This is a genomic window from Rhizobium sp. R339, assembly GCF_002211395.1.
Taxonomy (GTDB): Bacteria; Pseudomonadota; Alphaproteobacteria; order Rhizobiales; family Rhizobiaceae; genus Rhizobium.
The window spans coordinates 111032-166427 of sequence record NZ_LOKV01000007.1 but is presented as its reverse complement, the minus strand read 5'-3'; the positions used below and the strand labels follow the sequence as shown (position 1 = coordinate 166427).

Annotated in this window: 56 protein-coding genes and 4 pseudogenes (2 of these 60 cut by a window edge); 26 read left to right on the top strand and 34 right to left on the bottom strand. The window is 58.9% G+C overall.

The genetic code is table 11. The annotated features are described in order from the left end of the window. The 3 genes in view from ATY76_RS11500 to ATY76_RS11490 are tightly spaced (at most 19 nt apart) and all read left to right on the top strand, a layout consistent with a single transcriptional unit that may run on beyond the window. A protein-coding gene (locus tag ATY76_RS11500) for a DSD1 family PLP-dependent enzyme (protein WP_088674884.1) crosses the window boundary here: on the top strand, positions 1-136 show its 3' portion. It extends 1043 nt beyond the left edge of the window; the window shows 136 of its 1179 coding nt (coding positions 1044-1179); its start codon lies off the left edge, out of view; it ends in the stop codon at positions 134-136. After that, positions 136-561 carry a RidA family protein gene (locus ATY76_RS11495; RefSeq protein WP_088674883.1) on the top strand — a complete coding sequence of 142 codons (426 nt, stop codon included), beginning with the start codon at positions 136-138 and terminating at the stop codon, positions 559-561. Before ATY76_RS11500 ends, ATY76_RS11495 begins: the two co-directional genes overlap by 1 nt. Before the next feature lie 19 nt (positions 562-580). Beyond that, a complete protein-coding gene (locus tag ATY76_RS11490) occupies positions 581-1903 on the top strand; it encodes an FAD-binding oxidoreductase (protein ID WP_088674882.1) in 1323 nt (440 codons plus the stop codon). An 87-nt stretch (positions 1904-1990) separates the two neighbouring features. Here the strand turns inward: ATY76_RS11490 and ATY76_RS11485 are convergent, their stop codons facing one another. The 4 genes from ATY76_RS11485 to ATY76_RS11470 form a co-directional block, all read right to left on the bottom strand. Continuing rightward, the gene (locus ATY76_RS11485) at positions 1991-2473 is read right to left on the bottom strand and encodes an Lrp/AsnC family transcriptional regulator (RefSeq protein ID WP_088674903.1); all 483 of its coding nucleotides are present in this window, start codon (positions 2471-2473) and stop codon (positions 1991-1993) included. Positions 2474-2536: 63 nt separating this feature from the next. Then, positions 2537-3871 carry an aspartate aminotransferase family protein gene (locus ATY76_RS11480; protein ID WP_088674881.1) on the bottom strand — a complete coding sequence of 445 codons (1335 nt, stop codon included), beginning with the start codon at positions 3869-3871 and terminating at the stop codon, positions 2537-2539. 99 nt (positions 3872-3970) lie between these two features. Beyond that, complete coding sequence (locus ATY76_RS11475) at positions 3971-5068, bottom strand: phosphotransferase (RefSeq protein WP_141105008.1); 1098 nt, start codon at positions 5066-5068, stop codon at positions 3971-3973. 293 nt (positions 5069-5361) lie between these two features. Next, a complete protein-coding gene (locus ATY76_RS11470) occupies positions 5362-6030 on the bottom strand; it encodes a haloacid dehalogenase type II (protein ID WP_088674902.1) in 669 nt (222 codons plus the stop codon). A 419-nt stretch (positions 6031-6449) separates the two neighbouring features. On the opposite strand from ATY76_RS11470, the gene ATY76_RS11465 reads away from it, so the two are divergent. From ATY76_RS11465 to ATY76_RS11455, 3 genes are all read left to right on the top strand, one after another. Further along, on the top strand, positions 6450-7445 hold the full coding sequence (locus ATY76_RS11465; RefSeq protein ID WP_088674880.1) for an ornithine cyclodeaminase family protein: 996 nt from the start codon (positions 6450-6452) through the stop codon (positions 7443-7445). 2 nt (positions 7446-7447) lie between these two features. Beyond that, positions 7448-8419, top strand: a complete 972-nt coding sequence (locus tag ATY76_RS11460) for a threonine/serine dehydratase (protein WP_088674879.1) — start codon at positions 7448-7450, stop codon at positions 8417-8419. A 153-nt stretch (positions 8420-8572) separates the two neighbouring features. Beyond that, positions 8573-10000, top strand: coding sequence for an aldehyde dehydrogenase family protein (locus ATY76_RS11455; protein WP_088674878.1), 1428 nt, complete (start codon positions 8573-8575; stop codon positions 9998-10000). A gap of 612 nt (positions 10001-10612) precedes the next feature. Here the strand turns inward: ATY76_RS11455 and ATY76_RS11450 are convergent. Continuing rightward, complete coding sequence (locus ATY76_RS11450) at positions 10613-11302, bottom strand: haloacid dehalogenase type II (protein ID WP_088674877.1); 690 nt, start codon at positions 11300-11302, stop codon at positions 10613-10615. Between the two features lie 496 nt (positions 11303-11798). On the opposite strand from ATY76_RS11450, the gene ATY76_RS11445 reads away from it, so the two are divergent. From ATY76_RS11445 to ATY76_RS11435, 3 genes are all read left to right on the top strand, one after another. Then, positions 11799-12878, top strand: a complete 1080-nt coding sequence (locus ATY76_RS11445; RefSeq protein ID WP_190233634.1) for a phosphotransferase — start codon at positions 11799-11801, stop codon at positions 12876-12878. Between the two features lie 8 nt (positions 12879-12886). Next, positions 12887-14257, top strand: coding sequence for an aspartate aminotransferase family protein (locus ATY76_RS11440; RefSeq protein ID WP_088674876.1), 1371 nt, complete (start codon positions 12887-12889; stop codon positions 14255-14257). A 102-nt stretch (positions 14258-14359) separates the two neighbouring features. Continuing rightward, positions 14360-15043: a GntR family transcriptional regulator gene (locus ATY76_RS11435; protein WP_088674875.1), complete on the top strand. Its 684-nt coding sequence runs from the start codon at positions 14360-14362 to the stop codon at positions 15041-15043. 38 nt (positions 15044-15081) lie between these two features. Here ATY76_RS11435 and ATY76_RS11430 read toward each other — a convergent pair whose 3' ends face one another. The 6 genes and pseudogenes from ATY76_RS11430 to ltaE form a co-directional block, all read right to left on the bottom strand. After that, positions 15082-15930, bottom strand: coding sequence for a GNAT family N-acetyltransferase (locus ATY76_RS11430; RefSeq protein WP_088674874.1), 849 nt, complete (start codon positions 15928-15930; stop codon positions 15082-15084). Between the two features lie 180 nt (positions 15931-16110). Next, positions 16111-16464: a cupin domain-containing protein gene (locus ATY76_RS11425; protein ID WP_088674873.1), complete on the bottom strand. Its 354-nt coding sequence runs from the start codon at positions 16462-16464 to the stop codon at positions 16111-16113. Positions 16465-16549: 85 nt separating this feature from the next. Beyond that, positions 16550-18058 carry an NAD-dependent succinate-semialdehyde dehydrogenase gene (locus ATY76_RS11420; protein WP_088674872.1) on the bottom strand — a complete coding sequence of 503 codons (1509 nt, stop codon included), beginning with the start codon at positions 18056-18058 and terminating at the stop codon, positions 16550-16552. Positions 18059-18170: 112 nt separating this feature from the next. Next, positions 18171-18286: pseudogene (locus tag ATY76_RS34110) on the bottom strand (ABC transporter ATP-binding protein); the annotation flags it as partial. Between the two features lie 7 nt (positions 18287-18293). After that, entirely contained in the window at positions 18294-19283 is a 990-nt protein-coding gene (locus ATY76_RS11415) for a threonine dehydratase (RefSeq protein WP_088674871.1), read from the bottom strand. A 308-nt stretch (positions 19284-19591) separates the two neighbouring features. Beyond that, the gene (gene ltaE, locus ATY76_RS11410) at positions 19592-20629 is read right to left on the bottom strand and encodes a low-specificity L-threonine aldolase (protein ID WP_088674870.1); all 1038 of its coding nucleotides are present in this window, start codon (positions 20627-20629) and stop codon (positions 19592-19594) included. 420 nt (positions 20630-21049) lie between these two features. Here ltaE and ATY76_RS11405 point away from each other — a divergent pair, with 420 nt between their 5' ends. After that, entirely contained in the window at positions 21050-21934 is an 885-nt protein-coding gene (locus tag ATY76_RS11405; RefSeq protein WP_190233633.1) for a LysR substrate-binding domain-containing protein, read from the top strand. Between the two features lie 26 nt (positions 21935-21960). Here ATY76_RS11405 and ATY76_RS11400 read toward each other — a convergent pair whose 3' ends face one another. The 9 genes from ATY76_RS11400 to ATY76_RS11360 form a co-directional block, all read right to left on the bottom strand. Then, positions 21961-22956 carry a cyclodeaminase gene (locus ATY76_RS11400; RefSeq protein ID WP_088674868.1) on the bottom strand — a complete coding sequence of 332 codons (996 nt, stop codon included), beginning with the start codon at positions 22954-22956 and terminating at the stop codon, positions 21961-21963. Next, positions 22956-23939, bottom strand: coding sequence for a hydroxyectoine utilization dehydratase EutB (gene eutB, locus ATY76_RS11395; RefSeq protein ID WP_088674867.1), 984 nt, complete (start codon positions 23937-23939; stop codon positions 22956-22958). The genes ATY76_RS11400 and eutB overlap by 1 nt, the downstream gene beginning before the upstream one ends. 141 nt (positions 23940-24080) lie before the next feature. Then, positions 24081-25400 (bottom strand): FAD-binding oxidoreductase, encoded by a 1320-nt coding sequence (locus tag ATY76_RS11390; protein WP_190233632.1) that lies wholly within the window; start codon positions 25398-25400, stop codon positions 24081-24083. Between the two features lie 42 nt (positions 25401-25442). Further along, complete coding sequence (locus ATY76_RS11385; protein ID WP_088674866.1) at positions 25443-25796, bottom strand: cupin domain-containing protein; 354 nt, start codon at positions 25794-25796, stop codon at positions 25443-25445. Positions 25797-25819: 23 nt separating this feature from the next. After that, positions 25820-26500, bottom strand: coding sequence for an ABC transporter permease subunit (locus ATY76_RS11380; protein WP_088674865.1), 681 nt, complete (start codon positions 26498-26500; stop codon positions 25820-25822). Position 26501: 1 nt separating this feature from the next. Beyond that, positions 26502-27215, bottom strand: coding sequence for an ABC transporter permease subunit (locus ATY76_RS11375; RefSeq protein ID WP_088674864.1), 714 nt, complete (start codon positions 27213-27215; stop codon positions 26502-26504). A 60-nt stretch (positions 27216-27275) separates the two neighbouring features. Beyond that, positions 27276-28094, bottom strand: a complete 819-nt coding sequence (locus tag ATY76_RS11370; RefSeq protein WP_088674863.1) for a transporter substrate-binding domain-containing protein — start codon at positions 28092-28094, stop codon at positions 27276-27278. A gap of 37 nt (positions 28095-28131) precedes the next feature. Further along, positions 28132-28908 carry an amino acid ABC transporter ATP-binding protein gene (locus tag ATY76_RS11365; RefSeq protein WP_088674862.1) on the bottom strand — a complete coding sequence of 259 codons (777 nt, stop codon included), beginning with the start codon at positions 28906-28908 and terminating at the stop codon, positions 28132-28134. Positions 28909-28937: 29 nt separating this feature from the next. Then, a complete protein-coding gene (locus ATY76_RS11360; protein WP_088674861.1) occupies positions 28938-30338 on the bottom strand; it encodes an aspartate aminotransferase family protein in 1401 nt (466 codons plus the stop codon). Positions 30339-30509: 171 nt separating this feature from the next. Between ATY76_RS11360 and ATY76_RS11355 the strand changes: the two genes are divergently transcribed. The 7 genes from ATY76_RS11355 to ATY76_RS11325 all read left to right on the top strand — a co-directional run bounded on the left by ATY76_RS11355 (position 30510) and on the right by ATY76_RS11325 (position 37312). Continuing rightward, complete coding sequence (locus ATY76_RS11355; RefSeq protein ID WP_008523489.1) at positions 30510-30986, top strand: Lrp/AsnC family transcriptional regulator; 477 nt, start codon at positions 30510-30512, stop codon at positions 30984-30986. 241 nt (positions 30987-31227) lie between these two features. Continuing rightward, on the top strand, positions 31228-32289 hold the full coding sequence (locus ATY76_RS11350) for a homoserine dehydrogenase (protein WP_088674860.1): 1062 nt from the start codon (positions 31228-31230) through the stop codon (positions 32287-32289). Continuing rightward, complete coding sequence (locus tag ATY76_RS11345) at positions 32289-33701, top strand: aldehyde dehydrogenase family protein (protein WP_088674859.1); 1413 nt, start codon at positions 32289-32291, stop codon at positions 33699-33701. The genes ATY76_RS11350 and ATY76_RS11345 overlap by 1 nt, the downstream gene beginning before the upstream one ends. Positions 33702-33751: 50 nt before the next feature. Then, a complete protein-coding gene (dapA, locus tag ATY76_RS11340) occupies positions 33752-34630 on the top strand; it encodes a 4-hydroxy-tetrahydrodipicolinate synthase (protein WP_088674858.1) in 879 nt (292 codons plus the stop codon). Between the two features lie 11 nt (positions 34631-34641). Further along, the gene (locus ATY76_RS11335) at positions 34642-36042 is read left to right on the top strand and encodes an aspartate ammonia-lyase (protein WP_088674857.1); all 1401 of its coding nucleotides are present in this window, start codon (positions 34642-34644) and stop codon (positions 36040-36042) included. A gap of 27 nt (positions 36043-36069) precedes the next feature. Beyond that, a complete protein-coding gene (locus ATY76_RS11330) occupies positions 36070-36852 on the top strand; it encodes a homoserine kinase (RefSeq protein WP_088674856.1) in 783 nt (260 codons plus the stop codon). A 16-nt stretch (positions 36853-36868) separates the two neighbouring features. Next, the gene (locus tag ATY76_RS11325; RefSeq protein WP_088674855.1) at positions 36869-37312 is read left to right on the top strand and encodes an Lrp/AsnC family transcriptional regulator; all 444 of its coding nucleotides are present in this window, start codon (positions 36869-36871) and stop codon (positions 37310-37312) included. A gap of 340 nt (positions 37313-37652) precedes the next feature. Here ATY76_RS11325 and ATY76_RS11320 read toward each other — a convergent pair whose 3' ends face one another. The 3 genes from ATY76_RS11320 to argE are packed head-to-tail and all read right to left on the bottom strand — an operon-like array spanning position 37653 to position 40094. Further along, positions 37653-38006, bottom strand: coding sequence for a cupin domain-containing protein (locus ATY76_RS11320; protein WP_088674854.1), 354 nt, complete (start codon positions 38004-38006; stop codon positions 37653-37655). 28 nt (positions 38007-38034) lie between these two features. Next, positions 38035-38958, bottom strand: coding sequence for a glyoxylate/hydroxypyruvate reductase A (locus ATY76_RS11315; RefSeq protein WP_088674853.1), 924 nt, complete (start codon positions 38956-38958; stop codon positions 38035-38037). 11 nt (positions 38959-38969) lie between these two features. Next, on the bottom strand, positions 38970-40094 hold the full coding sequence (gene argE, locus ATY76_RS11310; protein WP_088674852.1) for an acetylornithine deacetylase: 1125 nt from the start codon (positions 40092-40094) through the stop codon (positions 38970-38972). Positions 40095-40270: 176 nt separating this feature from the next. Here argE and ATY76_RS11305 point away from each other — a divergent pair, with 176 nt between their 5' ends. Further along, positions 40271-41200, top strand: a complete 930-nt coding sequence (locus ATY76_RS11305; RefSeq protein ID WP_088674851.1) for a LysR family transcriptional regulator — start codon at positions 40271-40273, stop codon at positions 41198-41200. On the opposite strand, the gene ATY76_RS11300 is transcribed toward ATY76_RS11305, so the two are convergent. After that, positions 41194-42621 carry an aldehyde dehydrogenase family protein gene (locus ATY76_RS11300; RefSeq protein WP_088674850.1) on the bottom strand — a complete coding sequence of 476 codons (1428 nt, stop codon included), beginning with the start codon at positions 42619-42621 and terminating at the stop codon, positions 41194-41196. The genes ATY76_RS11305 and ATY76_RS11300 overlap by 7 nt on opposite strands. 842 nt (positions 42622-43463) lie before the next feature. On the opposite strand from ATY76_RS11300, the gene ATY76_RS33960 reads away from it, so the two are divergent. From ATY76_RS33960 to ATY76_RS33675, 4 genes are all read left to right on the top strand, one after another. Then, the gene (locus tag ATY76_RS33960; RefSeq protein ID WP_141105006.1) at positions 43464-43667 is read left to right on the top strand and encodes a hypothetical protein; all 204 of its coding nucleotides are present in this window, start codon (positions 43464-43466) and stop codon (positions 43665-43667) included. Positions 43668-43686: 19 nt separating this feature from the next. Continuing rightward, complete coding sequence (locus tag ATY76_RS11290; protein WP_088674899.1) at positions 43687-43980, top strand: hypothetical protein; 294 nt, start codon at positions 43687-43689, stop codon at positions 43978-43980. A 389-nt stretch (positions 43981-44369) separates the two neighbouring features. Then, on the top strand, positions 44370-44789 hold the full coding sequence (rnk, locus tag ATY76_RS11285) for a nucleoside diphosphate kinase regulator (protein WP_088674848.1): 420 nt from the start codon (positions 44370-44372) through the stop codon (positions 44787-44789). A gap of 136 nt (positions 44790-44925) precedes the next feature. Continuing rightward, positions 44926-45447, top strand: coding sequence for a nucleoside-diphosphate kinase (locus ATY76_RS33675; protein WP_190233630.1), 522 nt, complete (start codon positions 44926-44928; stop codon positions 45445-45447). Positions 45448-45750: 303 nt separating this feature from the next. Here ATY76_RS33675 and ATY76_RS11270 read toward each other — a convergent pair whose 3' ends face one another. The 3 genes from ATY76_RS11270 to ATY76_RS11260 form a co-directional block, all read right to left on the bottom strand. Beyond that, complete coding sequence (locus ATY76_RS11270; RefSeq protein ID WP_088674845.1) at positions 45751-47721, bottom strand: methyl-accepting chemotaxis protein; 1971 nt, start codon at positions 47719-47721, stop codon at positions 45751-45753. Positions 47722-48188: 467 nt separating this feature from the next. Then, on the bottom strand, positions 48189-48923 hold the full coding sequence (locus tag ATY76_RS11265; protein ID WP_088674898.1) for a class I SAM-dependent methyltransferase: 735 nt from the start codon (positions 48921-48923) through the stop codon (positions 48189-48191). Positions 48924-48970: 47 nt separating this feature from the next. Then, entirely contained in the window at positions 48971-49219 is a 249-nt protein-coding gene (locus tag ATY76_RS11260; protein WP_088674844.1) for a DUF1127 domain-containing protein, read from the bottom strand. Between the two features lie 95 nt (positions 49220-49314). Between ATY76_RS11260 and ATY76_RS11255 the strand changes: the two genes are divergently transcribed. Continuing rightward, positions 49315-50127 carry a helix-turn-helix transcriptional regulator gene (locus ATY76_RS11255; protein ID WP_088674843.1) on the top strand — a complete coding sequence of 271 codons (813 nt, stop codon included), beginning with the start codon at positions 49315-49317 and terminating at the stop codon, positions 50125-50127. A 268-nt stretch (positions 50128-50395) separates the two neighbouring features. On the opposite strand, the pseudogene ATY76_RS11250 reads toward ATY76_RS11255, so the two are convergent. The 3 genes and pseudogenes from ATY76_RS11250 to ATY76_RS11240 form a co-directional block, all read right to left on the bottom strand. Continuing rightward, a pseudogene (locus ATY76_RS11250) lies at positions 50396-50729 on the bottom strand (type II toxin-antitoxin system RelE/ParE family toxin). Beyond that, on the bottom strand, positions 50726-50965 hold the full coding sequence (locus ATY76_RS11245; protein ID WP_088674842.1) for a type II toxin-antitoxin system ParD family antitoxin: 240 nt from the start codon (positions 50963-50965) through the stop codon (positions 50726-50728). Before ATY76_RS11245 ends, ATY76_RS11250 begins: the two are co-directional and overlap by 4 nt. 500 nt (positions 50966-51465) lie before the next feature. Beyond that, a pseudogene (locus ATY76_RS11240) lies at positions 51466-51719 on the bottom strand (helix-turn-helix domain-containing protein); the annotation flags it as partial. A gap of 227 nt (positions 51720-51946) precedes the next feature. On the opposite strand from ATY76_RS11240, the gene ATY76_RS11235 reads away from it, so the two are divergent. After that, entirely contained in the window at positions 51947-52276 is a 330-nt protein-coding gene (locus ATY76_RS11235; RefSeq protein ID WP_088674841.1) for a hypothetical protein, read from the top strand. A 31-nt stretch (positions 52277-52307) separates the two neighbouring features. Next, positions 52308-52532: pseudogene (locus ATY76_RS34510) on the top strand (hypothetical protein); the annotation flags it as partial. A 56-nt stretch (positions 52533-52588) separates the two neighbouring features. On the opposite strand, the gene ATY76_RS33165 reads toward ATY76_RS34510, so the two are convergent. Genes ATY76_RS33165 through ATY76_RS11220 form a run of 3 tightly spaced genes read right to left on the bottom strand, consistent with a single transcriptional unit; the run spans position 52589 to position 53643 of the window. Then, positions 52589-52981: a hypothetical protein gene (locus tag ATY76_RS33165; RefSeq protein WP_141105004.1), complete on the bottom strand. Its 393-nt coding sequence runs from the start codon at positions 52979-52981 to the stop codon at positions 52589-52591. 55 nt (positions 52982-53036) lie between these two features. Beyond that, on the bottom strand, positions 53037-53381 hold the full coding sequence (locus ATY76_RS11225) for a type II toxin-antitoxin system RelE/ParE family toxin (RefSeq protein ID WP_088674840.1): 345 nt from the start codon (positions 53379-53381) through the stop codon (positions 53037-53039). Further along, on the bottom strand, positions 53368-53643 hold the full coding sequence (locus tag ATY76_RS11220) for a type II toxin-antitoxin system ParD family antitoxin (RefSeq protein WP_088674839.1): 276 nt from the start codon (positions 53641-53643) through the stop codon (positions 53368-53370). Before ATY76_RS11220 ends, ATY76_RS11225 begins: the two co-directional genes overlap by 14 nt. 178 nt (positions 53644-53821) lie before the next feature. On the opposite strand from ATY76_RS11220, the gene ATY76_RS11215 reads away from it, so the two are divergent. Next, positions 53822-54733, top strand: a complete 912-nt coding sequence (locus tag ATY76_RS11215) for an acetamidase/formamidase family protein (RefSeq protein WP_088674838.1) — start codon at positions 53822-53824, stop codon at positions 54731-54733. A gap of 24 nt (positions 54734-54757) precedes the next feature. Here ATY76_RS11215 and ATY76_RS11210 read toward each other — a convergent pair whose 3' ends face one another. After that, positions 54758-55396 carry the 3' portion of a proline iminopeptidase-family hydrolase gene (locus tag ATY76_RS11210; protein WP_088674837.1) on the bottom strand. It continues 264 nt past the right edge of the window, so 639 of the gene's 903 nt are visible here — the last part of the coding sequence; its start codon lies beyond the right edge, outside the window — the gene reads right to left on this strand; it ends in the stop codon at positions 54758-54760.

Sequence of the window (55396 nt, the reverse complement as noted above, 5' to 3'; positions counted from 1 at the left end):
TCTAAGGGTCGGAGACCGCGTGCGGATCTTGCCGAACCATGCCTGCGCCACGGCGGCGCAGCACCAAGCCTACCATCTTGTCCAAGGTCAGTCGCGCGCCGTTGAGACCCGCTGGCCACGTTTCGGAGGTTGGTGATGTCACACTTGAGAAACGTAACTACCGATCGTGCGCCCAGCCCTGCAGGTCATTATGTCCAGGCGAAGCTAGCCGGTCAGCAACTCTATATATCAGGGCAGCTCCCGATCCGACCTGATGGAGCGCAGCTTCCCGACGATGGTTTCGCTGCGCAGGCCGGACAGGCCATCGACAACATGCTGGCCGTACTGGAAGCGGCAGGCGGCACCCCGAGCGATCTCGTCAGGGTGACGGCCTATATCGTCGGGGTCATCAATTGGCCCGGCTTCAACCAGGTCTATGCAGCACGGTTGGGAGAGGCGCGCCCTGCGCGTACCGTGGTTCCAGTGGCCGAGCTCCACTACGGCTATCTCGTCGAAGTCGACGCGATCGCCGTGCTCCCGCCTGATACCCCTGCCCGGCAAGCAGAAAACAGTTCAAACTAATCAGTTCAGGTCAGCCTCGATGTCACCACTCCTCAAACGCATACAGAGCGATCAAGAGCTACCCGCCAAGGCGGACGTCGTCGTCATCGGCGGCGGCATTGTCGGTGCCTCGGCGGCATTTTTTCTCGCGGAGCGAGGGCTTGCCGTTGCTTTGGTCGAAAAGGGCCACGTCGGCGGTGAACAGTCCAGCCGAAACTGGGGCTGGTGCCGCCGGCAGAACCGGGATGAGCGCGAATTGCCGCTCTCGGGGATTTCCATGCAGGCGTGGGACCAGTTTGCCGCCAAAGTCGACGAGGACGTCGGCTTCCGCCGATGCGGGCTGTTCTACGCCACGGACAACCCCCAGCAGCTGTCGGAATGGGAACAATGGCTTGATATCGCGCGGCAATTCGGCGTCAACACCAAGATGCTGACTGCACATGAAGCGCATGACAGAATTCCCGCCCAAGGCCGCCGCTGGCTCGGCGGTGTCCATTCGGTCGATGACGGCAAGGGCGAACCGGCGATTGCCGCGCCGACAATCGCGAACGGCGCCCGCAAATTTGGCGCGACCATCCACCAGGAATGCGCTGCACGAGGCCTCGATATCGTCAATGGTTCGGTTGCGGGAGTGATCACCGAAAAAGGGATCATCCGGTCGCAGGCCGTTCTGAACGCCGGCGGTGCGTGGGCGTCCATGTTCTGCCGCCAGTACGGCGTGCAGTTCCCGCAGGCAAGCGTGCGCCAGACAGCCATTCGGACGCGCCCCACAGCCAATCTCGGCGAGGCGATCTATACGCCAGAGTGCTCGCTGACTCGCAGGTTGGATGGCAGTTATACCCTTGCGATCAGCGGCAGGGCGACACTGGATATCACGCCGCAAGGCATTCGCTATGCGCGCTGGTTCATGCCGATGTTTCTGAAAAGGCTGAAAGCGGTCCAGATCGGCGTCGGCAGATCCATGTTCCATGGACCGGAGGCGCTGGCGAGCTGGAAAACTGATACAATTTCGCCTTTCGAGCGGATCCGGGTTCTCGACCCGACGCCGAGCCGCCGTACGATCGCGGCTATTCTCGAGGGCGTCACCGAGCAGTTTCCGGCCCTTAAAGGTGTCGAAATTGCCGACAGTTGGGGTGCCTATGTGGACTGCACACCGGACGCGGTGCCGGTCATATCGGCGTGCGATCACGTCAAAGGCCTCTATCTGGCCGCCGGCGGCTCCGGCCATGGCTTCGGCATTGGCCCCGGCATTGGTCGTTTGGCCGCTGACCTTGTTGCTCATGACAATCCCTGCGTTGATCCGAGGCCTTTCCGGCTGTCGCGCTTTTTTGACGGCTCGAGAGTTGAGGTGGGCGGTCTCTGATTGTGCCGGACGGCACGCAACGTCGGACCAGGAACTTCCGAGCACGCTGTCCGGTACGTTTGCGATCGTAGAACGGCGAGAGGTTTTTTAGAGCCTGTGGCTGAATAGCTTCGTCAGCGGCATATGCGTTTTGCGTATCGGCGATTTCAGCACGACGTAGCTGAAATACTTGTCGATGCCGATGTCCAACTCGATCAGTTGCTCCATGATTTCCTGATATTCGCCGACGCCTGTAGTTACAAATTTTAAGAGATAGTCGTAACCGCCGGAGATCACATAGCACTCGATGAGTTGGTCGATTTTCTCGATGGCGGCGAGGAAGCGAGCAAAATCGGTCTGCCGGTGGTTCTTCAGCGTTACCTCGGTGAAGACCGTTACTGTCTGTCCCAATTTGGCGAGATCAATCTGAGCCGTATAGCCCTCGATGTAGCCCTGCGACTGCAGCTTCTTCATGCGCATCAGGCACGGGCTCGGTGAAAGATTCACCACCTCCGAAAGCTCCACGTTTGTCATTCGCCCATTCTGCTGCAGCACGTGCAGTATCTTGATGTCGATCCGATCGAGTTTCATGATCTTAGGCTCGCTTTGGCGCATGAAAGTAGCGCCAGCCCTTCGGCAATCCGCGCCACCACGTTACACCTCTGCAACAACCTTCTTGAGCGCGCATTCGATGCTTTCGAGGAAGCGATCCACATGCTCCGACTGGCAAATCAATGGGGGCCGCACTTTCAACGTATCCTCGTTGGCGCCGGTCGTGCTGATAAGCACGCCATCGTCCCGCATCAAGTTTACGATCTCCAATGCCATAGCGCGCCGGCTGGCCCCCTCCATTCCGTCCAACCCGATGTCGATGCCGCAGAACAGCCCGGCATTTCGAATGCCGCGGATACCATCGTGCAGCCTGGCAAGATGCTCCAACCCCACCTTGAGGCGCTCGCCCATGCCATGCGCATGCTCGAGCATTCGATCTCTATGCAGAATGGTCAGGACCGCGTCAGCTGCCGCGATCCCGACTGTATTGCCGCCGAAGGTGTTCGAGTATCGCGCAGTAGCGCCAAAGAGATCCATTGGCGCCTTGCGGCCAACGACCGCCCCAATCGGAAATCCATTGCCCATCGGTTTGCCGAGCGTGACGAGATCCGGGACAACCCGGTGCCGTTCGAAACCCCACATGTGGGTGCCTGTCCGTCCAAATCCCGGCTGAACTTCATCGGCAATGATGAGGCCACCCGCCTCGCGTACCGCCTTGACTCCGTCGGCGATGAAACCCGGCGGGTCCACCCGAACGCCGTCGCTCGAGAAAATGCTGTCGAAGAGGAGCGCGGCAATGCCAATGCCTCGCCGGTTCAGGTCGGCGATAGCGGAGCGAACCTGTTGTTCAAAGAATGCCGCGGCTTTCTCCTCGGGTATGCCCGCGGGGCCGTGCAGCGACACCATGCGAACGGCGGGACTGAGTTTGACGGCGTCGCCCAGATTGGGTGACACCATCGCCGTCGCTGCGCTGGTGCCATGATAGGCATGAGATGAGACGATCACACCTTCGCGACCACTGGTCAGCCGGGCGATCCGCAGCGCCAGATCATTGGATTCACTACCTGTGCAGGTAAAGACGACGCGGTTCAGTTCTTCGGGGAACGTTGCGACAAGCCGTTCGGCATAGTCGACAAGCCGCGGTTCAAGATAGCGGGTATTTGCGCTGATCCGGCTGGCTTGTTCCGCCATGGCAGCATTGATCTCTGGATTGCAATGCCCGAGAGACGGCACATTGTTATAGAAATCCAGATAGCGACGTCCGTCGGGGTCGTAGAGCCACATGCCTTCGCCGCGCACGAAATGTACCGGCCGGCGATATTGGAGCCTGTAGGAGGCTCCCAATACGCTGTCGCGCCGGGCGATTAGTTCAGATTCGCGTGGGGAAATTGTGGCTTCCCCGGGGGTAAAGCGGTTGGGCATGAGATCTGTCGACATGTCTTTGATCCTGCTTGAGTTTCCATTCGCGAGAAGATCGCGGTGACCGTGCTGACGCCAATGCGAGGCGCATTGCTCGCCACGGAGCACGGGTACGGGTTACGTCAACGCGCGCCTCACAGCTCTCTCGCCATCCCCTGCGCCCAATGCCGACAGGATGGACAGGCCGTGTTCGGCTCGGCCCACGTTCTTCTTGATATATGCTGCTTCGGCCGGAAAGAGGTCTACTCGCCAGTAGTTGATTAGGATAAGGGCGCTTTGGCGCGCTTTCATCAGTCCGACGAGCAGTTTCGCTTCGAGGGGGCGGAGCGGAATCACCGACGCATAGCCGGCGATCAGACGTTCTGCGCCGCCCAGAGCCAAAGACGGGTCCGTCACGAAGTGGCTTGCCGCAATCGCCAGATCCTGAATCCGTGGCCCCCAGCAGCCGTCGCCGAAATCAATGAAGGCGGTACCACCATCGGTCAGGAGTGTATTGAACGGGCTAGGGTCATTGTGCGTGACCTGCCAGGCTACATTACTCAGTTGCGGCTCGATCAGCTCGACATAATTGTTCATGGCAATACGAACGGATGCCGCAACGGGTCCCGATGGCAGATGTTCCTCCAGCTCCATCAGCCTTGACCAGCATCCTACGTGCCAAAGAACCGGGCGGTGCATGGCGGAAAGGTTCAGTGGCTCGAGAGCTAAACTAAGCCTGCCGAGCGCCTGGCCGACCCGGTAGAGGATGTCCGGAGTTGGTTTCGCCTGATGCAGCGGCGTCCCTGAGAGTCGCGTCTGAAGGTAGCCACAAATCTCATCCCCTTCGAACATCAGCATAGCGTCACCGGTACGCACAATCCGAGGTGCTGCGAAACCGAAAGCGCCTTCCAGCCCGGCGAGCGCTGCAACCTGGAAGCGGAAACTGTCCCTCCCCTCGGGCCGTGCCGAAGTTTTGAGGATCAACTGATCGCCGTTCGATAGGGTGACCTCCGTGGTACACTCGACCTCAGAGGATAGAACTTTCATCGCTCCCGTCAGACCGTAGTGGCGCAGTAGCAACTCACCCGACAGTGGGGTTTCTGCTGGGCCGGGCTTTGTCGCCAGAGTAGCGGCAGCGGCCCTAAAATATGCTTTGGTGAAAGGGTCGCGGCCTGACTGTTTCCCGCCGGGATGACGGGCGTTGTCGTCTGAAACCGGATCGCTGCAATCATTCACGACTGAGATCCTCGAGCTGTTGGAGCCTGCGGCATGCTCATCCGACAAGCGACTATCGGTGTGGCATCGCGGCCCCCGCGCCCGATCTGAAAAGCATCGGGCGTTCATGGCTGAAGACGCATCCGTTCCCCGCCTCCGGACGGTCGCTCGGATCCGCGTTTATAGTCACCTCGCCGGCGCCGCCATCCGTGATTGCGCCGCCGTAAACCAAGGTATCGTGACGTTTCTCGGCCCGCCACGCTCCGGCAAATAACCCGGAGAGGAGGAAGATATTCAGACGAATTCAGGTTTCGTCAAAGCCCGACAACGCGCGGCAAATCAGAGATACCGGAGATTTCTGTATAGCCGTAATAGGGATTGGCCGGCTCGTGACCGCGATTGACCCAAACCTTGTTCTTGATCCCGAGGTCATGTGCGGACATCAGATCGTAACGGAACGAGGAAGAGCAATGCAGTATGTCCTCTGGACCGCAACCTAGCATATCGAGCAGATATTCGAAGGCGCGGAAGTGCGGCTTGTAGGCGCCGGCCTCTTCGGCGGTGTAGACGGCGTGGAAAGGCGCACCGAGTTTCTCGACGTTGGACATGATCTGTGAGTTCATCGCATTTGACAGGATGACCAGTGGAATTTCCTTGGCGACCTTGGCAAGACCCTCCGGAACGTCGAGATGCGGCCCCCAGGTGGGGACCCGTTCGTAAACCATCTGCGCGTCTTCGTCCTTGAACTCGATGCCGTTGCGTTTGCAGGTCCTTGCCAACGCGTTATGGACAACTTCCGCATAGGGTTTCCAGTCGGCCATGACTTCATCGAGGCGGTACGCGGAGAAGTCGGCGATGAACTGCAGCATTTTCTGCTCGCCCATGCGCTGCGCGTAAAGGTCACGTGCAGCCTCCGCCATCTGAAAGTTGATCAGCGTACCGTGGCAGTCGAAGGTTATGTATTTCGGGCGGAAAGGAGTCATGTGCTTCGTCCTTGCGTTGCGGGAGTTGTTCAAGTCATGATCAATCATAGCCCGGCGGACGCCTTTGAATTCCCCGGACATGTCGAATCATCGGCACAAAATGCTGGCGGGACACGTCATTTGCCCTTGTGATTGCGGGTTGAGAGTGAACCGCGATCGACTTCAGGCATCGGACTGACACCAATTGGTCAATTGGTCTCCGGAAACAAACCACATTGGTGGAGCATCGAGCGTGCCCCACAAAGTCTCCCGGACGGCGCCTGTTGAAACTCTCTGCTAAACCCTCCCGCGAAAACAAAACAATCTGCTCCAGGCCTTTCGGAATACGGCCGATAGACCCACCGCCCACCTACTATAGTGCTTGGAGTTCAGCTCGTGATGCATCGATGCACCCAATGGATTGAATGGAGGGATCAGGGATGAAAACGCTGCTGCTTACGAAGGACGAAGTCAGAAGGCTCATCAGCAAGACGGACGTCATCGGCGCGGTCGAAGAGGCTTACAAGGCATACAGCAGCGGGCAGGTGGAGCAACCTCCCTATCTCGGAATACATCTTCCGTCTCACCGCGGGGAAATCGACTTCAAGCTTGGATACTATAAAGTCGACGAAACCATCTCCATGAAAGCGCACTCCGGAGGGTTCAAGAACAACCCTGCAGAACATGGCGTGCCCAACAGCATGGGCACCATTCTCCTATTTGATGCCAGGAGTTGCGCATTGATTTGCATCATGGATGGGAGCTTGATCACTGGCATCAGAACGGGGGCGGCCGGGGCCGTCTCCGTCAAAGCATTGGCGAGAAAGAACGCCAAGACAATCGCATCGATCGGCACCGGCAATCAGGCAAGGATGCAAATCCGGGCGATCAACGAGATCATGAAGATCGAAAAGATCCACGCCTGGGACAGCACCCCGGAAACGGGTTGGACGTACAAGGCTGACATCGAACGTGAGTTGGGTATTCCCGTCATCGTCGCGAGCTCCAAGAAGGAGGCGGTCGAGCAGGCCGACATCCTGGTTACGACGACACGGGGAACTGGGTCGCTGGTGGAAGCGGATTGGGTGAAGCCCGGCACACACATTGTTGCAATCGGCACAGACCAACGCGGCAAACAGGAGCTGGATCCGGAGCTTTTCAGGAACGCGAAAATTATCGTCGACTCCCTGTCGCAATGTATCGAGAAAGGCGAGACCTGGCACCCTCTGAACAAGAACATCATCGCAAAAGACGACATTCATGGCGAAATTGGCGAGATATTATTGGGAAGGAAGCCGGGACGAGAAAGGGATGATGAGATCACGATCTTCGATTCCACAGGGATGGCCATACAAGACAATACGACCGCCAGCAAAATTTATCGCAACGCCATAGCCAATAATGTCGGCACTTTCTTCCAGTTTTTTGAGGATTGATCATGCGCAATTATCCCACCATTCAGGACATCCGTGAGGCTCAGCGACGACTAAAGCCGCATGTCAGGCACACGCCGCTATTGCGTGCCGACAAAATCGAGAAAGCGGCTGGTTGCCAGCTCTACCTCAAGCCGGAAACCCTGCAGATCACTGGTGCGTTCAAGATCCGCGGCGCCCTGAACAAGGCTCTCTCGCTGTCCCGAGAAGAGATCACAAACGGGATCATCGCGACCTCGTCGGGCAACCACGCGCAGGCCCTTGCTTACGCAGCCAAGATGCTGGGCGTAAAAGTGGTCTTGGTGCTGCCGGTCACCACACCCAAAATCAAGATCTCCAGTACAGAAGCCCTTGGCGCGGAAGTCATTCTTTTTGATGGTGACAATGCTGCCCGATGGAAAAAAGTCTACCAGATCGCGGAAGGACACAATTATGCGGTCATTCACGGCTTCGAGGACCCCGTCGTAATGGCGGGTCAGGGAACGATCGGGTGTGAGATCCTCGAAGATTTGGAAGATGTCGACACGGTGATCGTACCCCTGGGCGGTGGAGGGCTGATCTCGGGCATCGCCACTGCGATTAAAGAAACAAAGCCGTCGGTGCGTGTCATCGCGGCGGAGCCTGCCTTGACGCCGAAATATTTTTACAGCCGTAAAAACAGGGAGCGCACATCGCTTCCGTTAAAGAACACGATCGCGGATGGTTTAAGGTTAAGCGTTCCGGGTCAAAATCCGTACCCGATTATCGAAAGGTATGTCGACGAGATTATTCTTGTTGAAGACGAACACATCATTGCCGGAATGCGTGCCCTCGCCAAGGATGCGAAATTGATCGCGGAACCAGCCGCTTCCATCGGCATAGGAGCCCTGTTGGCAGGCAGCATAGACGTGAAGCCAGACGAGAAAGTATGTGCGGTCTTGTCTGGCGGCAATTGGGATCTAGGCGACCTTGCCGAGATTTACAATCTGGCGCCGTGATCGGCCTCAGCTTCGGCCGGTATACCACCCGTCGCCGTTCGACGTCTGCGATTCTCATATCCTCTCTCACAAATGCAAACAGTCCGGCCGCGGGGCGGATCGGGATTTCATTCGGCAGGGAGGATCGATCAGAGCCATTCAAGGGAGCCACCGGTGAAACATAGCCACAGCTTTTATATCGACGGTAAATGGGTTGAGCCGTCCGTTTCGAACAGACTTGAGGTCATCGATCCCTCGACCGAAGAGCCGATGGGCACGATCGCCCTCGGCAGTGCCGCCGACACGGAAAAGGCGGTTGCGGCCGCACGGCGAGCCTTTGCCTCCTTCTCGCAGACATCCAAGGAAGAGCGCGTCGAACTGCTGCGACGAATTGTAACGATCCTGAAGCGCCGCAATGACGAACTCGGCGACATCATCTCGCGGGAAATGGGCGCGCCGCTCGCCATGGCCCGGACCGAGCAGGCCGGCATCGGTGCTACCCATTTCGAACAGACGATCAAGGCCCTCGAGAGCTTTGCCTTCGACTACGTGCAGGCGACCACCTGCATCATGCACGAGCCGATCGGGGTCGTCGCGATGATCACGCCGTGGAACTGGCCGATCAACCAGATCGCCTGCAAGGTCGCTCCGGCGCTCGCCACGGGATGCACCATGGTCCTGAAGCCTTCGGAGATCGCCCCGTTCAACGCCGTGCTCTTCGCCGAGATCATGGATGAGGCCGGCGTGCCGAAGGGGGTGTTCAACCTCGTTCAGGGCGACGGGCCTACGGTTGGTGCGGCGCTGGCCGGCCACCCGGATGTGGATATGGTGTCCTTCACCGGGTCGACGCGCGCCGGCATTGCCGTGGCGCAGGTGGCGGCGCCGACCGTCAAGCGAGTGCATCAGGAGCTCGGCGGCAAGTCGCCAAACATCATCCTGCGCAGCGCCAATTTCTCTGCTGCGGTAGCCGCCGGCGTACGCCGGTGCTTCGGCAATTCCGGCCAGACCTGTACGTCGCCAACACGAATGCTGGTGCCAGCGGAGCGAATGGACGAAGCAAGCTCGATCGCCGCGCGTGAAGCGGAGGCGCTCGTCGTCGGCCCCCCATCTGACCCTCGCACCGACCTCGGACCCGTCGCAAGCGCGGCCCAGTTCGACAAGATCCAGGCGTTTATCGAACGCGGCATCGCGGAAGGAGCGGAGCTTGTCACCGGCGGCCCTGGTCGCCCTGCGCATCTCAATTCCGGCTACTACGTGCGCCCGACGGTGTTTGCCCGCGTCACCAACCAGATGGCGATTGCGCGGGAGGAAATCTTCGGCCCGGTGCTTTCGATCATCGGCTATGTCAGTGAGGATGAAGCGATCGCGATCGCCAACGATACGCCCTACGGCCTAGCGGCTTACATTCAGGGCGATCCAAAGGAAGCGCGAGCGCTGGCAGCCAGGCTGCGCGCCGGCAGTGTTCGCCTCAACAGCGCCGCCTGGGACAGTGCCGCCCCTTTCGGGGGTTACAAGCAATCCGGAAACGGTCGGGAATACGGGAAGTTCGGACTGCACGAGTTTACCGAGATCAAGGGCATAGCCGGCTTCTCGAACGATTGAACGTGACATGTGACAGGTCCGCGGTCGGGACGCCTGCGCGAGAAGCTTTGATCACAGTCAAACGGGAAATCAATGGGTACCCACGAACACGGGTGATCGCGTGCAACCGTCGCTCTGAAGATGCCGTCGCGCATAAACGACCTCCCGGCGTCAGCACATGTCGCGTAGGTCGAAATTGAATGTGACCTCAGGCGCAGTTTTCAAACATCGAAGAAGACCAGCCCACCGTCCAAGTTGGAACTCGCCGATCGAAGGTGGAAGACTGTCGCTGCATAGATTGGGACGTCGAAAGGTCGGAAGCGCGATCGGCTGTTTGGCGGATCCGACTCGGCCCAGTCGTTCCCCCGCACGCTTCGCGGATGACCGCTGTGCGCCCCCAAAACGATGTTTGGAACAGCCTCGGTACTCGAAAGCGGTCATCGACTGCGACCGCGAACAAGCTCCCCTGAATCCGACGTGCCGTCGTGTCAAATTCGGATCACACCGTCCTCTAACGCCAGCAGGTCACATGTGCGGAAGGCCCCCGCATTGCCATGCTTGATCCCTGAACGAAAGGAAGGGGCGAACGGAGCGCCCCGGTCTCACCGTAGCACAGCGCCTGGGCCGTGTTCCTCACGCGCGCTTGAGGGCTGGCTCCAGGCCAACGGCGGCGGCCAGTCCACCGATGTCCTTGATCTCGGTGTATTGGTAATAGGGATTGGCCGGCTCATGGCCGCGGTTGACCCAGACCTTGCTCTTGATGCCCAGGTCATAGGCGGTCATCAGGTCGTAGCGGAAGGATGAGGACACGTGAGTAATGTCTTCCGGTCCGCAGCCGAGCTTGTCGAGCATGTATTCGAAGCCCTTCATCAGAGGTTTGTATGCCCCGACTTCTTCTGCCGTAATTACCATATGGACGGGTGCGCCCAACTTTTCCACGTTCGACATGATCAGGCTGTTCATGGAGTTCGACAGGATGACCAGCGGGATTTCCTTGGCCACTTTTGACAGGCCAGCCGGGACGTCCGGGTGCGGACCCCAGGTTGGTACCTCGTCATAGATGCGTTGCGCGTCTTCGGGTTTGAACGGGATACCGATGCGTTTGCAACTGCGTTCGATTGAATTGTGCACCACTTCGACGAACGGTTTCCACGGGCCCAGCACCTCGTCAAGGCGATAGCCCCTGAAAGCCTCGACGAAGGCGACCATCGCTTCAGGGGCGAGGCGCTCGCTGTAGACGCGTCGCGCTGCGCCGGCCATGTCGAAATTGGTGAGCGTGCCGTAGCAGTCGAAGGTCACGTACTTCGGTCGAAATTGAGTCATCGTGTGTTTTCCTTCCGATTTTCATGGCACAGCGTGCCTATCCAAGCTCAATTTGGCGGGCGTGCCGCCTGTCAAAAGAGGTCGCGGCCCCAACGGACCGCAATGCGGACGCGGCAGATACCGTTGCGAATCTGGTCATTTCCTCTGCCTTGTCGGATACCGGGCCGATCCACCAAAGCGGATCAATCCGACGTGTTCGCTGCATTCCGACCAGTGGGAAGCACACTGGCATAACTTTGAGGCGATGGCAACTGATTGTCCAACAATTTATGAATTTTCAGCCACGCAACTCTCCGCCGAAGGGTGCGTCTCGCGACCAAAGCAGTCGCGCGCGGCAACATAAACGGCTGAAAATGCCGCATTTTCGCACGGAATTAGGCTGAAATCATCAGAGATGCAAATCTTGATCATGTGCGCCATCGAAACAAATTGTTGTACAAAACTTCAAGTGTGAGATACTGAGGTCATCGAAGAGCCCTTCCGAGGCAGGACAGGAATGAGTTTGAAGATGGGTTATTACAATCATCAATCCGGGCCAGCTCGCGTCCCCGAGCTTTCCGAGGCGTGCCATACCGTTGGCACTGCGGAGGCCGAACGAATTGCCGAGCGGCTCTATGGTACCCGCGGCTCCGCAACGCGCTTTGAAACCGAAAAGGACGACACGTTCCTTCTCGACTGCGCCGCGCAGGGGAAGTTTGTATTGAAGATCGCTCATCCTTCTGAGCGGATCGAGGAACTCGATTTCCAGGTCGCGCTGATGCGTCATCTCGAGCAGCGGGCCCCCGATCTACCCATCCCCCGCACACTTCGCGATCTCGACGGGGCGGATTTGCCGATCGTTACCACGAGCGCCGGCGAGCGGCGAGTCGCGCGTCTCATTACCTTCCTTGCCGGCACCCCGCTCGACCGGACATCTTGCACAGCCCCACAGCGCGAACGGATCGGCGAAATCCTGGCGAATCTGCGTCATTCCATGGCTGATTTCTCGCACCCCGCGGACGGCCGCACAGTAGCATGGGACGTCAGCCATCTGCTCGACCTCAGCGATCTGTTGAGCTTCATCCCTGAGGGCGACAGACGGGCCTGGACCGTTCGTGCGCTCGAGCGGTTTGCCGAAATCAAGCCGAAGCTTGATCTGTGCCGGCGGCAAGTGCTCCACAACGATTTCAATACGTCGAACCTAGTCGTTGATCACACCAGTCCACAGTTCCTGACCGGCGTCATCGACTTCGGCGATGCAGTCCGTACCGCCATCGCCGTCGACGTCTCCACGGCGTTGATGAACCAGATGCCAAAAACGTTCGACTATGGGAACCGGCGTGACCTGTTCGACGAAGCGCGTGACGTTTTGCGCGGCTATCTCCGCCATGCCGAACTGACGGATGAGGAGCTCCGGCTCATTCCCTTCCTGTCGATGGGCCGCCTTGCCGTTCGTGCGCTGCTGACATGCTGGCGCGCAGAGATATTCCCCGAGAATAGCCGCTATATCCTGCGCAATACCGAAGCCGGTTGGGCCCACCTCGAGTGGTTTCACTCAATTACGACCGCGCAGATTTCCGATCTTCTGACACGATAGGAACAGCAATGTCCAAGCAAGCGACTACCCTGCCCAAGGGCTTCCGTGGCGACATGCCAAATGGCTTCAACCCTCAGGACACGTCTCACCTCACAAGTGAAGATCTGGCGCATGTCGCCAGGCGGCAAAGGCTGCTCGGACCGGCTTATCGGCTCTTCTACAAGTCCCCGGTCGAGATCTCGCGTGCGAAGGGCGTGTTCCTCTACGACAAGCACGGCAACGAATATCTCGATGCCTACAATAACGTGGTTTCGCTGGGTCACTCTCATCCGCGAGTCGTCGAGGCGATCCAGAAGCAGCTCGAGGTACTTTGTACCCACACGCGTTACATGCAGGAGCCGCTGCTGGACTACGCCGAAGCCCTGATCAATACGTTCGGTGGCGAACTCGGCCGGACTGGATGCGCGATGTTCACATGCACGGGCTCGGAAGCCAACGATCTCGCCTTGCGGATCGCGCGTTACCACACGCGCAGGACCGGCGTCATCGTCACGGCGGAAGCCTATCACGGCAACAGCGGCGCGGTGGCGGCAATCTCGCCGTCGCTCGGCAGGAAGTCGACTTTGGATCCCTACCTTCGCACGGTCGCCGCGCCCGATTCCTATCGCCTGCCCGTCGAGGAAATCGGCCGGCGGATGGCGGAGGATGTCGCGCGGCAGATCGTCGACATGGAGCGGCATGGCGGCGGCCTGGCGGCCTTCATCGCCGATTCCGTCTTCTCCTCCGATGGTCTCTACGTCGATCCGACGGACGTATTGGCGCCGGTGGCGGAAGTTGTGCGCAAGGCTGGCGGCCTGTTCATCGCCGACGAGGTGCAATCCGGATTCGGGCGGACCGGCACCCATCTTTGGGGCCACAGCCGTCACAAGGTCGATCCGGATATCGTCACCATGGGCAAACCCATGGGCAACGGCTATCCCGTTGCCGGCGTGGTGCTGCGGCCCGAACTCGTTGCCGAATTCGGATCGAGCATGCGCTACTTCAATACGTTTGGCGGCAACTCCGTCGCTATCGCCGCTGCAAGAGCCGTGCTCGACACCATTCTCGAGGAAGACCTGTTGGACAATGCCGTCAAGGTCGGCGGCGAAATCCTCGACGGCCTCCGGAGCCTGCAGAAAAAATACGAATTTGTCGGCGATGTTCGCGGGGCCGGCCTCTATTTCGCCGTCGAACTCGTTACGGACAGAGACCGGAAAACACCCGACATGGACCGGGCGCTTGCGGCGGTCAATGCCCTGCGTGGCCAGCGCATCCTCATTTCCGCGACGGGAGCGGACGCACATATCCTGAAGATCAGGCCCCCGCTCATCTTCACATCGGCCAACGCGGCGCGTTTGCTCGAAGGCGTCGACGAGGCGCTTCGGTCCGTGCAGATGTAGGACCCGCCAGCATGCGGCGCGGAGGAACGATATCATCTCCCTTGCCCTGCGCCGCCGACTGTGGCGTAGGTGTACGAAATAAACAATGAGCAAGCCAAAGCCATGCCGTCGCTGCCCGCCAAGAACCGAAAAGAAGATCAAGAGATGAACGTCGAGCCCTTGGCCACCAGCGCGGTGGAGATCCTGACTCACGCCTTGCGACGGCGCATCTTGTCGGGGGATTTCCGACCCGGCGAGTTTCTACGCGACGTGAAGATGTGCGAAGAGCATTCGACCTCGCGGCACACATTCCGTACAGCAGCCCAGGTGCTCGTCACCCAGGGCCTGCTGCGTCAAATACCGAACCGAGGTTTTGTGGTGCCCGAATTTGGGCCGGACGATATTGTCGATATCACACGCTTGCGCGGCGCCATCGAGGGCGAGGCCATTCGCCTAATCGTACTGACCGGCGTCATCCCACCTCAGGCGCTGGAAGCGGTCGACGTCATGCAAAGGTCAACTCTATCCGCCGACAGATCTCTGTTGGTTGCTGCGGACCGCGACTTCCACCGCGCCATCATCGCCGCTAGCGGCAGCGCTCGCCTGAAGCGGACCTACTCAGACCTCGAGGGCGAGATCGAACTCCTCCTCGCACAGCGGCAGGATTTCTACGCCACAGCCGAAGAAATGGCAGAAGAACATGAACGGCTCATCAACGGCTTGAGAAGTCGCCACTACGACACGGCGCGGGACGCGTTCCAGGAGCACTGGGAAGATCTCCAGATCAAATTGCTAGATCAACGCTGACGAGTTCAGCGTGGTGCATAGCACTTTAAACCTTCACGTCAGCCAACAGCTTGGCTCGCCAGGCAGAAGGTTTGAACAGCGGGTGTTTGAGGTCGGCCTCCAGCATGCCGGACCATCGCAACGACGCCACCATCGTGAAGTAGTCCCCATTCTTCGAGGGACGATGAAAGGCCGCTCTCTTCGGGAATGTCAATTCGCACGACACGACCTTCCTTGCCGGAAAGGATAAAGGCCAGCAAATCCCTCGCGTCGTCGCCGTTCGCTGCAACGACTGGCCCCACGACTTCGCCCTTCCCGAACAGCCTCGTCGCCGCGAAGGCGGCGATACCATCACCGTGCCGAATGGCGGCGAATTTCCCCTCCTTCGACAGAACATCATACAGCGCGTCGCGAGCGGCGCCGAATGCCGCGCGATCGAGCGCCTTGATCGCCGGCAAGGCGGCAGACCCGATCCATTCAACATTTGCAGGAGCATCGACCTGACCGGTGATGCCCAGGTGGCGGACGACCTTGTGCGTCGTGACGAAGCCTAGCTTTTGATAAAGTGGCAACCCGTCGCTCGTCGCCGACAAACGGCATTCCCGGTCACCTGCGAGTTCCAACACGGCGGTGGTCAGTTTTCTTCCTAATCCCCGGCCGCGCTGGCTTTCATCGACAATGATCATGTTGATGGCCGAGCAGGTGTCGCCGAAGGGAGTCATAAAAGCGGTTCCCACGACCCGATCACCGGCAAGGGCAACGCGTCCCTCACTCAGGGACCATATCATTTGCCAGTCTTCTCTCCTGTGCGCCCAGCCCGCCGCCCGCGACAACGCCACGGCACCATCCAGATGGTGAGCCTCGAAAGGCGCAAGAACAATCGATTCCGTTTGCAAGAGTTCATCCATTTCGTGGTTCTCGTGAAATCGGGGCGAGCGATTGCCATCCAATCGGAGTTTGAAAGTCGGATGGACGGATAAAGTGCCTACCCAGTCGGGGTTGAACCATTCAAGGGACCTTGCGCTGTCTTAGTGCTCCGTTTGCACCTCGAAATAGGGCAACGCAAGGCGAGCGACTTCCTCGAATGATCAGGTGACGGTGACGAAGATTTTCCGCACCGTTTCGATCGTCTTCCAAACGCCGACATAACCGGGTTTCATCACGAAGCTATCGCCAGCGCGATAAATGACCGGCTCCTTTCCCTTCTCGGTCAATTCGATCACGCCATGGACGAGATGGCAAAATTCAAACGTCTCGCCCTTGATGGAGTGCGTTTCACCCGGCGTCGCCTCGAAAACCCCCGTGGTGACTTTGCCGTCTTTTGCAGTGTCCTGGAGCCAGGTCTTGAAAGCGGGGCTTCCAGAGATAAGGCGATCTGGCTCGGCAGTTCGCTGCTTCGGCTCGAATGATGGATTCGGATCAATGGTTTTTAGCAAGGCCATTATCTCTCCTATTTCTGGCTGGGAACTGTCCAGATTACCCTTGGACAAGTTCCAAGCCGACCTGATCTGCGTCGGTCGAAGCCACCTACCAGGTGGCGGCGATGTATTTCGTTTCGAGGTATTCGAGCATGCCGTGGTGGCTGCCTTCGCGTCCGAGGCCGCTCTGTTTCATGCCGCCGAACGGCGCGGCGGCGTCGGAGACGACGCCGCGGTTAATTCCGACCATGCCGCTTTCCAGCCTGCCCGCAACTGCAAGCGCACGCTTGAGGTCCCGGCTAAAGACATAGGATACAAGTCCATATTCGGTATCGTTGGCCAGCTCGACGACCTCGTCCTCGGTGTCGAACACAATAACCGGCGCGACCGGACCAAAGATTTCTTCGCGAAGGATCTCAGCGTCTGGAGAGACATCAGCCAGAACAGTTGGCAGATAATAGAAGCCTTCGCCGCTCAATCTGCTACCACCGGTAACCAGCCGGGCTCCCTTGGCTATCGCGTCGTCGACCAGGCGCTCGACCTTGGCCACTGCGGCATCAGTTATCAGCGGACCAAGCTGAGTATCCGCCAGCAGTCCTGGTCCGACATTGAGCGCCGCCATCTCCTGCGCGAAGCGCCGTGTGAAATCATCCGCAATACCTTTTTGGACGTAGAAGCGGTTTGCGGCCGTACAGGCCTCTCCGCCGTTGCGCATCTTGGCGACCATCGCCCCCGCGACAGCCGTCTCCAGGTCGGCATCATCGAATACGATGAAAGGCGCGTTGCCCCCCAGCTCCATTGAGCAACTGACAACCTGGTCGGCAGCCTCGCGCAGCAGTATCCTGCCAACGCCGGTCGAGCCGGTGAACGAAAGTTTCCGGACCCGCTTGTCATGCAGCATTGCGCTGACCACTGGGCCTGCCTTCTTCGTGGGAACGATATTGACCACTCCTGCGGGAACTCCTGCCTGTCGCATGAGTTCACCGATCGCGAGCGCGGTAAGAGGCGTTTCGGCTGCGGGCTTGAGGATGCAAGTGCAGCCTGCAGCCAAAGCTGGAGCAATTTTTCGGGTCGCCATCGCTGCCGGGAAATTCCATGGCGTTACCAATACGGCGATACCAATCGGCTCATGGGTCACGATGATGTGGTTCGCGCCCGACGGTGCCGGACCAAATTCGCCGGGAATCCTTACGGCTTCCTCCGCATACCAGCGAAAGAATTCTGCCGCGTAGGCGACTTCCGAACGCGCATCCGGAAGCGCCTTTCCATTCTCGACCGTAATCAGCTGCGCGAGCCATTCAGCCTGCTCGATGAGAAGATGAAAACACCTCATCAAAACGTCCGAGCGCTGCCGCGGCGAAGTCGCCTTCCAGGCCCCAGCCGCCTTTTCTGCCGCGTCGACGGCCGCCATTGCATCCTGGATGTCACCCTCGGAAACCGAGGCGACTGCGTCTGCCGTCGAAGGATCGATTACATCAAAGGTCCGGCCACTCTTTGCCGAGACCCATTGGCCGCCGATGAACAGTCGGGTGGGAGCATCGCACGCTACAGCTGCTGCCTGCGTAAGGGCGGCACTGCTTGTTTCAAGTGTCGGAGTTGTTTTCACGTTCAGCACCATTCGCTACCAATCAGGATCGTCGTGCGATCAATATAGAATTGGTTTAGCGATTGGTGTCAATATAGATCAAATTGGTCTCGCGGATTATTTTCGATCTTCCGCAATCCCGGTGCCCTGTAATCAGCGACTGCGCAGTTTGCACGCGCTTCCGCTGACCGCCGGAAAGCTGGTGCGAATTGCGATGCTCGAACCTTTTAGCCCAACTTTCGCGAGCCATCTCGTCGACCGCCTACTGTCACTTGCTTACCGTCGCCACCGGTGGTGTCTCCCCACCCAGTACTTTTTGGAAGACCTCGGCGTCCACATTTGCGCCGCTCAAGATGAGGGCGATTTTTCTGCCGCGCATGGCAGAGGCTTCCTTAAGCATCGCCGCAAGTGACGCGGCGCCGGCACCCTCGGCGACATTGTGGGTCGCGCGGTAGATGAGGCGCATCGCTTCGGCAACCTCCTCGTCGCTGACGGCGACGATCCGCGAGGCGCCCTTCGAGTAGATTGCGAATGCTTCTTCGACGGGAATGCGTACGGCCATGCCGTCGGCGAACGTCAGTGCCGTTTCGGTTTCGATGAGTCGTCCGGCCTCGAAGGAGAGCTTCGCGGCCGGCGCGTGCGTCGAAACTACGCCGATGACTTCCGTCTTCAGACCCAGGGCCTCGCGCGCGGCGATGACGCCGCAAATCCCCGAGCCGCAGCCAATGGGCACATAGACCGCATCGAGATCGGGCACTGCGGTGAAGAGTTCCAACCCATAGCTTGAGACACCCCGGACAATTTCTTCGTGAAAGGGCGGTACCAGAAATAGGCCGGTTTCGGCGGCAAGTCGCCGAGCTTCGGTACGGGCCTCGTCGAAGTCGCGGCCGTACTCGATGACCTCGCCGCCAAAGGCCCGCATGGCTGCGTTCTTCTCGACCGAATTGCCCTGCGGGACGACGATCTTGGCGGCAAGACCGGCTGTCCGCGCGGCACGGGCCTGGCTCTGGCCATGATTCCCGCGCGTTGCCGTGACTATTCCCCTGGCCGAACTCCCGCTGCGGCCGAGCCAATCCATAAAGGTGATTCCCCCGCGGACCTTGAAAGCGCCGGCTGGCGTATGATTCTCGTGCTCGATCCAGACCACGGCCCCTGCCATTTCCGAGATCTGCGGCCACACGTATTGCGGTGTAGGTGACATATGCCGGTAGACGAGTGCGGCGGCTTCCTCGAGGTCCTTGCGTGCGAACAGATGCATGCGTTGCTTCCTTGCTTGTACGACGCGTAACCAGCGTCGTTTACCAGTCCAATAACGTGGCGAAGGTCTCTGCCACCTACCGCATCTCCACCAGACTCCACCTACAATATCGGTGCTTCTTCAGGTAAATATGGGACGCGCCCCTGCCTTGGCAGTCTTTCCGCCAGTTCCGACCGCCCATCCGGTCTGCACGCTCTCCTGCTCCCCGTCAGACCGGCGCAGTCATTGGGCTATGACGGTGCAAGGGCTTTTCGGTGCGGCAGTGGCGCTTGTTATTTTGATGATCAATCGTGGATCGATGACGCCTCTCATGTCCGGCCCTCGGTGATCTCGCGCACTGCCGCGATGGCCTCGTCGACAGCGGCACGGTTGACATCGAGATGGGTGACCCAGCGCATTCGCCCACCTGGCCAAAAACTCGCCGCGATGCCGCGCTCACCCAGCGCCTGAGATAGCCGGGTCGCCAGCTCGGGCGCGAGCTCGACAAAGACCACGTTTGATTGCGGCGGGGTCACCTTCAGCCCCTCAATTCCCGCAAATGCTTGCGCGAGCACCCGAGCATTGGCGTGGTCCTCGACCAGCCGGTCGACGTGATGGTCGAGCGCGTACAGCCCAGCCGCTGCAATTATCCCTGCTTGCCTCATTCCGCCGCCGAGCATCTTGCGCCACCGGCGTGCACGGGCGATCAATGGGGCATCGCCGACCAGCACCGATCCGAGCGGCGCCCCCAGCCCCTTTGAAAGGCACAGCGACACGCTATCGAAGCCCTCTGCCAGGTACCCGACATCAACGCCGAGCGCCGCAGCCGCGTTAAACAGCCGCGCACCATCGAGATGGGTGGCGAGCTTCCGCTCCCGCGCAAATTCGACGACCTCGGCCAGATGGTCGCGCGGCAGGACCCGCCCGGCGAACGTGTTCTCGATGCTGACCAGTCGCGTGATCGCAAAATGCGGATCATCGTCCTTCACCGCGGCGTGAAGCTCCTCGATGGAGATTGTGCCGTCGGCGCGCACCGGCAATGGCTGCGGCTGGACCGAGCCCAACACCGCAGCGCCTCCGGCTTCCCATAGATAGGTGTGAGCTCCGCTTGCGCAGAGAAATTCCTCGCCGCGCTGGCAATGGCTCATGATTGCAGCGAGATTGGACATGGTGCCAGTTGGCACGAACAGTCCGGCTTCCTTGCCGAACAGTGCGGCAAGTCGGGCCTCGAGCGCCTTGACCGTCGGGTCGTCGCCAAGGACATCGTCGCCCACCTCGGCGGCAGCCATCGCCGCACGCATGCCAAGGGTGGGACGGGTGACCGTATCAGAGCGGAAGTCCAGGCGGATAGCGGCATTGGCTTGCATGATCGAGACCCTATCGGTTTGGCTGTATCGGTTATACTAGCGAATGGATAGGCTCGGACTATCTATATAAACTGACGGATTATGGTGATAAGGGATCACCAATCATGCGATCTAGCCGCGTCGAGTCATGGTGCCATGTCAATGTGGCGTTCGCTGCCTTGACCACCACCAACACCGATCTTTGGCTCGATCTTCTCGGCGTGTCTGCAAGCGGCAGCCGCCCTGTGACGTCACATATGTTGTCTCAGTTCACAGGAGGCTGCCGTCTTCGATGGAGACAACATCCGAAACAGTGCCGTCCTGTCCTATTCTGCAGATTCGAGGAGCAGCGCTTCACGAGAGCGCCGCCTCGGCCGATCCGCCGTACTTTGAGATGGAAATTGATATGATTTCAAGTCTACCGGTGATAGTTTGTCACCAATGAAGCGGTCGGACATTCCATCCCTCGATGACCTGCGTGCCTTTGAAGTCGTTGCGCGGCTTGGTTCCGTGCGTGCGGCGGCGGCTGAGCTAAATTTGACGCATGGTGCTGTCAGCCGGCGCGTTTCGAAACTTTCCGAACACCTCGACATTCGTTTGCTGGAAGTTGATGGGCGTGGCTTAAGGCTGACGGAGGAGGGTTCACGGCTCGCGAAGGCGACAACAGACGCTTTGTCCCTCGTTTCGGCGGCGCTGGAGGATATCCGCAAAGTCGATCTGTCACCACCGATCGTCGTTTCATGCGAACGATCCGTCGCCATGCGATGGCTGATCCCGCGCCTCTCGGAATTTCAGGATCGCCATCCCGAAATTGACTTTCATCTTTCTGTCGGTGGCGGCGGGTTCGATTTTGCGCGCGACCGTATCACCCTTGCGATCCGCAGGCTTGATTTCGCGATCGATGCGAATTGGCAGGTCGAACGGTTGATCGAGGAGGAAGTTGGTCCTGTCATGCATCCTGCCATGACGGATCGGTTTGCTGCCGGCGATTATGTCGCGCTTGCTGCTAAGACCCGTCCGGATGGATGGCAGAAGTGGTCCACCGCTCATCCGGACGCGCCGAAGCCGCGCTCGACGCGCTCTTTTGACCATCATTTCCTGATGGTGGAGGCCGCAGCCAGCGGTCTTGGTGTGGCCATGTGCCCAAAGATCATTGCCATTGACGATATCCGCAAAGGCCGCCTGACCGCACCATTCGGCTTTCACCCTGATGGTTCACATTACGGCGTTATTCGTTCGGCACTGGCGAGGAGGACAGCTGGAATCGATCAATTCGCGTCTTGGCTTCTCGCCACCATCCAAGAAGATTTTCATGCTGCGTCATGAGGTCGGCGGCAAAGAGCCGACGACTGTCAACTTTCAAAGAACGTGCCGGCACGTCGTTCTTCGGCGCGCGCAAACGCCAGCGTGGCAATAGCGGTATCCTGAACACCAGTGCCCGTAAGATCGGCTATGGTGATGTCCGAGGCACTTCTGCGGCCCGGTCTGGCACCCGCTACGACCTGACCCAGTTCCGGAAAATCAGCGTCACTCGCGACGAGACCTGCGTCGATGGCATGGCGCAATTCACCCAGTCTTCGCGTCTGTTTGAGGCTGTCAGCCACGTAAACATCTGCCGCTTTGATAGCGAGCGGATCAATCTCGTTCTTATGTTCTGCGTCCGAACCCATGGCGGTCAGGTGCTGTCCGGGTTCGAGCCACGAGGCATCGACAATCGGTCGGTCGGCAGGTGTCGTCGTGACGACGATCTGTGACCCGGCGATCGCGCTTCGCGGATCCTCAAATGCGGAAATGGACAGATCTTGTCTGCCTCTGAGCTGCCCGACAAGCGCTTGCGCCCGTCGATAATCACGCGCCCAAACGCGGATCTCTCGAATAGGTCTCACCAGCATGAGGGCCTCGAGTTGCAGCCTGGCCTGAACGCCCGCCCCGAAGACCGTTGCAATCGACGCGTCTTTCGGTGCCAGATGGTTCGCCGCGACAGCGCCAGCGGCCGCTGTGCGAACGTCGGTGAGGTAGCCATTATCTAGCAAGAGCGCCTGCACCAAGCCCGTTTTGCTCGACAGCAAGACCATCAGACCGTTGGTGCTGGGAAGCCCGATCTTCGGATTATCAAAGAAACCAGGGCTGACTTTGATGGCAAAGCTGCTCAAACCATGAATATAAGCGGTCTTCACATCGACTTCGCCTCTGCTGTCGGGCACGTCGAGGCGCAAAATCGGCGGCATCTGAACCGCGTTTTCCACGGCCAATGCGCGGAAAGCGTTTTCCACGCAATTCACCGCATCCATGTCGAGCGGAACGATGGTTCGAAGCTCTGACTCGGTCAAAATCCTTATTTTTGGCATCAGCGTCCCTCATCAATTGTGTCAAGGCCGTTGGCCACCTTCATGTGCAAGGCCATGTCAATGTTACCGCCTGAAAGAATGGCAACGATCGGGCCTTCAACCTGCGCCAGTTTACCTGAGAGCAGAGCAGCAATGCCGACTGCCCCAGCACCCTCGATTATCTCACGCTCACACGCATAGGCGTGACGTATGCCGGCGGCTATCTCGCGCTCGCTGACGAGCACCACGTCGTCGAGAAGGGTTTTGCACATCGGGTACGTCCAGGCATTGGCCAAACCGACGCCGCCGCCGAGCGAGTCGGCGAAACTTCGATGTTCTTCGACTTGGACCGGGTGCCCCGCGTCCATGCTAGCCTTCATCGCCGCTCCCCTTTCCATAGTTATACCGATTACCTTGGCATCCGGGCGCACCGCCTTGACCGCCGACGCGACACCAGCTGCCAAACCCCCGCCGGACAGGGGAACGAGCACCGCGGCGACGTCAGGCATCGCCTCGACGATTTCAAGTCCGATGGTGCCCTGGCCGGCGATGATCCAGGGGTGATCAAAGGGCGGGATCATTGTGAGGCCCTCCTCCGCAACGAGACGATCAACCTCGACCTGCGCTTCATCTTGGGATGACCCGACGATCCGTACGCGAGCGCCGAGCCGGCGGATTTCGGACACCTTGTTTTCCGGCACGAGGTGCGACATGCAAATGGTCGCTCGGGAGCCAATCGCGTCGGCGGCATAGGCCAGCGCGCGTCCGTGATTGCCCGTGGAAGCAGCAACAACGCCTCTATCTCGCTCGGATTGGGTGAGCTGCAAAATTGCATTGGTTGCTCCACGAAGCTTGAAGCTTCCGGTCAATTGGCGATGCTCCAGCTTCAGGCCGAACTGCGTCCCGGCCAGTTCGGACAGTGTCGCCGACATGACCACAGGCGTGATCCGGATGTGCTTGCTGATGCGCTCGCGCGCCTGCTCAATCGTTTCCAGACTCATCATGTCTGTTCACCTTGGCTCCGGCCTTTGCCAGTTGTTGTCTGCTTCGCGTAGCGCCAACGCAGGGGCTTGATTGCAAGCGGACGGCACAAGTTTTTTTCGGCGCCGTGGCGGACTTGCAGAAACGAGTATGGCACCTGAACCTCAACCCTTCCGGCGTCTGAGGAGCATCTTCCTGTCGTGCCGCGCATACATCGAATAAACGATAGGAATGAACCAGGGTTTGCCGTTGTAGAATGGGACGGCCCTCGGAGCGGCATCGAAATCGAACGCAGACCGCGATTGTTCCCCGTCGCCGAGGATCTTGAAGGCCGCTTTTTTGCCCAGCCATCTGGCCCACACCACACCGGAGCCGCAATAGCCGGTCGCATAGACGGTATTTCCGCGGGAGAACATGCGCGGGATCATGTCGCGGTTCATGGCGACATAGCCGGACCAGCTGTGCGTAAGACATATTCCTGCGAGTTCGGGAAAGAGCCGGGCAAGTTCGCTTTGCAGATGTGCAATCGGAGCAGCGGAGTCCCCTTCAGTCGTCCCGTCGCGCCCGCCGAACAAGATCCGAGATCCATCATGCGACGGCCGATAATAGTAGCTAAGCTTACGCAGGTCGCCATACATCATGCGTGGCGGCATCAGCCGATCCAATACCTCCCTGTCGAGCGGCTCAGTCGCAATTATCCTGCTGCGAACAGGAACAAGCCGGCGACGGAGCCACGGGTCGAAACCGTCGGTGTAGCCATCAGTGCAGACAAGAAGCTTTCTGGCGAAAACCTCTCCGCGCTGCGTTTGAATTCGCACGCCTCCGGCCTCGCTAGTCGATCCAAGGACTGCGGTATTTTCATGTATGACCGCCGTCGATGAACCTGCCAGATCGATCATGGCCGCAAGAAGCTTGGCCGGCTGCAGCCCACCGATGTCTTTGCGCACAAGGCCTCCGACATAAAGGTCAGTTCCGATGAACTTCGGAACATCGGCCCTTTCCACCGGATATGCCTCGATGCCGAGATTCTGATGCAGAAAGTCTGCCTGACGACGGAGTTCGTCGGCTTGATCAGCCGTCATGGCCCCGCTGAAGGCGCCAGACAGTGAGAAGTCACATTCGATATTCTCGTCTCTGAGGAAGCGCCAGAGATCCTCTCGCGCCGCCTTACCTTCCAGGAGAATGGCTTGCGCCCTCTCCTGCCCAAATCGCCTGACCAAATCCTTCCGCCCTGGACGGATGCTTCCGCTGGCCATGCCCCCATTGCGGCCCGATGCCGCAAGGCCAAGAGCCTGACGGTCGAACAGCTGGACATGCTTGCCGGCACGGGCAAGTTCGAAGGCCGCCGACAAACCCGTGTACCCTCCCCCAACGATTGCCACGTCGCATGTCTTCTCGACATTCCGCGCTGCCAGCGAAGGAAATCTGCTGTCCTCCCACCAGTAGGGCGTGGGTTTAATGGGATGCGCTTGAGCCTGGGCCATGAGAGCTTAAGTTCCGGAAAGATGATTCAATCGATTATTGGCTTAGTCTCGGCAGACCCAAAGCTTTCGCGTCGTTTCGATCACCCTCCAGGTTCCGACGAAACCCGGATGCATGGCGAAGGCGTCGCCGGCAACGATGCGTCGCGGCTCACAGCCATCCTCGATCAGTTCGGACACACCCGACAGAATGACACAGAATTCGAAAGTTTCGCCCTTGATCGAGCGGTAGGCGCCGGGCGTCGCTTCCCAGACGCCAGAGCGAACGACGCCGTCGGCGGTCTGCGCGATGTCGAAGGAGAGGAACTGCGGATTTCCCTCGACCAACCTTTCAGGCGCGGGCTGGCCTTTACGCGGTTCAGGCAGGTTGTTGTAATCGACGAAAGTGAGTTTGGACATTGGAAGACCTTTCTTGAATCTGTTTATCGGGCGAACGACAGGCGTCGTTCGACGAGTTTCAAACCCGTCAAGACGACGACGTTTATGGTGAGATAGAACGCTGCGGTGACGATGAAGATGTCCATGATCGCGAACGTCTCGCTCATGAGCCGCTTCGCATATCCGGTAATTTCCAGAACGGTAATCGTTGAGGCGAGGCTGGATTCCTTCACGATGATCGCCGCCTCGCTGCTATAAGCCGGAAGCGCCTGGCGCACGGCAAGCGGAAACTTCACCCTCTTGAAGACGTGCCACGGGTGCATGCCACAGGCTTCTGCCGCTTCGATAAGTCCTTTCGGCAGGGAGAGGAAAGCCGTGCGGAAAATCTCCGCCGTGTAGGCACCGGTGTTGAGCACCACGGCAAGGATTGCAGCGTTCAGTCCGTCTCCGATCATCCACCATAGAATGGGGTTCTGACGAATAAAACTCACCTGGGCCAAGCCGTAATAGATGACGAAGACCTGCACCAGCATAGGCGTGCCGCGGAAGATCGCGCAGTAGGCGTCGCATACGCGGCGCACTACCCGGCTTCTCGAGCAGCGCGCGAGCCCGACGGCGACTCCAAAGGGAAGCCCGATACCGACGCCGAATAAGGCGATCAGCAACGTCGTCTTGGCACCTATGACAAGGAACGGAACGGCATATGCAATTATCCCGAGATCCATATCAGCGTCCTCGGAAGCCGCGGTCGAGCGCACGTTCTGCGCTGGAAAACGCGGTTTGACTGACTGCGGTCATGCAGAAGAAGAGCGTCGCAGCGATACAGTAGAAGAGCAGCGGAGATCGTGTGATTCCTGCACCGATGGCAGCCGTCCTCATCAATTCCTGTAAGCCGACGACCGACACGAGCGACGTATCCTTGATCGTCATCTGCCAGACGTTGTTGATCCCGCCAAGCGCCAGCCGCAGTGCCAGTGGAAACGTGATGCGCATAAACGTTACTCCTCTTGGCAAGGCGAGCGACTGAGCGGCTTCCAGGAGACCGTAAGGCACCGCCTGAAGCGCACCTCGGATGACTTCGATCGAATAGGCGCACGAGATGACGGCAATCGCGATTACCCCGACGATGTAGGGATATGCGTTGTCAGCCGAGTCCTGATAGCCGAACGCAGCCGTAATCGCCTTCACCCACTCGATCGACCCAAAAAACAGGAGATAGATGACCAACAAGCCCGGAACGCCACGAACGAGAATGCTGTACCCGTCGACAAGTTGCGAGACGACCACGACCTTCCGCCAGCGCATGATGGCCAAGGGGGTTGCAACGAGAAAACCGAGTGCCATTCCGATCAAACCGATGACGATCGTGACGACACTTCCTTTCAGCAGAGCCAGCGCCCAACTTTGCTCCACCATCAACACCCAAAGATCACCCAACATGGACACAATCCCCGTAACCTGCCTTGGGCTGTGCCAAGGCAGGCTTCATGTTCAAAACGATCACTTCTTGCAGGGAATAGTGTAGTCGTCCTGGAACCAATGCATCGAGGCGTCCTTGACCTTGCCATCGTTGATCATCTTGCACAGGGCGGCATCGACCTTCGTCTTGAGTTCGGTATTGCCCTTGCGCATGCCGACTCCCATGCCATGGCCAAGAACGTCTGGGTCATCCATGGCCATGATCTTCAGGTCGATCCTGGTGAAGTTGGCGCCGTCAGGCGTTGCGAGAAAATCCATCCATGTCGGCGAATCCGCGAAGGCGACGTCGATGCGGCCGCTCGCGAGATCGGCTGTCAGCTGAGTGACGGCGTCGTATGTCTTGAGATCGGCGCCGTGCATCCGCTTCTCCATGAACCTGGCGTAGGTCGTCCCGGTGACGACGCCGACACTCTTGCCCTCTAGGGCCTTCTCGATTTCGGCGAGGCTCTTGAGACCTGCAAGCGGAGAGTCCTTGGCAACAGCGAAGTAGAGCGGCGTTGTCGCATAGGGGATGGAGTAGTCGATCTTCTTCTGACGTTCGGCGGTGATACCGAGGCCGGAAATGATGACGTCAAAGCGATCTTTATCCATGGAGGGCACCAGCGAGCTGAATGTCTGTACGACGAATTCACACTTCAGTTTCAGCTCGGCGCAGAGGCCGTTGGCGATATCGGCGTCGAATCCGGTTACGTTGCCGCTCGGATCGGCCATGCTGAACTTCGGCGCATCGCCCTCCGTCCCGATGCGCAGAACGCCGTCCTTTGCCGACGCGCCCGTCGCCAGTGCGCAGACGAGAAGGCTGGTTGCCAATGCTGACTTGGCGAGATTGCTGTTGATCATGATTGTTACCCCTTTTGGTTTTCGTTGTAGCGCGCTTTCAAGCGTTGGCCGCCATCACTGTCGATAGAAAACGCTTCACCCCTTCCGTTGCGGGATTTCGAAACAGTTCCTTCGGCTCGTCATCCTGCTCAAGGCGGCCGTTTTGCAGGAATATCATCCGGTTCGACACATCGCGTGCGAACCGCATTTCATGCGTGACGAGGAGGATCGTAGCCCCCGACTCCGCCAGCGCCCTTATGACTTTCAGCACTTCACCCACGAGCTCGGGGTCCAGTGCAGATGTCGGCTCATCGCACAGCATCAGTTTTGGTCTCATCGCCAGAACACGGGCGATCGCGACGCGTTGTTGCTGCCCGCCCGAAAGCTGTTGCGGGTAGCGATCGCGGAAACTCGCCATGCCGACTTTCGACAAGGCCGAGAGCGCGACCTCTTCAGCGTCTTTCTTCGCGAGTTTCAGCACCCAAACGAGTGCCTCGGTCACGTTGGACAGGACGTCCAGGTGAGGCCAGAGATTGAAGTTCTGGAACACCATGCCGATCTGCCTGCGAAGGTTCCTGATATCGCGAGCGTTGACAATCTGGCTCCCGCCGCGCTCGTCATTGACAACGCAGACCGACTGACCCATGCATTCGATCCGACCTGATGTCGGCGTCTCCAGAAAGTTGATGCAGCGAAGGGCGGTGCTTTTTCCACATCCGGACGACCCGATCAGGGAAATGACCTCACCTTCGCTCATGTCGAAGCTGATACCATCGAGGACCTTCGTCGATCCAAACGTCTTGGTGAGTTCTCGAACCTTTAGAACCGCGTTCATGCGCAAAGCCTCAAACAGTCGCCCATTCGTTATCCCGCCACCAGTCCTTGAGAGTCCAGCTCCCGCAACACCTCGTCAACGGCAGCCCTTGCGATCGCTACCATTTCGTCGATTTCGGCTTCCGTCATCACAAGTGGCGGTGCAAAGCCCAGAATGTCCCCATGCGGCATCGCGCGGGCAATGAGGTTGCGATTTCGCGCGGCTTGGGAGATGCGCGCGCCGACCTTCAGGCCGGGATCGAACGAAGCCCGGCTACCGCGATCGGAAACGAACTCGATGGCTGCAAGCATGCCGACACCACGAACCTCCCCGACGATCGGATTTTGCTCGAACTCCGCCTTCAGCCGTTGCATAAGATAAGCGCCTTTCGTCGCGGACTGGCCGGCCAGGTTTTCGCGCTCGACGATATCAAGAACTGCGTTCGCGGCCGCGGCGCCGATCGGATGACCGGAGTAGGTGTAGCCATGTGAGAACGAGCCCACACGCGGCGTTGCCTCCTCCATGACCTCGTAGACTTTGTGCGAAACGATGGCCGCCGACAGCGGCACATAGGCTGACGTCAAGCCCTTGGCGACGGTGATCAGATCGGGATCCATACCGTAGAGGTCCGAACCGAACATGGCACCGGTGCGGCCAAACCCGCAGACCACCTCGTCGGCAATCAGCAGCACGTCGTACTTCTTCAGCACGGCTTGGATCTTCGGCCAGTATCCTGCCGGCGGCGGTGTAATGCCTCCCGTTCCAAGGACCGGCTCCGCTATCAAGGCGCCGACAGTGTCCGGCCCTTCGGCGAGAATAAGCGCTTCCAATTCATCAGCGCGGCGCTGTGAAAAGGCTTCTTCGGTCTCGCCAGGCATCGCACCGCGATAGAAATGCGGGACGCCGGTGCGCAGAATCCCCGAAACCGGCAGATCCATATGTTCGTGGTAAAAGCTCAAGCCTGTCATGGAGCCGGAAACTACAGAACATCCATGATAGCCGCGCTCACGCGAGATGATCTTCTTCTTTTGCGCTTTCCCGCGCAGATTGTTGTAATACCAGACGATCTTCGCTTGCGTCTCATTCGCGTCGGAACCGGACAGTCCGTAAAAGACCTTCGACATTTTGCCTGGGGCCATTCGCACCAGGCGATCCGAAAGTCGTGCGAGCTCCTCAGTCGTGTGTGCTGCGTAAGAGTGGTAATAGGCAAGCTTGTAAGCCTGCCGAGCGATCGCTTCGGCGACTTCGGTGCGGCCATAGCCGACATTCACGCAATAGAGGCCCGCAAAGCCGTCCAGATATTCTCGGCCGGATGCATCGCGGATACGAACGCCTTTTCCAGTCTCGACGATGGTGGGATCGGTCTCCCCGGCGGCGTAATTCTTAAGGTAAGTGAACGGATGCAGGACGGTCCTGCGGTCCATGTCAGCAATTTCAGCAATATTGGTCATTTCTCGGTTCCTCATGCAGCGAGGTCATCTCGGGCTGCACATTGCTGCCGCCTCTGTCTTGTCCATCAAGCGTAGAAGTATTGAGACGATGAATTCCGGCGTAAGAGTTGCTTGGACGAGGAATTCCTGCTTTTTTGGTCCGCTAAACGATGAAATCCTGCGGAGTTTCCCATGCAGCTCGATCGGCTAGATGCTCGTCTTCTCAGTCTCGTGCAGGTCCATAACAGACACAGCAGCGAGGAACTCGGTGCGATGGTCGGTCTTTCGGCCACTGCGGTGCAGCGCCGCCTCAAACGGCTTCGTGAGGCGGGCGTGATTGAGGCTGAGATTGCGGTTGTGAAGCCCAAATCGGTCGGCCGGCCGATCGCAATGCTTGTACTGGTCACGCTCGAGCGCGAAAGAGCCGACATCGTTGACCGATTCAAGCAATCGATACGGCAGACGCCGGAAGTGATGAACGGCTACTATGTAACAGGCGATGCGGATTTCGTCCTGATTGTCACTGCCGAGAGCATGGAGGACTACGAGGTCTTTACCCGCAAGTTCTTCTATGAAAATCCCGATATCAAGGGCTTCAAGACAATGGTGGTCATGGACCGCGTCAAGACAGGCTTTTCAGTTCCGATCGACTTTGATCACTTCTCCTGAGATAGCCACGGCCTTGGACCGAGTTTTCGCGGAAAGACGATTGATACTTTAACGGATTGCACCGTGGAATGTCCCCGGAGCCGGACCATTATCGTTTGAGCGCTGCGGGCGGATTGAAGGCAGGCGGCAAGCCGTCAGCGTCATGAGCAAAATGCAAGGTGGATTGGTCTGTTTGTGCCGTTCAAACTGACCGATCTGTATCCGATGATGCGCACATAAATCGCTTCACCGGAGGAACCGCATGAAGATCTACAATATCGCACTAGTAGGATTTGGTGGCGTCAACCGCGCTTTGGCGGAACTCATCGCGACGAAGAACCCGCTGTGGGAGCGGGATCTTGGTTTTCGCCTTAACATCGTTGCCGTCAGTGATCTCCATCTCGGTTCCGTCATTTCGCCGAACGGGCTGGACGCCAAGACGCTCGTGGATGCCAATTTTGCGAAGGGCGGGTTCGGCGGGCTCTCCGGCGGCAAAGCCGAAGCGGACAATGAAGCGATCATCACGACGGCGCCGGCCGACATCGTCGTCGAAGCGACATTTACGAACCCGAAGGACGGCGAGCCCGCTATTTCGCATTGCCGCTGGGCCCTTAAGTCCGGCAAGCACGTCGTCACCACAAACAAGGGGCCTGTTGCAATCGCCGCTCAGGAACTAAAGGCTCTTGCCAAGGCTAATGGCGTCCATTTCGAGTATGAGGGCGCGGTCATGAGCGGGACGCCTGTCATACGCATGGCAAAAAAGACCCTTGCTGGCGCAGAAGTGAAAGGGTTCGAAGGGATCCTCAACGGTACCTCGAACTTTGTCCTCGGCCGCATGGAGAAGGGTCTCGACTTCGCCAGCGCTGTCGCAGAGGCACAGACGCTCGGCTATGCCGAAGCCGATCCGACCGCCGACGTCGAGGGTTTCGACGTGCGCCTCAAGGTCGTGATCCTGGCAAACGAGCTGCTGGGAGCAAACCTAAAGCCCGCGGATGTCTCCTGCATTGGCATTTCAAAGCTTTCTCCTACCGATATTCAAGCAGCGGCCAGGACCGAGAGCCGTTGGAAATTGATCGGATCGGCAGTTCGCAACGCCGACGGGACGATAAGCGGCAGCGTTGCACCTCAACAGCTTCCGCTTGGGCACCCGCTCGCCGGCGTCAACGGCGCGACCAATGCAGTTTCACTGAACACTGAACTGCTCGGCTCCGTCACTGTCACTGGCCCAGGTGCCGGACGGATGGAAACCGCCTACGCTCTGCTGTCCGACATCGTGGCGATACACACCGCCCACCCGCCCGAATTCGCGAAGGAGGCTGCGTAATGCCCGGTCTGGCCTCGAAACCCACCCCTTCCAACGAGATCATTGTCAATAGTCCCTTTGACGGCAGCGTTGTCGGAGCCGTTAAGGAGACCAGTGCCGACGATGTCCAGCTGTTGCTCGAACGCGCCAGGCGCGGCGCGCAGATTGCCCGGTCGCTCCCCCGCCACCACCGCTCTGCGATTCTCGAAAGGGCCGCAGCCACTATCGAAGAACGCAAGGAGGAGTTCGCGCTCCTGATCGTACGAGAGGCGGGGAAGACAATCGCTCAGGCCCGCAAGGAGGCGACACGTTGTGTCAACACCCTGAAACTCTCCGCGGAAGAGGCCAAGCGGAATGCTGGAGAGGTTATTCCCTTCGATGCTTATCCCGGCTCGGAATCTCGTCAAGGCTGGTATACCCGCGAGCCACTCGGCATCATCACGGCGATCACGCCTTACAATGATCCGCTCAATCTCGTGGCGCACAAGCTTGGCCCCGCCTTCGCCGGCGCCAATGCAGTACTGCTGAAGCCGTCGGAGCTTGCGCCGCTCTCCGCCATCAAGCTGGTGGAGGTGTTGATCGAAAGCGGTTTGCCGGACGAGGTCATCACGGTCGCGGTCGGCGGCGCCGAACTCGGCAAGGCGCTCGTTTCGGCGAGAGACGTTCGCATGATCTCCTTCACGGGCGGTTTTGTCACCGGCGAGGCTATCGCAAAAGCCGCTGGCATCAAGAAGCTCGCGATGGACCTCGGCGGCAATGCCCCTGTTATCGTGATGGAAAACAGCGATGTTGACGCTGCCGTGGAGGATTGCGTGTCAGGTGCCTTCTGGGCAGCCGGCCAAAACTGCATCGGAACACAGCGGATTCTGGTACAGCGCTCGGTCTATGCGCGCTTCAAGACCGAGTTCGTGGCTCGGACCGCCCGGATGAAGACCGGCGATCCGATGAACTGTGAGACTGATATGGGCCCGATGATCTCCGTAAGCGCGGTGAACCGTGCCGCCGCTATGGTCGATCGAGCAATCGCTGCCGGCGCGACGCTGCTTTGCGGTCACAAGCCGGTCGGCACTCTCTATCCCCCAACCGTCCTGGAGAACGTGCCGGCGACGTGCGACGTCTTGAACGACGAAGTCTTCGCTCCGGTCGTCATACTGCAACCGTTCGATGAGCTCGACGAGGCAATACAGCGAGCGAACGAGCCCGAATACAGCCTCCATGCCGGGATCTTTACCAACGATCTTGCCAACGCCCTCGATGCCGCCAAGCGGATTGATGCCGGCGGTATCATGATCAACCAGTCGTCCGACTATCGTTTCGACGCAATGCCGTTTGGAGGGTTCAAATATGGCAGCATGGGACGCGAAGGCGTTCGGTTTTCTTACGAAGACATGACCCAGCCAAAGGTCGTCTGCATCACCTCACTGCAACACTGATCGGCGAAGCCGGCGGCAATTTGAACCTATCGTCGTTTTTGGAAGCCAAGATGTTCAAAGGATCCATCACTGCCCTTGTTACCCCATTTGCCGATGGGAAAGTGGATGAGGTTACGCTTCGCAGCCTCATTGAATGGCAGATCGCCGAAGGCACGTCCGGGCTTGTCCCCTGCGGAACAACGGGGGAAAGCCCGACCCTCAGTCATGCCGAACACAAGCGCGTCGTGGAACTCGCGATCGCGGCAGCGAACGGTCGCATTCCGGTCATAGCCGGCGCCGGCTCCAACAGCACGGAGGAAGCAATCAGCTTCGTGCGGCATGCACAGGAGGCCGGCGCGGACGGCTTGCTGATCGTCGCGCCCTACTACAATAAACCCACCCAAGAGGGGGTCTATCAGCACTTCAAGGCCATCGACGCCGAAGCCAGGGTTCCGATCATTGTCTACAATATCCCCGGTCGGAGCGTGATCGATATTCAAGTCGAAACGCTTGCCCGTATTTTCAGGGATTGTCCGAACGTCAAGGGTGTCAAGGACGCGACAGGTAATCTCTTGCGACCGTCTCTGGAGCGTATGACCTGCGGCAATGAGTTCAATCTTCTCACCGGCGAAGACGGCACGGCGCTTGGTTACATGGCCCATGGCGGCCACGGCTGCATCTCAGTGACCGCGAACGTTGCTCCCCGGCTGTGTGCAGACTTCCAGCGTGCGTGCCTGAAAGGCGACTTCAAGACGGCGCTGGCCCTTCAAGACCGGCTGATGCCCCTCCACCACGCGCTGTTTCTCGAGACCAGTCCGGCTGGCGTGAAATTCGCGCTGTCGCAACTCTTGAGGATTCGCGGAGACCTGCGCCTTCCTCTCGTTGAGGTGAGTCCGCAGGTTAAAAAGGCAATCACTCATGCGATGCGCCACGCCGGAATTCTGGATTAGGGGAGCGGAGAATGGGAATTGAACGCGTAGAGGCCGATTTGATCGGCCGCCTTTCTATCCCTGGCGACGTACTCTACGGTATCCACACGCGGCGAGCGGAGCTCAATTTCGACGTTTCAGGACTTCGCCTGAACGATTTTCCCGAACTCATTCAATCTATGGCGATGGTCAAGAAAGCGGCCGCGTGCGCGAACGCCGACCTCGGGCTTCTTCCGACGGAAAAGGTGTCGGCGATCTGCGAGGCTTGCGATGATCTCATCGAGTTGAATTGCGTTGATGAGAACTTCCCCGTCGATATGATGCAGGGTGGCGCGGGCACGTCCACCAATATGAACCTGAACGAGGTTGTGGCCAACTTGGCGCTTCTGAAGCTTGGGGCGAATATCGGCGACTACGACAAACTTCATCCAAATGATGACGTGAATCTTTCCCAATCGACAAACGATGTCTATCCGACCGCTCTGCGCCTGACGATTCTTCGCGCTTGCGAAGGGCTTATAACGTCCAAGGTAGGCCTGCGCGATGCTTTCCGTGCCAAGGCGCTCGAGTATGCGAGCGCATTGAAGGTCGGCCGCACTCAATTGCAGGATGCGGTGCCGATGACGGCCGGACAGGAATTTGATGCGTTCGGCGAACTGATCGATGAAGATATCAACCAGTTGCAGGCCGCCTGCAGATTGTTGAGGGAGGTTAATCTCGGCGGTTCGGCAATCGGAACCTCAATTAACGTCCCCCGCGGCTTCCCCGCGGCGGCATGCGTTCATCTCACTCGCATTTCCGGCATCCAGCTAATTCCCGCTCGAAATTTTATTGAGGCGACGTCCGACACTGGCGGATTCGTTACCTTCTCTGGCGTTCTCAAGCGAATTGCCGTGAAGCTAACAAAAATCTGCAACGATCTGCGGCTCTTGAGCAGCGGACCGAGGGGCGGTCTGGGTGAAATCCGGCTTCCGCCCGTGCAAGCCGGATCCTCAATTATGCCCGGTAAAGTCAATGCCGTTATTCCGGAAATGATGAACCAGATCGGATTTCAGGTTATCGGAAACGATCTCACCGTCACGCTGGCGGCAAGCGCGGGGCAGTTGCAGCTCAATGCGATGGAGCCAGTGATCATTCTCAACATCCTTCAGTCCATGCGGATGTTGACGCGGGGGATGGAAATTTTTAAGCAGCGATGCATCGACGGGATTGAGGTCAATGTCGACCGGTGCAAGGAGCTCCTCGACCAATCTCTCGTTCTCGCAACCCCCTTGGCAATGCTTATCGGGTACAGTAAGGCCGCGCATCTTTCCATGAAAGCGCTGGCAGAGAAGCGGGGGCTGCGGCAGGTGGTGGAAGAGGAAGGCATCTTAGCGCCCGGTCAAATCGAAGAACTGTTCAACTGCAGCGCAGAGTTCGCAAAATTCGGATGAGTTCATCGGCTCGATAAGGATAGGGAAATGGCTGTTTTTACCGAGCTTTCTGACGAAGACCGCGACGTCATAACCGCAGCTTACGGCTTTACTTCACTTCTATCAGTGATTGGGATTGCGGACGGCGACTCTGAGACCACTTACCTGTTTCGGACCAGGGGAGGTGAATATATCGTCACGCTGTTCGAGAGCGGTGCCCAGCCTCTGGATCTGGAACGGGCTTTCGAAACCATGGAGGCGCTCTATCGACGTGGGGTCCCTTGCCCCAAGCCGCTGCGCACGACAGACGGCCGCGCCACGTCTGTGGCTGCAGGTCGACTGGTTGCCGTCGTCAGCTTCGTACCAGGCGCCGCACCGACGTTCGCAGGCCCGGCTAAATGCCTAAGCCTGGGTCGTGTGATGGCGCGGATCCACACTGTCTTGGAACGTCAATCAAACTGTACAAGGGATCTTCCGACCGGGGCAGTTCACGGCGCTTTAGTCCGGGAGAACGTCTTTTTTCTCGGCGACGATGTCAGCGGGGTCATCAACTTCAGGCTAAGGCACGAGGATGCGCTCGTATCGGAGCTTGCTGACGTGCTTGTCGGTTGGGCGGGCGAAACCAAGGGGAACCTCAGCAAAGAGCGGGCGCGAGCGCTACTGCAGGGTTATCAGGCAGTGCGGTGCCTGACGGATACGGAAAAGGCGGCGCTGCCAGGGTTCATAATGGCATCGACGTCGAGGCGATATGCCAGCCGGAAAGAAAGAGCCTTACTGCCGGAGATCGCCGTGTTAGCTTATCGGTCGGTAACGTCCGACATCCTAGGTTAACGACCGTTCAAGTTCCATGAAATATCTTCTCGATCGAACTGACGAACAGATACTTGTCGAATTGAAGGCTAATGCCCGAATCTCGCATGCGGAGCTGTCGACGAAGGTGAACCTCTCTCGCAATGCCGTGCGCGTGCGGATTGAACGGCTAGAGCGAGAAGGCTTCATCAAGGGATATACGATCGTCACCGGCGATGGAGGCAATAGCCAGCATGTCACGACCGCTTTGATCTTCGTCTATCGTCACGATCGCATGAGGGGCGGCGACGTTATTCAGGCGCTACGGAAGATTCCGGAAGTTGTGGCATGCGACGTCATGACGGGCGATTTCGACTTGCTCGTTCGCGTCGAGTCCCACGAGGCTGACCGCATCCGGCAAATTTGGCAGTTGATTGCCGACATGCCCGGTGTGCGCGATACGCTGACTGCGTTCGCTCTCTCCTCTGTCATCCGAAAATAGTCGAGTGTGATCGGTTCTGCGTTCAAGCTTTCGTCGAGCAGTCACTGCGGTCCAAAGTTGAATGCTGGGGCAAGCGGCTCCTTGACGGCTATCGGTATTCTCGCGCCCGCTCCGCGTGGGTTTGGTCAGGGCAGCTCGGCCGAGCTGCGTTGCTCTGACGGTGCTTAAAGCGAGGGCGCTCTGAAAGGGCTCGCGACTCGTCAGGCTGCCCTGGCTGGCGGCCCATGTCCAAGGCCTGCTCGGCACCACAGCCACGGTACGCAAATGGTGGGGAAATGAATGTTTCCCCACCATTCGATTTATTTTTCTCAGATCGTACTCATTCCAGAGGTCGCACTGGTTACATGACCGTGACGTAGATCTTGCGGACGGTTTCCAGGGTCCGCCAGGTGCCGACAAATCCGGGTTTCATCACGAAACTATCGCCTGCTTTGTAGGTAACCGGTTCATCGCCGTCAGGAGTGATTTCCACAACGCCTTCAAGAATGTGGCAGAATTCGAATGTTTCGCCCTTGACGGAGCGCGTCAGGCCAGGCGTCGCTTCCCAAACGCCAGTGTGAATCATTTCGTCTCGTGCCACGTCCTGGGCCCACGTCTTGAACGAAGGATCCCCGGAGATCAGGCGTTCTGGTCCGGGCTTTGACTCACGAGGTGTTTCGATGCTGTTGGGTACGATGGTCTTTAGGAGGGACATGTTTTCTCCTTGCTCTCCTGGTTGCAGCTCAATAACCGCGTTCGCGATCGACGAGACCGATCGGGTCAAGGCCGTCGCGATGGCGCTTGATGTTGTTGATGACGGCGCGCGCTGCCGTCTCTGGTTGCGTGACGCTTGCGATGTGCGGCGTCAGGATGATCTTTGGATGCCGCCAGAAACCATGTTCGGGAGGCAAGGGTTCAGGTTCGGTGACGTCAACGATCGCGCCCGACAAATGTCCCGCGTCGAGAGCCGCAATCAGCGCGTCGTGATCGAGTTGAGCGCCGCGCCCCACGTGGACGAGTGCCGCGCCGGCTGGGAGTGTCTCGAAGAGCCGGGCGTCGAGCAAACCTTCCGTCTCTTGCGTCAGCGGCAGAAGACAGATCAAGATGTCCGTGCGCGCCAGAAACGGCGTGAGGCCCTCCTGACCATGATAGCACTCAACACCCTCCACCTGTCGTTCGGAGCGGCTCCAGGCCGCAAGCGGAAAGCCGAAGGGTTTCAGGCGCTCGATGACAGCCCCGGCGAGCATGCCGAGGCCAAGAATACCGACCCGCTGTTCGGCCGCCTGGCGCACAGGAACCGATTGCCAGACGGCATCTGCCTGCTGCCCAACATAGGCCTTCAGCTTGCGGTGCAAAGCGAGCACAGCGAGCGTCACATATTCTTGCATCATACGGATGATGCCATCCTCGACCATGCGGACGAGCATGACCTTCGGAGGAAGGATTTCCGACTTGAATTGATCGACACCGGCACCGATCGAGAAGACGACCTTGAGGTTCCTGAAACGATGAAGATCAGGCGGCGCAGTCCATGTTAAAATGTAAAGGATCTCGTCCGGATCGTGTTCTGAAATGTCTGTCACGAGAGGCAGATCGGGCAGCTCGCGTGCAAAAGCTTCGGCGAAGACCCTGCCCCTCTCTCTATCCGAATTGAACCAGAAAACCATGGAGCGCCCTCTCAGTGCTGTAGCGTTTCGGCAAGCCGCAGGATCATTTGCTCGCAAGCAGCGAGTTCATCGAGGTGGATGAATTCGTCGGCGCGATGGGCGCGGGAGATGTCCCCGGGGCCGCAGATAATCGCATCGATGCCAGCGGCTTGATAGAGTCCGGCCTCGGTGCCGTAGCTGACGGCAGCCAATGTCGGCGTCCCGGTTAGTTCCTCCAGCAGTCGGGCAAGCGGTGCGTCATCATCAAGCGAAAGCGCCGGATAGGCGCTGCTGATTTCCCACGTGGTGCGGAAACCCTCATTTGCCAGCGCCTCGGCAGTTGCCTTGATAGGTTCCAGCAGAACTGTTGGCGACACGCCGGGCACGGCGCGGGCTTCCAGTTCCAGGATGCAGAGATCCGGGATGATGTTGACGCTGCGTCCGCCCTTGATCGTTCCGATCTGCAGAGTAGAATAAGGCGGCTCGAAGTTTTGGTCCAAGGCGCCGTTTCGCAAGGCACCGATAGTCTTCAGCGTCACGTCCATCACCGCGGTCATGGCGTGAATGGCGTTCAGGCCTTTGTCAGGGCGCGAGGAATGGCCGGTCGTGCCATGGATCTCGATGCGGGCAGCGGCCTTTCCCTTGTGGCCGCGGATCGCCACCATGCTGCTCGGTTCGCCAATAATTGCTCCCAAGGGCGGCGCGCACAGGCTTTCTATCCGCTGTATCATGTGCCCTACGCCGCGGCAGCCCGCTTCCTCGTCATACGAGAAGGCGAAATGGATCGGGTGGCTCAACTGCATCTTTGCCATGGCTGGAAGCGCCGCAAGCGCGGCGGCAAGGAAGCCCTTCATGTCCGACGCGCCCCTGCCGAAAAGCCGCTCGTCCTCCGCGCGCAGGCGGAAGGGGTTCGATGTCCAGGTCGGTTCGGATGCCGAAACGACATCCATATGGCCCGAAAGAATGTAGCCGCGCTTGTCTTTCGGGCCGATGGTGGCGAATAGGTTTGCGCGATCGCCTTCCGGTCCGGGCAAGACAGTCACGGTGGCGCCATTACTTTCGAGATAGGCCCTCACCCATCCCACGATGTCGCCGTTGGGAGTCCCGACGACAGATGGAAAGGCGACAAGTTGCTCGAGTAGCTCTTTAGCATTCATTGCAGTCTCCAACATGTCTAGGGGCACAACACGGCCCCGGTGTGCGCTGACCACATGGTGGGTTCCGTCTGGGCTGGAATCCAATTAATCCGATTTCCAACCCGAAGCTTACCTTGTCGCCAATCCATAAAGATGGCAATTAACGCGCAGTGAATTAGTGCTTCAGGTGCAGATTAATGCTCACGTCGGACGATCTTGCCTTCTTCTCGGTTCTCACAGGCTCGAAATCTCTCGCGGAAAGCGCGCGAAAGCTGAACGTTACTCCTCCGGCGGTGACCCAGCGCCTGCGCGCGCTTGAAGAGAAGGTCGGGGTAAGGCTGATCGATCGGTCCGGACGCCATCTGCGCCTTACCGAAGAGGGCTCACTGGTCGCTTCTCACAGCGTGATTGTCAGCGATGCCATAGATTCCCTTGCCGAAGCCTTGGCTGATCGCAAAGGTACGGTTCGGGGGCATCTAAGGGTCGCAGCGCCTCACGGATTTGGAAGGCTCTATGTGGCCCCGGTCGTGGAGGCGTTTGCTCGAGAGCATCGCAATGCCGCCGCGACCCTGCAACTGTCCGACCATCCCACAGCGCTTATCGTCGATAGCTATGAGGTGGTTGTTCACATTGGCGCATCCGCACACCTGGACCAGGTGGTGACGACACTGGCGCCAAACCATCGAATTCTTTGCGCAAGTCCAGAATACCTCGCTGCGGCTGCGCCAATTTCTACGCCCGCCGATCTGGCGCGACATCGCTGTCTCGTCGTTCGCGAGAACGAGGAGGATGTAACGCTGTGGCGGTTCAAGGGATCACGGCAGGAAAGTGCGACGGTGCGGGTTGACCCCGTTATGTCGAGCAACGATGGCGCCGTCATTCGAGATTGGGCGCTGGCTGGCCAGGGCATCATGATGCGCTCCGAATGGGCCGTTGCAGAAGACCTCGCCGAGGGACGGCTGAGGCAGGTGCTTCCCGACTGGAAGCTTCCGTCCGCCGATATCGTCGCCATCCTCGGATCCCGCCACGGCCGAAGTGCGCGCACTGCCGCTTTCTTGACGATGCTTCGTCAGTCGCTAAAACCACTGCCCTGGCGGACCGACCGCACGGAGGAGCCTGGTCAATAACCGAGGATGGATTTCGTCTCCAGATACTCTTCGAGTCCGTATACGCCATACTCGCGCCCGTTACCCGACCGCTTGTAGCCACCGAAGGCGGCAGCTCCGTCCCATGCGGGATAGTTGATATGAACCTGGCCGGCACGAATGCGCAGCGCCACCCGCCGCGCCCGCTCCGGATCTGAAGACTGAACATGGGCGCCCAATCCATAGACGGTGTCGTTGGCGATGTTGATTGCCTCTTCCTCGTCCTTGTAGGGCATAATCGAAAGCACGGGACCGAAGATCTCCTCACGCGCAATGCGCATGTCGGATTTCACCTCTGAAAAGATCGTCGGCTTCGTGAAAAAGCCGCTGTCGTGGCCGACCGGCCGTCCCAAACCGCCGCACAACAGTTTGGCGCCATCATCGATTCCTGCCTGGATCATAACCTGCACGCGCTCGAACTGAGCGCGATTGGCAATCGGGCCCATGTCGGTCGCCGGATCAAGCGGGGCGCCAACGCGGATGGCACTCGCAGTGGCGCTTGCCAATTCCTCAACTTCCTCGAGCCGATGTGCGGGGACGAGCATGCGCGTCGGAGCACTGCACGACTGGCCGACATTGCGCATACCGGCAAGCACGCCCTTGGCGACCGCCTTGCCGAAGTCGGCATCGTCGAGCAGAATGTTCGGCGACTTCCCACCAAGTTCCTGAACCACGCGCTTCACGGACGGTGCGGCAGCCTGGGCGACGAGTACTCCTGCGCGGGTGGAACCGGTGATCGAGATCATGTCAACGCCAGGATGCCTGGCGAGTGCTGCTCCGACGCTCTCGCCAGTGCCGTTGACAAGATTAAACACGCCTGGCGGAATGCCGGCATCGTGCATCAACTGGGCGAAAAGGAGAGCGCTATAAGGTGACAGTTCGCTAGGCTTGAGGACGACGGTGCAACCTGCCGCGATCGCGGGAGCGACTTTGGCGGTGATCTGGTAAAGTGGCCAGTTCCAGGGTGTGATCAGCGCGCATACTCCGATCGCTTCCTTCACGGTCGCAGTGTGCCTGTTAATTTTCACGAACCGATAGTTTTCGAGAACCTCCATCTGGACACGGATGTGCTCGGCAGCAAAGGGGACCTGGGAAGCCCGCGCGAAGCTGATCGCTGCTCCCATTTCCATGGTGAGCGCTTCTGCGAACGTCTCCGCTCTTTCCATGAGGAGCGAATGCATCCTGCCAAGTAGAGCGAGCCTTTCCGGGACAGATGATTGAGAAAAGGCGGGGAAGGCCCTACTCGCCGCGGCAACCGCTAAATCGACATGATGAGCATCGCCCGCGGCAATCTGCCCGACGACTTGTTCCGAGGCGGGATCCACGACCGGTAAACGTGCAATGTTGGCGAATTCCTGCCATTTCCCTGCAATGTAAAACTGCTTTTCCTGATTGGTCACCATGGTTTCGCCTCGTGTCACAAAAGAAAGCGGTCGTTCGAACTCTGCGAGAAAATGCCTGAAACCACTAAGATGACAATTTATGTCGCCTAAAGGGCTGCTTAAGACAGGTGTTAACGATTTCGCATGTTGCACCGGCTACATCTCGCATGTTTCCGCTTCGAAACCACAATGGCTCGACGGCGACCGTTCACCCAATCCACCCCTGCATAACTTGTTGGCGGACACAGCTGGCGATGCTGTTTCTTTCCCTCAGTCATATGCTGAAGATCAAGACAGTTGCATCAACTCCGTGTCGCGGAGCATCAGTTAAGCCGCACCCGGCGACGATGCGGAGGCCTGTTGCTGACGACAAGAAGCGGCTGGAATATTGCTCTGTGCCAGGGCGCATAGGCCAGTATGCACGTGGGGCTCGGCAAGTTTCGCTTTCGTGCGATTACCGAACGAAATAGAATGCTTATTGATCGGCAACTTCAGCAGCCTATCGCTCCTTGGCGTGCTTAATGTATCCACTGTGGACGGAGACCTGAAGCCAAGCGCAAACCGCCGTCCAAGGGCCTTTCCCCTCCCAGGGTAGATTGGCTGCCGGCGAGCAGGTCCGTCGGCAGCGGTTTTTTCCGACGGGCATGTTGCCTTGCGCGTTTTCAGAATATTCGAAAGTGGCGAGCCCAGCCGGTGAATTCGTCAATCAATTCGTCCAAGAACTATTCAACGACCCGTCCAGGCTCCGATTTTCTCGATCACGGCTGGACGCATCCAACGTTCCCCCGTTCTGGCAGCGCTTGGGCGATCAGTTGGCGGAACTCCTTGCTTCGGATGTCGTTGCTTCGGAGAAGGAGGATCCAATGACGACGATGACGGACCGGGTGAACGACCCCTCCAAGGATGGAATCATCGTTCAAACGGGTAGCGGTATTCCCGACGGTTCTGGCGCCGCCATCGATGCCTCCGGTGAGGGGAGCACGCGAAGCAAGCGCGGCGCCGTTGAGCGAGAGGAGAAGGAAGATCTCCAGAGGCAGCTCGCATGTCCGAAGCATGGCACCGCATGACCTCTTGCGAGGCAAATTCATGAGCTATCTGGTCGAGGTGCTTCTCCCCGTCGACGGCGACGCCGGTCCTATCCTGGAGGAGATCAGAGGCAAATTGACTGAAACCTTCGGCGGCGTCACGATGCATGTGACCGCCCCTGCGGAGGGTCTCTGGATGAACGAAGGCGACGTCGATCGGGACAGAATTGTCGTCGTCGAGGTGATGACCGATGACCTTGATCGAAGATGGTGGGCGGCTTACCGAAAAGAGCTCGAAAGCCGGCTGGATCAGGAGGAGATTGTTGTCAGGGCAAGCGAAGTGGAGCGCCTCTAACCAGGTCGCCGCTGGACTGGATCGGATAAACCGCTATGAATATATGCGGGAAACGACTGTAGAAATACACAGCAGCAGCCAGCCGGACAACTCAAGCAACTCTTCTGGCTCGATTCTCCTTTTCCGGATGCCGTCGCCTTCTTAGCCGCGACCAGAAGAGGCTGTCCTTGACTCATCGGTGGGTCATCACCATCTCCGTTACATGCTGATCTTGCATCACGATATCGTTCTAAGGCGGGTGTTCCTCATCGCAGGAATTTGACCCCGGCCGGCCGCATCGCGGCCAGCCGAGGGGCGTTGGCAGCCGGTGGCTAGTTTCACCGACATTTTCTCAAAAATACCGTCGTTCGCGTCGCAGCAGCTTGTTCGCGTCGCAAAGGAGCTATCGAATGGCAAGCAGCAAGACCTCGCGAAGACCGGCGATCACCATAGGCAAGGGAGAACATGGAAGGTTGACCAAGCTCGCGGAGGCGCATGCATCCAAGAACCCTGATGTGTCCGACGAGCTCCTTCAAGAACTGGAACGGGCGCACCTTGTCGAGGACGCCTTGGTTCCACCCGACGTCGTGCATATGGGCTCTGCAGTTCGCTTTACGAGCGACCTTGGCGAGGACAAGCAGGTGACCCTTGTGTTCCCCGCAGAGGCGGACATTGCCGAAGGCAAGATTTCAATCCTCACGCCGATCGGCGTCGCATTGATCGGCCTGAAAAGAGGCCAGTCGATCGACTGGACGGCCCGCGACGGTCGGACACACCGGCTCACTGTCGAAACGGTGCACGCGTCCGAAGATTTCGGCAAAGCGCTATGAGCACCTACAATCGTTCCCGAGCTCTCCCAGGAGGGTGTATTACCGCAGGACGCTGACCCCTGTGCCGTGCGCGGCCAGGGGAACTCCACCGATATCGGCCACTGACGCCCTCCCTACCGGGCGATGGAGAACTGCGATGAACGACCCATGTCTGCTGACAACGAAGGACTACACCTTGCTCGAGACGATGCGCGACGACCCACTGGTGCGTGACGCCTCGCTCGTACGCCTCCTCAGGCGGAAGATGGCTTCTGCCATCGTGATGTTTAGGGAGGATCTGCCGGAGGACGTTGCTAGCCTGAACAGTCGCGTGACTTTCAGTGTCGACGGTCGAAGCGATACACGGGTTCTGACCACCGGCCGCATGACGACACCGATTGGGATGCTTCTTCCGGTAGACACATTGCGCGGTCTTGCCCTCCTTGGCATGACGGAAGGTCAGACGATTGCCTTTGAAAATGTCGAGGGCCGGCTCGAAGTCATCATGCTGAACGCAGTGAACTACCAGCCGGAGCGCATGATGCGCAGATCGGACGGCTTCCCGGTGAGGATCAGACTGGCCGATAAGCCGATGCTGAGGTTGGTGCAAGGTGTCGAACCGGTGTGCAGCGCAAGACCGCCGGAGGAGCCGGACGACCCCGGACCGTCGGCCGCCTAGCTTACTCTCGCCTTCCACGCGGCAGGAACCGATTGGTCTCGTCGAGAACGCTGTTCTGCTGCCGCCGATCGGTTCGCAATCCGGCAGTCGAGATAGTGAGCCCGCCGGCGGCTGGCACGACTTCTACCAGGCAACGAAATCGTCCCACGCCGCCGGCGTCCTCCACGTCGTCTCCGCCGCCTACGGCCTTTTCGACGGCATTGCCCTTTAGTTGCGCGGAGGATCGGCAACAAACCGGCGCCTGTTGCAAGGTCCCCAGCTCGGCATGACGTCGGCTGCTCGCGCGTACTGCTCTTGTAAGTTCTAAGCAGCGCGCGCGGGGGAGGCCGAGGGGGCATGGCTGGCCGCTGCTATGAGCGGAATCGCAGGCCGTCCGCCAGCTTGCACCTTGAATCGTGAAATCAACCGGGAAAGAGAAACGACTTCCTCTGCCAACCGGTTCGTGCTTGCCGTGGCCTCCTCGACCATGGCCGCATTCTGCTGCGTGACCTGATCCATCTGATTGATGGCCGTATTGACTTCTGAGAGACCAGTCGTTTGTTCTCTTGCCGCAGTGGCGATCGACTGAACGTGTTCGTTTATCCTGGAGACCTGGCCTTGGATCACGTTCAGTGCCTCGCCGGTGGCGGTTACAAGTCTCACACCCGTCTGTACCTCACTGCCAGAACGGGTAATCAGATCCTTGATGTCCTTGGCGGCGCGGGCGGAACGCTGCGCAAGCTCGCGGACCTCTTGGGCGACGACCGCAAACCCCTTGCCGGCCTCCCCGGCGCGCGCTGCCTCAACGCCGGCGTTCAGTGCAAGCAGGTTCGTTTGAAATGCAATCTCGTCGATAACATTGATGATCTGGCTGATCTCGCCGGAGGCCTTTTCGATACGTCCCATGGCCGCCACTGCATCGGTGACCACCGCGCTCGATTGATCCGTGCTGCTGCGCGCCTCGTGGACCATGCGACTGGCTTCGGCCGCGCGGTCTGTGGAACTCTTCACAGCCGACGTGATCTCCTCGAGACTTGCGGCAGTTTCCTCCAATGCGGCCGCCTGCTGTTCGGTCCGCTTGGACAGGTCGCCGGACGCATCGTTGAGCTCACCCGTGCCGGAGTTGATCGTGTCGATCGCCGCGCGGACTTCTGCCATTACGGTTCTCAAACCATCCATCGTCGCATTCACATCGCGTTTGAGCTCCGCGAATGAGCCTTGGAATTCACCTCGCATCTCATCGGTGAGATCTCCATGCGCCAATGCCGCGATGACGCGCTGCGCCTCACTGACGCCGAAGTGCACCGAGGTCACGAGCTCGTTGACGCTCGCTGCAAAACGATCGAGATCAGGATTGTCATATGTTTTCTCAATTCGCTGAGTGAAGTTCCCAGCAACAGCCGCAGCGACGACGGTTGAAATGTTCAAAGACAAATCCGCGCTCTTTTCCTGCAGGGCGCGCTCCTGGGCGCTGAGGTGACGCATTGTAATGCCGTTTTGCTTGAACACGTCCACAGCGCGGGCCATTTCACCGATCTCGTCGGTCCGACTTGCGAAGGGCACTACGGCTTCGAGGTTGCCGTCAGCAAGCTGTTTCATGCTCGCTGTCAACCTCCCAATCGGACGGGCGATTGCTTTTGAGCCAAAAATCGCCGAAGCGACAAGCGTCGCGACGACGAGAACCCCCATTCCAAGGCTAATTTGCAGTGCCAAAGTAGATGCGGACGACATTTCCAACGACGCTTCGTCCGCTTTGCTCTTGGCCGCATTCACGCACTCATCGAGCAACGACCCGATCTGGTCGGCAATATCCAGAAGCTTGGCTTGTGCGGCGTTTTCTTCAGCAGTGGCTTCCGACCTGTTGTCAACGCTGGTCAACCTCGCTTCGATTGATCTTGCAAGTCCTTCGTATTCGCTCATCCACAAGCTCGTCAGCTCGGTGACTTTGGAAATCCGATCTTTGTTGGCCTGAAGTGTGATGTGGGCACTTGCGCCCGCCAGATATCTGGTCACCGATTCATGCCGTTTGGCCACATAGTCGCGGGCATTCGTTGCATCGGCCGAATTCTCCGCGAGGCGCAATTCCAACATTCCCATCAACATGCCACGCAGCGATGCTTTCGCGTCCACGAGATCTCGGGAAAGCACCAGCTGCATTCGACCGAAGTCGGAGCTTCTTCCCACCGAAGCGCCGCCAATCCAGACCGCCGCTAGCAAGGTCAAAACCATGAAGATGCCGACGGCTGACATGGTGGTCAATTTGGCACTGATGCGGGTAAAAAGTTTGGATGGCATCGTCTCACTCCCGTCGCACGGACGCCCAAGCTCCGGCCGACGCAATCGGTTAACAAGCTGGACAAGCTCGTTCCAGCGGCACATGCATGCGGAACTCAGTCACTGCAACACACACTCTGCAACGAGGTGATTGTTTAAAATTATGACAGAGTGCTTAAGTTTCGGTTGAGGCTACCGGTGCAATCAAGGACGGTGCGCGCTTCGACACGACGCCGAAATCGCTCCGCTTGCCGTCGCCTTCGGCTATCAGTTCGGCGGAACCAGATCGGAAGCACCGCGTGCCATAAGCCGGTTAAACAGAAAGACCTTCTCCACAGCATGCTCCAATCGGCAGTTCGCTGCCAAACGTGGTCGCCTGCCAACGGGATTGGGACAATGACATAGCGATTTGCTATCGCAATGTTGGCGCAGGTGATTATAGTGGAAGTCTCGGTCGCCATTGCTTTCAACGAGTTCGTCTCCCCAGCCTAATCTGCGACCTTCTGCCAAACGGAGACATGTCGATCGCTGATTTTTGTGAACGGCTCCTTTTTCCACCCACCCCATCGATTCTTGAGTTTCAAGCCGGCCAGGCGCGCCATAAGATCGAATTCCGCTGGCCAGGCATATCGAAACGGGACCGAGAAATGTTTACAGCTTCCGTCCCGGAGCCAGATGTGGTGCGACGAGAAGTTCTGGTTTACCACGTCGTATTCGTCGACGCCCCAATGCGTCTCGGAGCGTTCGAACGCCAGGATCGTCTCGCCGAGCGGAAGCCGCTGAAGCGGCGGTACGCCGACCTCGATCAGGAAGTGCCCACCGGCTTCCAGATGCGCGGCTGCATTTCTAAAGCAAGCGACCTGGGCTTCCTGCGAGGTCAGGTTGTTGATCGTGTTGAAGGCGAGATAAACGAGGGAAAAGCGCCGCTCGACACGAGTGGTGGCCATGTCGCCGATGATCACGGGAATTTCCACGCCGTCCTCCTTGGCGCGAAGGCGAGAGACCATCGCTCTCGAAAGCTCGATGCCTTCCACCTGTACCCCTAGCCGCACGAGAGGGAGCGCCAGGCGGCCGGTACCGATTGCGAATTCCAGAACGCGCCCGCCTCCTGCCAACTCGGCCAGAAGGTTGACCGCCGGATCAACGAGTTCCGGAGCCGAGATGTTACCATCGTCGTCGTAAGTTGCTGCAACCTCTTCGTCAAAAAGCCCGTCGTCGTGCATCTTGCTCACCTCTGTTATAATGCGGTTCCTTGAGACCGGCAGCGCCATCACCTTGCCCGCCGCTTCGCGGGCATCGCATCAGTTGGCGCCTGCGACAGCGCCACCGCACGGATCTCATGGCGCTCGACGCCTACGTCTGCCAGCTCACGGTCCGATAGCCACTGTAGTGCCTCTTCCGTTTCACGTCGTTGCCACCAGCGACGAACGATGGGCGCTCCGGGCAAAGCTGCCAGCTTCCCCGGCAAGCTTGGCGAAAAGCGATCGAAAATTTCGGTCTGTCGGAGTTCGAATGTCATAACTTACGTCCAAATTGCTCTGCGGTGATATCAATCTAGTGAAATACCATCCGACGTGTTATCGGCAGTCTGTCAAATTATGTCTGTGAGACGCCATGATTGCCCGCGACAACCTGACCAACGTTCACCTCCCGGAAGACGAGTATGGAGATTATCCGCACACCGCTGTGGCTCAGGGAGGAGCAGAGCCCGCCGGCAGAACCTTTTCTTTCCACGCGCACCACCGCGCGCAGCTTTTCCAGATCGTGCGTGGTTCGCTCAGGCTGGAAACCGAGCGCGGCTACTTCATCGTTCCGCCTGAACGTGCCGTATTCGTGCCGTCCGGCGTCCTCCACGAAGTGACATACCTGCAGGAGACGGAGCGCAGCTACCTCTTCTTTCGCCCCGACTCGGTCGTGAACCTGCCCTCCCAGGTCTGCGTAATCGGTACCACACCGCTCCTGCGCGAACTGATCCTGGCGTTCCTGGAGATACCTCGTGCGGACGCGGGAAGTCCCCGTGCCGAACGGCTTGTCGCCGTCATTCTCGATCAGCTTGAGACGAGCCCTGTCGCGCCGCTGTCCCTTCCCTCGCCGGAATCCGCACGCCTCCGCAGCATCGCATCGGACATCCGGAAAGAACCGGGCGCGGATTGGCCACTCGAGGAACTTGCGTCACGGGCGGCCATGTCCCCGCGCAGCTTTCAGCGCCATTTCCAATCTGAGACAGGCATGAGTTTCCGCGCCTGGCGTCAGCAGGCGAAACTCCTGAAAGCGGTGGAGTGGCTCGCGGCCGGTCGAAGCGTCGGCGATATCGCCTTCTCCCTCGGCTACTCAGGCCCCAGCGCCTTCATTGCGGTGTTCAGGTCGGCCTTCGGCGTCTCTCCCGGACAGTATTTCCAGCTAGAACCAACGGACACTTCCTCCTGACCAGCCCAGTCGGCTGCGTAGGTTTTGGCGGGTTCAACCTCTTTAGTCTAGTTCAACGGGGCAAGGTCAGCAGCAGTCAGGAGATTATTCCGGAACGAGACCAACGTGCCGTCAACCGCGGCCGCGGTATCAATCTTTGAAGGCACTGAAGGAGCCAGCGGGGCTGAGCAGGGAACGGTCTACGATGCGCCCGCGCGCGCCGAGATTTCTGTCGCGATCATCGTCGGATTGAGGAAGCCTTCGGCACTCGGCCGACTCCGGGGCGCCGTTACGCGCTGGGTGCTTCCGGGTCTTGCAGCCAAACCGGTATATCCTGCTTCGCGTGCAGGACACGCCATACGTCGACGTGATCGGTTTGTTCGAGATAGAAGACGATATACGGATACTTTTAGCGCCATGCTTCGCAGGCCGGGCAAGCCGAGTTCATAGGCGTAGCGCAATGAACCCGACGCGGGATGCTCCGCAAGCAAAGTATACGTCGATTGCAGTGCATCGATGAAGCTCAACGCGATTTGGGCGCCGGCCTCGCGCGTGTAGTAACTAACGGCAATCTCGACGTCCTTGCGAGCCGACCGACGAGGAACGATAGGCCTTACGATCACTTGGCGCTTTGTCCCAAGGCGCGGTCGCGCAAGCTGTCGAAATAGCTGGCATCAACTGCCTCAGTCGCTTCGGATGAGGCGCCCTCGAGCAGGAGACCGCGCAAATGCTGCCGATCTCTATCGCGACGGATCAGTTCGCGCACATATTCGCTGCTGGTGCCATAGCCCCGCCCCGCGACCTGCTGGTCAACGAAGTGTTTCAGATTGTCCGGTAGCGAGATGTTCATGGTGCTCATGACGCTAAAATAGTCGGGATGGCAAACATTTGGCAAGGTGCCCACCGTTAACGCTTGATAGCGAAGGCAAACGGCTATCACGTTTTCGTCTCGCAAGGTACATGAGGCGTTCACAGATCTCGCTAGGCGGGGAGCCATCTGCTGGAAACCATTGTATGCCAACCTCAAGTGCTGGAGTGATCAGTAATAGGCTTCCCTGCGATAGGGCGCTGATTCCATAGAAGGTGACGCGGTCTTCAGCACAGACCCGGCAGAGTAACCTGTTGTCAGTTGCTCTTAGGAGTGCGTATCCATCGCCGAAATCTATGAAACCTGTCGGCCCCCACGGAGGTGATAGATCGGCAGAAAGTGCGAATCCTAACACAAAAGTTTTCGGCAACGTCCTGCATACAGGGAACGGTGATGTGGGCTTCGGCAACGTGTCGTTCCATGAGAGCTCCTTTTAATTCCCAACAGGACTTTCCCCTCCCGATGAATTCGGGAAGAGAAGGTTCTGTTCATGCGGAAAGCAGTTTGGGCGCTCCATAGCTCGGGCGGAAACTGCGTTGCAGCGCCTTGTTGGCAACCGTCGAGAAGTAGCCGCTATATTCAGGAAGCTCACGATCATGGATGTATTGCGCCTGATCTCGCGATAGATCGTCGAGCGGTGCCGACCGAGCTGGCGCGCCATCTCATTGACCGGCACCTTGCGTTCGACAAGCTGGTGCAGGCGACGGCGATCGGCGAGGGTCAGTTGCAAATAGCATCGGGACATTCCAAAATCTCCAAAGGGAAGCCATTGCTTTTTTCTGGCATGTCCCACTTGGAAATAAAATCTACCATGTCATGGTATAACATTGCATAGCGGAACTGGAACAAAAGCTGAAGCTATTCCGACCGGGCACGAAGGTCGGACCGGGATTGCCGGATAACCCGATCTGGAAATCACCCGGAACCAACGGCGAGGACTCTAGTTTCCCTGAATATCAAGGGAGAAAGCAAATGAAGAAGTTCATGAAAGCAGCTCTGTTGTCGTCAGTTCTCGGCTGCTTGGCAATTCCGTTTCCGGCGCAGGCGCAGGTGGAGTTGCGGATCGGACCCGGCGGCGTCGACGTGCGTGAACGCGATTACTATCGGGATCGGGACTTTGACCGCCGCCCGCGTCGCGGATGCGATGTTCGCGATGCATTGGACAATGCCCGCGATGCAGGTCTTCGCCGGCCCCGGGTGGTGCGGGAAACACCTCGCAGCGTAACGGTCCAGGGCTTTACCCGAAGCGGAAGACCGGAGCTCATCAGATTCGCCAATATCCGCGGTTGTCCTGAAGTCTGATCGCTGTGCTGAGCCGACCAGATAACTTCGCCGGTCGGTCGACCACGGCGAGGTCGGCGAGGAGTTCGTGGTCCTCTTCGCGGGGCCTCCCCGAGGGGCTTCCGATGTCTGCGAAAGACTGCGCCTGGCCGTCGAACAATGGGACTGGTCGGAGATCTGCAACGGCCTGCGCGTGACGATCAGCATCGGCGTCGCCGGCAAATCCCCCAAAGAGATTCTGGAGATCGCCGATCAAAATCTCTATACGGAGAAAAGGAGCGCCGCAACCGGGTCGCGTCGTAACGCACTGACAACCGGCGGCCGGCCGCCTCGTCATCCCTTTTCGAAAAACTCCTCGATTTTCTTCCATTCCTGCTTGATGAAGCGCCGGTGCATCAGCCGCTTCAGCCAGGAGATGACCCAAACATCTCGTCTGGATTGAGATTGGAGCATAATCGCCCGAACATCGCTCTCGGTCCAAACGGTCCATTCGCCGGCGACGGCCCAGAGATTTGACGCAAATGCGGGCGTTACCTCGTTCTCCAATATGGATCGGAGTTCTGCGCGGGAATGGGCCGACGCGGTGAGCACCTTGGCAATCCGACGATAGTCCCCTGGTTGCAGTTCAGTGTCGAGGAACAGGTCCGACATCGCGTGCCAAACGGGCAATCGTCTCTGAACCTCGGGCATGGTGAACGCCTCTGCCGGCACGGCTTCCGCCTTCATCAATGAGGCCCCTCCTCCGAAGGCTGCTACGACCGACCCGGTGATATCGCCATTCCTAGCTTTCGAGCAGTCGCCTCATCATGTGGCGGATATGATCCTGAGCGCCGAAAAAGATGGCGGCAACGATAATCGTCTGGCGATCCGCCGCCGGCAGAAACCAAATTGCCGCCTTGCCTCGCCGCAGGAAGCGGATGCCCGGATAAATCTCGGATCGCAATGTTCCGATGTGGGGTGTTTCGGTGAGCCGCCGGATCGATGAACGCAGATCGCGAACCCGGCCCGCCGCCCGCTCCAGGGCCTCTTCGGCGCTATCGCCGAGATCGCTGTAGGCGGCAAAGAGATGGTCGAATATAAATTCGAAATCCCGCTCCGCTTCGCGGGAATATTCAATTTTCCACACCAAGAGCGCGCCGCTTCCGCTCGATCATATCGTCGACGAACTCCGCCATGGCCTCGTCCGACAGCGTCGGTCCGTTCAACCGCCGCTGGATCAGTTCCCGAATGGCTTCCGTCTCCGCAGCCTCGGTTTCGGTTTTTTGCCTGAGAAGCTCCAGGCCCTGCTGCAGAACCGAACTCAGGCTCGAATACCGCCCGTTCTCGACAAGCGATCGAGCAAACGCATCCTGTTGCTCGGTCAACGAGATCGATGATTTCACGCTCATGATATGATCTCCTTTCCTTTCAGGATTGCTACTCAGTGGCATATGTCAAGGGGCTTCATGATCGTATGCGAAGCTGCTTCGCCAGATATTGGCATCCCGGCCGTTCTCTGATCTAGTCTTCAACACTGGGCAATCAGCCCCAGGCTCATGACACCTAACGAGCGAAAGCCGTATTTTCATGACCACTCACCGCTTCATTCCGACGACCTTTCATAATGTCATCGGTTCACTTCCGCCGGCTCTCACTATTGCGGACGGCGATACCGTCGTTACGCAGACGCTCGACGCCATCGGCTATGACAAGGACGGCGTCTGGCGGACGTCCGGTCCCAACCCGATGAACGGACCGATCTTCGTGGAAGGCGCCGAGCCCGGAGATGCGCTGAAGGTCGAAATCATCAGCATGGTGCCGACCAGGGATACGGGTTTTACCCGCAGCGTCGTCGCCGCCAATGTGATCGACCCCGAGACGGTCCGCGACCTGCCGTCGCGCGATATCGCTATCTGGGCCATCGACCGCGAGGCATTGACGGTCAGGCTTTCCGAGCCGGTCGGCGGTCTTGAAAATCTGCTGCTGCCTCTCGCCCCGATGATCGGCTGCTTCGGCGTGGCGCCGAGCCTCGGCCAGGCGATTTCGACCGCGACCAGCGGCGAATATGGCGGCAACATGGATTACCGCCTGTTTGGTCCCGGCACCACGGTCCGCTTCCCGATTTCGGCTCCCGGCGCCCTGTTCTTCCTGGGCGACTGCCATGCAGTGCAAGGCGATGGCGAGATCGTGGGAACCGGCGTCGAAACGACATTCGAGGTCACGGTGCGGCTGACGGTGGAAAAGAAGGCCGCGCTGGTCTGGCCGCGCGGGGAAACCGCCGAAGACATCTTCACCGTCGGCAACGCCCGCCCTCTCGACCAGGCCCTTCAGCACGCCACCAGCGAAATGTTGAGCTGGCTGGCATCGGATTACGGCCTGGACAGGACGGCGGCCAGCCATCTGCTGGGTCAGGTGGTGCGCTACGATGTCGGCAACGTCTTCGATCCGGCCTATACCATGGTTTGCCGCGTTGCAAAGAAGTGGCTGGTGCGTCAATAGAGCTTCCGCGCATCCGACGCTTCGTCAATCGTGCCGTGACAGGAAACGGGAGACCGTCGCCAGGCAGAGCTGCTTTTCCTCGACATGCGGCATGTGGCTGGAATTTTCGAAGAGCACCCATTCGCAGCCGGTAACGCGTTCGAGATAGGGCCTCACCACCAGCGGCGTCGCCTCGTCGTATTTGCCGGAGATCAGCAGCGTCGGGGCTTCGATGCGGTCGAGCCGGTCTTCGATCGTCCAGTCCTTCATCGTGCCGATGACGTGGAATTCGGTGGGGCCGTTCATGTTGCGGTAGACGGTATTGTCCTCGTCCATGATCGTGAAGGTCCGCGCCACTTCGGGCGGCCACGGCACCACGCGGCAGACATGGCGATCATAGAAGACGCGGGAGGCCGCGATATAGTCCGGATCGGTGAGGCTTCCCGCCTGCTCATGTTTCAGCAGCGTGTCCTGCACCTCCTGCGGCAGCTCCTTTCTCAGCCGGTTCGCTTCCGAAACCCAGGTGTGCATGTTGGCCGGCGAGTTGGCTATGACAAGCGCCTTCAGGCCTGGCGGCCGGCGCACCGCATGTTCGGCGCCGAGCATGCCGCCCCAGGACTGGCCGAGGAAGGCATAACGATCCTGGATGCCGAGATGGGCAAGCAGCGCATCCAGCTCTTCGAG

What these genes read in the sequence shown, in the direction of transcription:
- ATY76_RS11260 (WP_088674844.1), bottom strand. Translation starts at nt 49,219, where the DNA reads ATGACATTCGAACTCCGACAGACCGAAATTTTCGATCGCTTTTCGCCA.
- ATY76_RS11270 (WP_088674845.1), bottom strand. Translation starts at nt 47,721, where the DNA reads ATGCCATCCAAACTTTTTACCCGCATCAGTGCCAAATTGACCACCATG.
- ATY76_RS11495 (WP_088674883.1), top strand. Translation starts at nt 136, where the DNA reads ATGTCACACTTGAGAAACGTAACTACCGATCGTGCGCCCAGCCCTGCA.
- ATY76_RS33675 (WP_190233630.1), top strand. Translation starts at nt 44,926, where the DNA reads ATGAACGACCCATGTCTGCTGACAACGAAGGACTACACCTTGCTCGAG.
- ATY76_RS11480 (WP_088674881.1), bottom strand. Translation starts at nt 3,871, where the DNA reads ATGTCGACAGATCTCATGCCCAACCGCTTTACCCCCGGGGAAGCCACA.
- ATY76_RS11420 (WP_088674872.1), bottom strand. Translation starts at nt 18,058, where the DNA reads ATGGTGCTGAACGTGAAAACAACTCCGACACTTGAAACAAGCAGTGCC.
- ATY76_RS11380 (WP_088674865.1), bottom strand. Translation starts at nt 26,500, where the DNA reads ATGGATCTCGGGATAATTGCATATGCCGTTCCGTTCCTTGTCATAGGT.
- ATY76_RS11490 (WP_088674882.1), top strand. Translation starts at nt 581, where the DNA reads ATGTCACCACTCCTCAAACGCATACAGAGCGATCAAGAGCTACCCGCC.
- ATY76_RS11385 (WP_088674866.1), bottom strand. Translation starts at nt 25,796, where the DNA reads ATGTCCAAACTCACTTTCGTCGATTACAACAACCTGCCTGAACCGCGT.
- ATY76_RS11330 (WP_088674856.1), top strand. Translation starts at nt 36,070, where the DNA reads ATGGCTGTTTTTACCGAGCTTTCTGACGAAGACCGCGACGTCATAACC.
- ATY76_RS11345 (WP_088674859.1), top strand. Translation starts at nt 32,289, where the DNA reads ATGCCCGGTCTGGCCTCGAAACCCACCCCTTCCAACGAGATCATTGTC.
- ATY76_RS11365 (WP_088674862.1), bottom strand. Translation starts at nt 28,908, where the DNA reads ATGAACGCGGTTCTAAAGGTTCGAGAACTCACCAAGACGTTTGGATCG.
- ATY76_RS11265 (WP_088674898.1), bottom strand. Translation starts at nt 48,923, where the DNA reads ATGCACGACGACGGGCTTTTTGACGAAGAGGTTGCAGCAACTTACGAC.
- ATY76_RS11450 (WP_088674877.1), bottom strand. Translation starts at nt 11,302, where the DNA reads ATGACTCAATTTCGACCGAAGTACGTGACCTTCGACTGCTACGGCACG.
- ATY76_RS11485 (WP_088674903.1), bottom strand. Translation starts at nt 2,473, where the DNA reads ATGAAACTCGATCGGATCGACATCAAGATACTGCACGTGCTGCAGCAG.
- rnk (WP_088674848.1), top strand. Translation starts at nt 44,370, where the DNA reads ATGGCAAGCAGCAAGACCTCGCGAAGACCGGCGATCACCATAGGCAAG.
- ATY76_RS11360 (WP_088674861.1), bottom strand. Translation starts at nt 30,338, where the DNA reads ATGACCAATATTGCTGAAATTGCTGACATGGACCGCAGGACCGTCCTG.
- ATY76_RS11370 (WP_088674863.1), bottom strand. Translation starts at nt 28,094, where the DNA reads ATGATCAACAGCAATCTCGCCAAGTCAGCATTGGCAACCAGCCTTCTC.
- ltaE (WP_088674870.1), bottom strand. Translation starts at nt 20,629, where the DNA reads ATGCAAGCCAATGCCGCTATCCGCCTGGACTTCCGCTCTGATACGGTC.
- ATY76_RS11445 (WP_190233634.1), top strand. Translation starts at nt 11,799, where the DNA reads ATGAGTTTGAAGATGGGTTATTACAATCATCAATCCGGGCCAGCTCGC.
- dapA (WP_088674858.1), top strand. Translation starts at nt 33,752, where the DNA reads ATGTTCAAAGGATCCATCACTGCCCTTGTTACCCCATTTGCCGATGGG.
- ATY76_RS11425 (WP_088674873.1), bottom strand. Translation starts at nt 16,464, where the DNA reads ATGGCCTTGCTAAAAACCATTGATCCGAATCCATCATTCGAGCCGAAG.
- ATY76_RS11460 (WP_088674879.1), top strand. Translation starts at nt 7,448, where the DNA reads ATGCGCAATTATCCCACCATTCAGGACATCCGTGAGGCTCAGCGACGA.
- ATY76_RS11315 (WP_088674853.1), bottom strand. Translation starts at nt 38,958, where the DNA reads ATGGTTTTCTGGTTCAATTCGGATAGAGAGAGGGGCAGGGTCTTCGCC.
- ATY76_RS11255 (WP_088674843.1), top strand. Translation starts at nt 49,315, where the DNA reads ATGATTGCCCGCGACAACCTGACCAACGTTCACCTCCCGGAAGACGAG.
- ATY76_RS11415 (WP_088674871.1), bottom strand. Translation starts at nt 19,283, where the DNA reads ATGCATCTGTTCGCACGCAAGGACCTCGAGGAAGCCGCCGCACTCGTC.
- ATY76_RS11305 (WP_088674851.1), top strand. Translation starts at nt 40,271, where the DNA reads ATGCTCACGTCGGACGATCTTGCCTTCTTCTCGGTTCTCACAGGCTCG.
- ATY76_RS11350 (WP_088674860.1), top strand. Translation starts at nt 31,228, where the DNA reads ATGAAGATCTACAATATCGCACTAGTAGGATTTGGTGGCGTCAACCGC.
- ATY76_RS11470 (WP_088674902.1), bottom strand. Translation starts at nt 6,030, where the DNA reads ATGACTCCTTTCCGCCCGAAATACATAACCTTCGACTGCCACGGTACG.
- ATY76_RS11215 (WP_088674838.1), top strand. Translation starts at nt 53,822, where the DNA reads ATGACCACTCACCGCTTCATTCCGACGACCTTTCATAATGTCATCGGT.
- argE (WP_088674852.1), bottom strand. Translation starts at nt 40,094, where the DNA reads ATGAATGCTAAAGAGCTACTCGAGCAACTTGTCGCCTTTCCATCTGTC.
- ATY76_RS11405 (WP_190233633.1), top strand. Translation starts at nt 21,050, where the DNA reads ATGAAGCGGTCGGACATTCCATCCCTCGATGACCTGCGTGCCTTTGAA.
- ATY76_RS11465 (WP_088674880.1), top strand. Translation starts at nt 6,450, where the DNA reads ATGAAAACGCTGCTGCTTACGAAGGACGAAGTCAGAAGGCTCATCAGC.
- ATY76_RS11435 (WP_088674875.1), top strand. Translation starts at nt 14,360, where the DNA reads ATGCCGTCGCTGCCCGCCAAGAACCGAAAAGAAGATCAAGAGATGAAC.
- ATY76_RS11235 (WP_088674841.1), top strand. Translation starts at nt 51,947, where the DNA reads ATGAAGAAGTTCATGAAAGCAGCTCTGTTGTCGTCAGTTCTCGGCTGC.
- ATY76_RS11300 (WP_088674850.1), bottom strand. Translation starts at nt 42,621, where the DNA reads ATGGTGACCAATCAGGAAAAGCAGTTTTACATTGCAGGGAAATGGCAG.
- ATY76_RS11440 (WP_088674876.1), top strand. Translation starts at nt 12,887, where the DNA reads ATGTCCAAGCAAGCGACTACCCTGCCCAAGGGCTTCCGTGGCGACATG.
- ATY76_RS11400 (WP_088674868.1), bottom strand. Translation starts at nt 22,956, where the DNA reads ATGCCAAAAATAAGGATTTTGACCGAGTCAGAGCTTCGAACCATCGTT.
- eutB (WP_088674867.1), bottom strand. Translation starts at nt 23,939, where the DNA reads ATGATGAGTCTGGAAACGATTGAGCAGGCGCGCGAGCGCATCAGCAAG.
- ATY76_RS11390 (WP_190233632.1), bottom strand. Translation starts at nt 25,400, where the DNA reads ATGGCCCAGGCTCAAGCGCATCCCATTAAACCCACGCCCTACTGGTGG.
- ATY76_RS11355 (WP_008523489.1), top strand. Translation starts at nt 30,510, where the DNA reads ATGCAGCTCGATCGGCTAGATGCTCGTCTTCTCAGTCTCGTGCAGGTC.
- ATY76_RS11320 (WP_088674854.1), bottom strand. Translation starts at nt 38,006, where the DNA reads ATGTCCCTCCTAAAGACCATCGTACCCAACAGCATCGAAACACCTCGT.
- ATY76_RS11245 (WP_088674842.1), bottom strand. Translation starts at nt 50,965, where the DNA reads ATGAGCACCATGAACATCTCGCTACCGGACAATCTGAAACACTTCGTT.
- ATY76_RS11375 (WP_088674864.1), bottom strand. Translation starts at nt 27,215, where the DNA reads ATGTTGGGTGATCTTTGGGTGTTGATGGTGGAGCAAAGTTGGGCGCTG.
- ATY76_RS11325 (WP_088674855.1), top strand. Translation starts at nt 36,869, where the DNA reads ATGAAATATCTTCTCGATCGAACTGACGAACAGATACTTGTCGAATTG.
- ATY76_RS11290 (WP_088674899.1), top strand. Translation starts at nt 43,687, where the DNA reads ATGAGCTATCTGGTCGAGGTGCTTCTCCCCGTCGACGGCGACGCCGGT.
- ATY76_RS11220 (WP_088674839.1), bottom strand. Translation starts at nt 53,643, where the DNA reads ATGAGCGTGAAATCATCGATCTCGTTGACCGAGCAACAGGATGCGTTT.
- ATY76_RS11335 (WP_088674857.1), top strand. Translation starts at nt 34,642, where the DNA reads ATGGGAATTGAACGCGTAGAGGCCGATTTGATCGGCCGCCTTTCTATC.
- ATY76_RS11430 (WP_088674874.1), bottom strand. Translation starts at nt 15,930, where the DNA reads ATGGATGAACTCTTGCAAACGGAATCGATTGTTCTTGCGCCTTTCGAG.
- ATY76_RS33960 (WP_141105006.1), top strand. Translation starts at nt 43,464, where the DNA reads ATGACGACGATGACGGACCGGGTGAACGACCCCTCCAAGGATGGAATC.
- ATY76_RS33165 (WP_141105004.1), bottom strand. Translation starts at nt 52,981, where the DNA reads ATGAAGGCGGAAGCCGTGCCGGCAGAGGCGTTCACCATGCCCGAGGTT.